General features: G+C 67.9%; 62 protein-coding genes, 1 tRNA gene and 1 pseudogene (2 of these 64 cut by a window edge). 31 read left to right on the top strand and 33 right to left on the bottom strand.

What is annotated here, in order from left to right; genetic code table 11:
* The 3 genes from T333_RS16350 to T333_RS16340 form a co-directional block, all read left to right on the top strand.
* Positions 1–200 carry the final stretch of a hypothetical protein gene (locus tag T333_RS16350; RefSeq protein WP_496424978.1) on the top strand. 1,726 nt of this gene lie to the left of the window's left edge, so the window shows 200 of its 1,926 coding nt (coding positions 1,727–1,926); its start codon lies beyond the left edge, outside the window; its stop codon occupies positions 198–200.
* Between the two features lie 72 nt (positions 201–272).
* On the top strand, positions 273–1,820 hold the full coding sequence (locus T333_RS16345; protein ID WP_496424977.1) for an ABC transporter substrate-binding protein: 1,548 nt from the start codon (positions 273–275) through the stop codon (positions 1,818–1,820).
* A 326-nt stretch (positions 1,821–2,146) separates the two neighbouring features.
* Positions 2,147–2,812, top strand: coding sequence for a trypsin-like serine protease (locus T333_RS16340; RefSeq protein ID WP_355000684.1), 666 nt, complete (start codon positions 2,147–2,149; stop codon positions 2,810–2,812).
* A gap of 52 nt (positions 2,813–2,864) precedes the next feature.
* Here T333_RS16340 and T333_RS16335 read toward each other — a convergent pair whose 3' ends face one another.
* A complete protein-coding gene (locus T333_RS16335; protein WP_355000683.1) occupies positions 2,865–3,062 on the bottom strand; it encodes a con-10 family general stress protein in 198 nt (65 codons plus the stop codon).
* Positions 3,063–3,366: 304 nt separating this feature from the next.
* Between T333_RS16335 and T333_RS16330 the strand changes: the two genes are divergently transcribed.
* The gene (locus tag T333_RS16330; protein WP_355000682.1) at positions 3,367–3,834 is read left to right on the top strand and encodes an SRPBCC family protein; all 468 of its coding nucleotides are present in this window, start codon (positions 3,367–3,369) and stop codon (positions 3,832–3,834) included.
* Positions 3,835–4,038: 204 nt separating this feature from the next.
* On the opposite strand, the gene T333_RS16325 is transcribed toward T333_RS16330, so the two are convergent.
* Complete coding sequence (locus T333_RS16325; RefSeq protein WP_357252073.1) at positions 4,039–5,337, bottom strand: MFS transporter; 1,299 nt, start codon at positions 5,335–5,337, stop codon at positions 4,039–4,041.
* A gap of 57 nt (positions 5,338–5,394) precedes the next feature.
* Between T333_RS16325 and T333_RS16320 the strand changes: the two genes are divergently transcribed.
* Positions 5,395–6,054 (top strand): TetR/AcrR family transcriptional regulator, encoded by a 660-nt coding sequence (locus T333_RS16320; RefSeq protein ID WP_496424976.1) that lies wholly within the window; start codon positions 5,395–5,397, stop codon positions 6,052–6,054.
* Between the two features lie 166 nt (positions 6,055–6,220).
* On the top strand, positions 6,221–7,480 hold the full coding sequence (locus tag T333_RS16315) for a vWA domain-containing protein (RefSeq protein ID WP_355000679.1): 1,260 nt from the start codon (positions 6,221–6,223) through the stop codon (positions 7,478–7,480).
* Between the two features lie 27 nt (positions 7,481–7,507).
* Here the strand turns inward: T333_RS16315 and T333_RS16310 are convergent, their stop codons facing one another.
* From T333_RS16310 to T333_RS16290, 5 genes are all read right to left on the bottom strand, one after another.
* Positions 7,508–7,783, bottom strand: a complete 276-nt coding sequence (locus T333_RS16310; protein ID WP_067786073.1) for a hypothetical protein — start codon at positions 7,781–7,783, stop codon at positions 7,508–7,510.
* A 231-nt stretch (positions 7,784–8,014) separates the two neighbouring features.
* On the bottom strand, positions 8,015–8,221 hold the full coding sequence (locus T333_RS16305; RefSeq protein ID WP_496424975.1) for a hypothetical protein: 207 nt from the start codon (positions 8,219–8,221) through the stop codon (positions 8,015–8,017).
* Between the two features lie 60 nt (positions 8,222–8,281).
* Positions 8,282–8,686 (bottom strand): hypothetical protein, encoded by a 405-nt coding sequence (locus T333_RS16300; RefSeq protein WP_496424974.1) that lies wholly within the window; start codon positions 8,684–8,686, stop codon positions 8,282–8,284.
* Between the two features lie 221 nt (positions 8,687–8,907).
* Positions 8,908–8,985 carry a 50S ribosomal protein bL37 gene (locus T333_RS16295; RefSeq protein ID WP_496425310.1) on the bottom strand — a complete coding sequence of 26 codons (78 nt, stop codon included), beginning with the start codon at positions 8,983–8,985 and terminating at the stop codon, positions 8,908–8,910.
* A gap of 32 nt (positions 8,986–9,017) precedes the next feature.
* The gene (locus tag T333_RS16290; protein ID WP_496424973.1) at positions 9,018–9,839 is read right to left on the bottom strand and encodes an SDR family NAD(P)-dependent oxidoreductase; all 822 of its coding nucleotides are present in this window, start codon (positions 9,837–9,839) and stop codon (positions 9,018–9,020) included.
* A 538-nt stretch (positions 9,840–10,377) separates the two neighbouring features.
* Here T333_RS16290 and T333_RS16285 point away from each other — a divergent pair.
* Entirely contained in the window at positions 10,378–10,671 is a 294-nt protein-coding gene (locus T333_RS16285) for a hypothetical protein (RefSeq protein ID WP_355000675.1), read from the top strand.
* Between the two features lie 50 nt (positions 10,672–10,721).
* On the opposite strand, the gene T333_RS16280 is transcribed toward T333_RS16285, so the two are convergent.
* Positions 10,722–11,159, bottom strand: coding sequence for a globin domain-containing protein (locus T333_RS16280; RefSeq protein WP_355000674.1), 438 nt, complete (start codon positions 11,157–11,159; stop codon positions 10,722–10,724).
* Positions 11,160–11,335: 176 nt separating this feature from the next.
* Between T333_RS16280 and T333_RS16275 the strand changes: the two genes are divergently transcribed.
* Positions 11,336–11,815 carry an SgcJ/EcaC family oxidoreductase gene (locus T333_RS16275; RefSeq protein ID WP_496424972.1) on the top strand — a complete coding sequence of 160 codons (480 nt, stop codon included), beginning with the start codon at positions 11,336–11,338 and terminating at the stop codon, positions 11,813–11,815.
* Between the two features lie 18 nt (positions 11,816–11,833).
* On the opposite strand, the gene T333_RS16270 is transcribed toward T333_RS16275, so the two are convergent.
* Entirely contained in the window at positions 11,834–13,816 is a 1,983-nt protein-coding gene (locus tag T333_RS16270; protein WP_496424971.1) for a TerD family protein, read from the bottom strand.
* A gap of 134 nt (positions 13,817–13,950) precedes the next feature.
* On the opposite strand from T333_RS16270, the gene T333_RS16265 reads away from it, so the two are divergent.
* A complete protein-coding gene (locus T333_RS16265; protein WP_496424970.1) occupies positions 13,951–14,448 on the top strand; it encodes a hypothetical protein in 498 nt (165 codons plus the stop codon).
* Between the two features lies 1 nt (position 14,449).
* Here T333_RS16265 and pabB read toward each other — a convergent pair whose 3' ends face one another.
* On the bottom strand, positions 14,450–16,825 hold the full coding sequence (gene pabB, locus T333_RS16260; protein ID WP_496424969.1) for an aminodeoxychorismate synthase component I: 2,376 nt from the start codon (positions 16,823–16,825) through the stop codon (positions 14,450–14,452).
* An 88-nt stretch (positions 16,826–16,913) separates the two neighbouring features.
* On the opposite strand from pabB, the gene T333_RS16255 reads away from it, so the two are divergent.
* From T333_RS16255 to T333_RS16245, 3 genes are all read left to right on the top strand, one after another.
* Positions 16,914–17,969, top strand: a complete 1,056-nt coding sequence (locus tag T333_RS16255; protein ID WP_496424968.1) for a phosphotransferase family protein — start codon at positions 16,914–16,916, stop codon at positions 17,967–17,969.
* A 72-nt stretch (positions 17,970–18,041) separates the two neighbouring features.
* Positions 18,042–18,626, top strand: a complete 585-nt coding sequence (locus T333_RS16250) for a DinB family protein (protein ID WP_496424967.1) — start codon at positions 18,042–18,044, stop codon at positions 18,624–18,626.
* 146 nt (positions 18,627–18,772) lie between these two features.
* Positions 18,773–19,903, top strand: coding sequence for an NDMA-dependent alcohol dehydrogenase (locus T333_RS16245; protein ID WP_355000667.1), 1,131 nt, complete (start codon positions 18,773–18,775; stop codon positions 19,901–19,903).
* A gap of 81 nt (positions 19,904–19,984) precedes the next feature.
* Here T333_RS16245 and T333_RS16240 read toward each other — a convergent pair whose 3' ends face one another.
* On the bottom strand, positions 19,985–21,175 hold the full coding sequence (locus tag T333_RS16240) for a serine hydrolase domain-containing protein (protein WP_496424966.1): 1,191 nt from the start codon (positions 21,173–21,175) through the stop codon (positions 19,985–19,987).
* Positions 21,176–21,362: 187 nt separating this feature from the next.
* On the opposite strand from T333_RS16240, the gene T333_RS16235 reads away from it, so the two are divergent.
* A complete protein-coding gene (locus T333_RS16235) occupies positions 21,363–22,193 on the top strand; it encodes a serine hydrolase domain-containing protein (RefSeq protein ID WP_496424965.1) in 831 nt (276 codons plus the stop codon).
* A 95-nt stretch (positions 22,194–22,288) separates the two neighbouring features.
* Positions 22,289–22,825 (top strand): DUF3145 domain-containing protein, encoded by a 537-nt coding sequence (locus T333_RS16230; protein WP_355000664.1) that lies wholly within the window; start codon positions 22,289–22,291, stop codon positions 22,823–22,825.
* A gap of 144 nt (positions 22,826–22,969) precedes the next feature.
* Here the strand turns inward: T333_RS16230 and T333_RS16225 are convergent, their stop codons facing one another.
* From T333_RS16225 to T333_RS16205, 5 genes are all read right to left on the bottom strand, one after another.
* Positions 22,970–23,719, bottom strand: a complete 750-nt coding sequence (locus T333_RS16225) for a YwaF family protein (protein WP_357252108.1) — start codon at positions 23,717–23,719, stop codon at positions 22,970–22,972.
* A 135-nt stretch (positions 23,720–23,854) separates the two neighbouring features.
* Positions 23,855–24,724 carry a metal ABC transporter permease gene (locus T333_RS16220; protein ID WP_355000662.1) on the bottom strand — a complete coding sequence of 290 codons (870 nt, stop codon included), beginning with the start codon at positions 24,722–24,724 and terminating at the stop codon, positions 23,855–23,857.
* Position 24,725: 1 nt separating this feature from the next.
* Positions 24,726–25,475, bottom strand: coding sequence for a metal ABC transporter ATP-binding protein (locus tag T333_RS16215; RefSeq protein ID WP_355000661.1), 750 nt, complete (start codon positions 25,473–25,475; stop codon positions 24,726–24,728).
* The gene (locus T333_RS16210) at positions 25,472–26,341 is read right to left on the bottom strand and encodes a metal ABC transporter substrate-binding protein (protein ID WP_357252149.1); all 870 of its coding nucleotides are present in this window, start codon (positions 26,339–26,341) and stop codon (positions 25,472–25,474) included. Before T333_RS16210 ends, T333_RS16215 begins: the two co-directional genes overlap by 4 nt.
* Positions 26,342–26,753: 412 nt before the next feature.
* Entirely contained in the window at positions 26,754–28,232 is a 1,479-nt protein-coding gene (locus T333_RS16205) for a glyceraldehyde-3-phosphate dehydrogenase (RefSeq protein WP_496424964.1), read from the bottom strand.
* A gap of 813 nt (positions 28,233–29,045) precedes the next feature.
* On the opposite strand from T333_RS16205, the gene T333_RS16200 reads away from it, so the two are divergent.
* Both T333_RS16200 and T333_RS16195 read left to right on the top strand, forming a co-directional pair.
* Complete coding sequence (locus T333_RS16200; RefSeq protein WP_496424963.1) at positions 29,046–29,249, top strand: hypothetical protein; 204 nt, start codon at positions 29,046–29,048, stop codon at positions 29,247–29,249.
* Entirely contained in the window at positions 29,237–29,599 is a 363-nt protein-coding gene (locus T333_RS16195; protein WP_496424962.1) for a hypothetical protein, read from the top strand. The genes T333_RS16200 and T333_RS16195 overlap by 13 nt, the downstream gene beginning before the upstream one ends.
* Before the next feature lie 6 nt (positions 29,600–29,605).
* Here T333_RS16195 and T333_RS16190 read toward each other — a convergent pair whose 3' ends face one another.
* The 8 genes from T333_RS16190 to T333_RS16155 all read right to left on the bottom strand — a co-directional run bounded on the left by T333_RS16190 (position 29,606) and on the right by T333_RS16155 (position 34,336).
* Positions 29,606–30,445 (bottom strand): helix-turn-helix domain-containing protein, encoded by an 840-nt coding sequence (locus T333_RS16190; RefSeq protein ID WP_496424961.1) that lies wholly within the window; start codon positions 30,443–30,445, stop codon positions 29,606–29,608.
* A complete protein-coding gene (locus T333_RS16185; protein WP_496424960.1) occupies positions 30,442–30,993 on the bottom strand; it encodes a DUF6879 family protein in 552 nt (183 codons plus the stop codon). The genes T333_RS16190 and T333_RS16185 overlap by 4 nt, the downstream gene beginning before the upstream one ends.
* Complete coding sequence (locus tag T333_RS16180) at positions 30,993–31,289, bottom strand: hypothetical protein (RefSeq protein ID WP_496424959.1); 297 nt, start codon at positions 31,287–31,289, stop codon at positions 30,993–30,995. The genes T333_RS16185 and T333_RS16180 overlap by 1 nt, the downstream gene beginning before the upstream one ends.
* 620 nt (positions 31,290–31,909) lie before the next feature.
* Positions 31,910–32,731: a hypothetical protein gene (locus T333_RS16175; protein WP_496424958.1), complete on the bottom strand. Its 822-nt coding sequence runs from the start codon at positions 32,729–32,731 to the stop codon at positions 31,910–31,912.
* 41 nt (positions 32,732–32,772) lie between these two features.
* Entirely contained in the window at positions 32,773–33,300 is a 528-nt protein-coding gene (locus T333_RS16170; RefSeq protein ID WP_496424957.1) for a hypothetical protein, read from the bottom strand.
* Positions 33,301–33,413: 113 nt separating this feature from the next.
* Positions 33,414–33,578, bottom strand: coding sequence for a hypothetical protein (locus tag T333_RS16165; RefSeq protein ID WP_496424956.1), 165 nt, complete (start codon positions 33,576–33,578; stop codon positions 33,414–33,416).
* A 3-nt stretch (positions 33,579–33,581) separates the two neighbouring features.
* On the bottom strand, positions 33,582–34,106 hold the full coding sequence (locus T333_RS16160; protein ID WP_496424955.1) for a hypothetical protein: 525 nt from the start codon (positions 34,104–34,106) through the stop codon (positions 33,582–33,584).
* Positions 34,103–34,336, bottom strand: a complete 234-nt coding sequence (locus tag T333_RS16155) for a hypothetical protein (RefSeq protein ID WP_496424954.1) — start codon at positions 34,334–34,336, stop codon at positions 34,103–34,105. Before T333_RS16155 ends, T333_RS16160 begins: the two co-directional genes overlap by 4 nt.
* Positions 34,337–34,462: 126 nt before the next feature.
* On the opposite strand from T333_RS16155, the gene T333_RS16150 reads away from it, so the two are divergent.
* Entirely contained in the window at positions 34,463–34,657 is a 195-nt protein-coding gene (locus tag T333_RS16150; protein ID WP_496424953.1) for a hypothetical protein, read from the top strand.
* A gap of 40 nt (positions 34,658–34,697) precedes the next feature.
* Positions 34,698–35,231: a hypothetical protein gene (locus T333_RS16145; protein ID WP_496424952.1), complete on the top strand. Its 534-nt coding sequence runs from the start codon at positions 34,698–34,700 to the stop codon at positions 35,229–35,231.
* Between the two features lie 391 nt (positions 35,232–35,622).
* Here T333_RS16145 and T333_RS16140 read toward each other — a convergent pair whose 3' ends face one another.
* The 3 genes from T333_RS16140 to T333_RS16130 form a co-directional block, all read right to left on the bottom strand.
* A complete protein-coding gene (locus T333_RS16140) occupies positions 35,623–36,021 on the bottom strand; it encodes a hypothetical protein (protein WP_496424951.1) in 399 nt (132 codons plus the stop codon).
* A 71-nt stretch (positions 36,022–36,092) separates the two neighbouring features.
* A complete protein-coding gene (locus tag T333_RS16135; protein WP_496424950.1) occupies positions 36,093–37,880 on the bottom strand; it encodes an AAA family ATPase in 1,788 nt (595 codons plus the stop codon).
* Positions 37,881–37,907: 27 nt separating this feature from the next.
* Complete coding sequence (locus T333_RS16130) at positions 37,908–38,168, bottom strand: helix-turn-helix domain-containing protein (RefSeq protein WP_496424949.1); 261 nt, start codon at positions 38,166–38,168, stop codon at positions 37,908–37,910.
* A gap of 224 nt (positions 38,169–38,392) precedes the next feature.
* Between T333_RS16130 and T333_RS16125 the strand changes: the two genes are divergently transcribed.
* Entirely contained in the window at positions 38,393–38,605 is a 213-nt protein-coding gene (locus T333_RS16125; RefSeq protein WP_496424948.1) for a hypothetical protein, read from the top strand.
* Positions 38,602–39,975, top strand: coding sequence for a tyrosine-type recombinase/integrase (locus T333_RS16120; RefSeq protein ID WP_496424947.1), 1,374 nt, complete (start codon positions 38,602–38,604; stop codon positions 39,973–39,975). The genes T333_RS16125 and T333_RS16120 overlap by 4 nt, the downstream gene beginning before the upstream one ends.
* A 104-nt stretch (positions 39,976–40,079) precedes the next feature.
* Here the strand turns inward: T333_RS16120 and T333_RS16115 are convergent.
* The 4 genes from T333_RS16115 to T333_RS16100 form a co-directional block, all read right to left on the bottom strand.
* Positions 40,080–40,154 (bottom strand) — tRNA-Val (locus T333_RS16115).
* 32 nt (positions 40,155–40,186) lie between these two features.
* The gene (locus tag T333_RS16110; RefSeq protein ID WP_355000659.1) at positions 40,187–40,651 is read right to left on the bottom strand and encodes a peroxiredoxin; all 465 of its coding nucleotides are present in this window, start codon (positions 40,649–40,651) and stop codon (positions 40,187–40,189) included.
* A gap of 73 nt (positions 40,652–40,724) precedes the next feature.
* The gene (locus T333_RS16105; protein WP_067786218.1) at positions 40,725–41,147 is read right to left on the bottom strand and encodes a DUF3052 domain-containing protein; all 423 of its coding nucleotides are present in this window, start codon (positions 41,145–41,147) and stop codon (positions 40,725–40,727) included.
* A 117-nt stretch (positions 41,148–41,264) separates the two neighbouring features.
* The gene (locus T333_RS16100) at positions 41,265–41,822 is read right to left on the bottom strand and encodes an Rv2240c family protein (protein ID WP_496424946.1); all 558 of its coding nucleotides are present in this window, start codon (positions 41,820–41,822) and stop codon (positions 41,265–41,267) included.
* A gap of 254 nt (positions 41,823–42,076) precedes the next feature.
* Between T333_RS16100 and aceE the strand changes: the two genes are divergently transcribed.
* From aceE to T333_RS16060, 8 genes are all read left to right on the top strand, one after another.
* On the top strand, positions 42,077–45,025 hold the full coding sequence (gene aceE / locus T333_RS16095) for a pyruvate dehydrogenase (acetyl-transferring), homodimeric type (protein WP_496424945.1): 2,949 nt from the start codon (positions 42,077–42,079) through the stop codon (positions 45,023–45,025).
* An 11-nt stretch (positions 45,026–45,036) separates the two neighbouring features.
* Complete coding sequence (locus T333_RS16090) at positions 45,037–46,371, top strand: PucR family transcriptional regulator (protein ID WP_357254580.1); 1,335 nt, start codon at positions 45,037–45,039, stop codon at positions 46,369–46,371.
* A gap of 128 nt (positions 46,372–46,499) precedes the next feature.
* Positions 46,500–47,414, top strand: coding sequence for an ACP S-malonyltransferase (locus T333_RS16085; protein ID WP_355000656.1), 915 nt, complete (start codon positions 46,500–46,502; stop codon positions 47,412–47,414).
* 124 nt (positions 47,415–47,538) lie between these two features.
* On the top strand, positions 47,539–47,838 hold the full coding sequence (gene acpM / locus T333_RS16080; protein ID WP_014982996.1) for a meromycolate extension acyl carrier protein AcpM: 300 nt from the start codon (positions 47,539–47,541) through the stop codon (positions 47,836–47,838).
* 9 nt (positions 47,839–47,847) lie between these two features.
* Positions 47,848–49,098 carry a KasA/KasB family beta-ketoacyl-ACP synthase gene (locus T333_RS16075; RefSeq protein ID WP_355000655.1) on the top strand — a complete coding sequence of 417 codons (1,251 nt, stop codon included), beginning with the start codon at positions 47,848–47,850 and terminating at the stop codon, positions 49,096–49,098.
* Between the two features lie 123 nt (positions 49,099–49,221).
* The gene (locus tag T333_RS16070; RefSeq protein ID WP_357254583.1) at positions 49,222–50,655 is read left to right on the top strand and encodes an acyl-CoA carboxylase subunit beta; all 1,434 of its coding nucleotides are present in this window, start codon (positions 49,222–49,224) and stop codon (positions 50,653–50,655) included.
* A 70-nt stretch (positions 50,656–50,725) separates the two neighbouring features.
* Entirely contained in the window at positions 50,726–50,956 is a 231-nt protein-coding gene (locus T333_RS16065; protein WP_357254585.1) for a hypothetical protein, read from the top strand.
* 153 nt (positions 50,957–51,109) lie between these two features.
* Positions 51,110–51,574, top strand: coding sequence for a winged helix-turn-helix transcriptional regulator (locus T333_RS16060; RefSeq protein ID WP_355000652.1), 465 nt, complete (start codon positions 51,110–51,112; stop codon positions 51,572–51,574).
* A 28-nt stretch (positions 51,575–51,602) separates the two neighbouring features.
* Here T333_RS16060 and T333_RS16055 read toward each other — a convergent pair whose 3' ends face one another.
* Positions 51,603–52,298: a nitroreductase gene (locus T333_RS16055; protein ID WP_496424944.1), complete on the bottom strand. Its 696-nt coding sequence runs from the start codon at positions 52,296–52,298 to the stop codon at positions 51,603–51,605.
* Positions 52,299–52,387: 89 nt separating this feature from the next.
* Here T333_RS16055 and T333_RS16050 point away from each other — a divergent pair, with 89 nt between their 5' ends.
* Both T333_RS16050 and T333_RS16045 read left to right on the top strand, forming a co-directional pair.
* Positions 52,388–52,519, top strand: a complete 132-nt coding sequence (locus tag T333_RS16050) for a hypothetical protein (RefSeq protein ID WP_496424943.1) — start codon at positions 52,388–52,390, stop codon at positions 52,517–52,519.
* A gap of 222 nt (positions 52,520–52,741) precedes the next feature.
* A pseudogene (locus tag T333_RS16045) lies at positions 52,742–53,359 on the top strand (Eco57I restriction-modification methylase domain-containing protein); the annotation flags it as partial.
* 1,158 nt (positions 53,360–54,517) lie between these two features.
* Here the strand turns inward: T333_RS16045 and T333_RS16040 are convergent.
* Positions 54,518–55,135, bottom strand: coding sequence for a TetR/AcrR family transcriptional regulator (locus tag T333_RS16040; RefSeq protein ID WP_355000649.1), 618 nt, complete (start codon positions 55,133–55,135; stop codon positions 54,518–54,520).
* A 439-nt stretch (positions 55,136–55,574) separates the two neighbouring features.
* Here T333_RS16040 and T333_RS16035 point away from each other — a divergent pair, with 439 nt between their 5' ends.
* A protein-coding gene (locus tag T333_RS16035; RefSeq protein ID WP_355000648.1) for an SDR family NAD(P)-dependent oxidoreductase crosses the window boundary here: on the top strand, positions 55,575–55,675 show its beginning. Its footprint extends 709 nt past the window's final position; only the first 101 of its 810 coding nucleotides appear in the window; the start codon lies at positions 55,575–55,577; its stop codon lies off the right edge, out of view.

Raw genomic sequence — 55,675 nt, 5'->3', positions numbered from 1 at the left:
GCGTCGAGCACATAGCGGTGCTGCTCGCGGTCGTGCCCGCAGTGGAATCGGACCTGCGGATCACCGTCGCGGAGCGCAGGGAGATCCTCTGCGCACGGGCGGCGCACAGCTTCGAACGCCTCGCCGACCACGCTACGGACCGAAGCCCGTTCCTGTTGCGCGCCAACGACTACCACCATTGTGTGCGCCGAACCCGTTGACCCGACCTCGATGAGGAGCCCGCTGTGGAGTCGCGTTACTGGGCAGGCATAGTCCCGAAGCGGCGAAGGCCCATGCCGCGACCCTGGACCGACTGGGTGCGGCTGGGTGTAGTCGTGATCTTGGTGGTCGGCGCGGTGAGCGGGTTCGCGGCCCGTGAGCCGTTGCGGCGGTTGGCCACCTGCAACGACGGTTTGCCGAGCACGGCGGCGTGGGCGGCGGGCGGCCGGTGCGTCGGATTGTCGGAGGGCCCTTATGCTTTCGAACTGCCCGCGTTCGAGCACGTCATGCGGGTCATCGATGAGCAGAACCGCACCGCCGCCGACGGATGTCCCGGCACACCGGTGACCGTCGGTGTGCTGCTGACCATGACCGACCAGCTGGCGGGCAGTCGCGCCGTGCACGAGCTGGAAGGTATGGCCGTCGGCCAGCGCCGGGCGAACGCCACCGGATGCGTGCATCCGATGCGTCTCGTCGTCGGCAATCTCGGTGACTACGGACCCGAGGGCGACGCCGTGGCGGTGGCGCGGAAAATGGCGCAGCGCGGCGACGTGGTCGCCGTCGCGGGCATCGGTCTCAGCGACCAAACCACGGCCGAGGTCGCGGATCTGCTTGCCGCCGAGAAGATTCCGATGGTGTCGGACGTGGTCACCGCCGAGGGCTTCGACCAAGCCGGTTCCGCCGGCGACGATCCCGACTTCACCCGGTGCGACGAGAACATCACCTATCCGCGGGGAGTCGGGAAGGACTACTACTATCGGGTCGCCTTCCGTGTCGCGGTGCAGGTCCGCGCGTTGGGTGCGGTCGCGCCGACCAGGCCCGATTTCGTCATGGTTCCCACCGGTGGGTCGGACCCGTATACCTGCACGACGTTGCCCTTCCTGCACCGCCAGTACGGCGGCGAGTTGCTCGAGGTGAAGTTCGACGCCGAAGAGCCGACCACCGTTTCGCAGACGGCGCGACGGGTGTGCGCGACGGCCAAGGACGTGACGATCGCGTATCTGGCACGCGGTCGCGACCTCGGTCGCCTGCTCTACGACCTGGACGTTTCGTACACCAACGGGCAGTGCGCGGCCACCTCGATCACGGTGCTCAGCACCTCCGACGGAAATCGGCTGCGCACCGCGGAATCCGATGCCGCGCTGGAGGATTTGCGTGGCAAGGCGCTGAGTTCGCCGAGCTTCGTCGGCGGACGCGTCCGGGTGCTGTTCACCCTCGTCGCGGGGGCCGACGGACCCGAGCAGGACAATCCGCAGTGGGCCCTGTTCGAAGAGGCCTACACCGCAGCGGGATTCGATCTCGCGCACGTCGGCGACGGCTGGGCGGTGAACGCCTACGACGCGCTGAGCACTGTCGTCGCCGCCGTGCGCGCGCTTCCTGCCGCGTCGACGGTTCAGCGCAGCCAGGTCAACATCACCCTCGGTGGTTTCACCTCGCCCGAGCTCGCGGTGGCGGGTGCGGGCGGCCCGATCGTTTTCGACAACAGCGGCAACCGGGCCGGACCGGATCCCGCGGTGGTGCGGCTGTGCCCGGCGGGTGAGGTCGGCGGCAGGCCGTATGTGCCGACCGTCGAGGCGAAGCCGGGCGAACCGATCCCCGAGTGCGTCCGACCCGCTGCGTGACGGGTCCGGCGTGCATGCCATCCGCCGCCGCTCTGCGCACGCGGGTATGGCCTGATTCATCAAGGGGCGCTGGGCATTCGGCGGTGTCGCGTTGGTGTCGGCGGTGCGTGATACGGTACGGCGCGAACGGCGACAGGTCGTTCGTCAGGGGTGAGGGGGAGTGGGCGAGTCCGCCACGTGATCCGGGTTTCGGGTAGCCGATCGTCTCGCGTGTCGGGGCGCGTGTAGGTCGGCTGTCCGTGGATTCGTGGCGAGCCTTCCGCCGATCGGGCGCATCGAGTTACACCGGCCGACCGCGCCTCGGCCACGCATGAGGAAGCGTGAACATGAACTACCGCAACAAGCTGACGCAGCTCCTGCTGACGGCGGCGTTGGCGACGGGCCTCGGCGCGGCGTTTCCGGCCACCGCGCAGGCGCAGGGGATCGCCTATCCCGGCATGACCATCACGACGGGCGAGAGCATCTGCTCGGTCGGCGCGACCGGACACATGGGGGATCAGCAGTACGCAGTCACCGCCGCGCACTGTTTTCAAGAAGGCCGAACCGTCTACGACGAGAACGGGAGGGTGATCGGCCGATACGAGCAGAGCCACGGCGACGACGCCACGATCGGCGGGCTGGGCTTCGCGCTCATCCGGCTGGCCGCCGGGGTGGGTGTCTCGGCTTCGCTCGGCAACTTCGGCATCGAGTCGACCTACACCGATGCCCAAGTGGGACAGGAGGTCTGCCACGTCGGCTGGGCGACCAACTGGACCTGCGGCCGGGTCACCGAGGTGGGCGCGACCTTCTTCGTCGCGGATTTCGTGGCCGACCGGGGTGATTCGGGCGGCATCGTCTACTTCCCGACACCGGAGGGCCGCGCGGCCTTCCTCGGCATCGTGATCGGCAGTCTGGAATCGGGTGGCGTGCTGGTCGAGTCGGCCAACTATCTGCGCGACACCATCGACGCCCACGCTCAGGGCCCCGATCACTTCCGGTGGTACGTCGAGTGAATCGAGGGCGGGAAGAGCGGTGCCGAATGTCCCGCTCTTCCCGCGCGATTCGCTAGCGGCCCTGGTGGCTGTGCTGGCCGCCGAGTCGCTTGGCCTCGGTCGGCTGGGCCGCGGCGCCCTTCTTACCCGCTTCGCTCGCCCTTCTCGGGTCGTTGTCGAAGCTGCCGCTGCTCGCCTTGCCGCCCAGGCTGGCGATCTTGCGCTGCTGCTCGGAATCCATTGCCGCGAAACCTCGTTGGTTGTTTGCCATCGTCATCCTCCCTCGGAAGGTCGGCGGTTGCGTGACGCGGTCTCGCGCCACCACTCCTGGCGCTACCCGGGGGCGGCGGAGGCAAACACGCGCCCGGCTATCGATGGGCGCTCGCATGTTGGGGGACCGTTGCGGCAGCCTTGTCGTTCTGCGCACGACGATCGCGCGTTCCAGCGACCGCGAAATCCCTCGCGTCGTGAGGTGAATCACGCTCTGCTGGAGCGCTTTCCACTCGAGCGGCGGCATTCGCGGGTACCGCCTACCCTCGACACCAGCGGGGCGGCCCGGCGGAAGGGGAGCAGTCATGGGACATGTCGAGCACAAGGCGACCGGTGCGGCGCCGGTGGATTTCGTATTCGAGTACATCGCCGACTATCGGAATGTGCCGAAGTGGATGTTCGGAGTTCGTCATTACACGCCGGTCGGCGAGCAGACCACCGGCGTCGGCGCGGTGTTCGACACGGCGCTGCATCTCGGCCCGACCACGTTGCACATGCGCGCGGAGGTCACCGAATGGGTAGACGGCGCGAAGGTCTCGCTGCACGCGATCAAGGGCATCGAGGGCACGGTCCACTGGAGTTTCCAGGCCATCGATCCGACTACCACCGAGATCGGCGTGGTGGTCGACTACCGGGTACCCGGGGGATTCGCGGGCCGCGCGCTGGACAAGATCATCCAGGCCTTCGTCGGCCCGGCCATCCGGCACACCGAGAAGAGTCTGCGCGAGCAGGTGCTGGCGGGTTATCGGGAATCGCTCGGCGAGAACGCCTGACAGGACGGGCCGGGAACGCCCGGGTCTCCGAATTCCCCGGGCGCCGAGAACCCCGGGCCGTGGGTATGCGGACGCTGGTGATCTCCACGGGACGCGTCAGGCGCGCCGTACAGCGGAACGGCGCGCCTGTCGTGGTCGGGGTTCATCGATCGCCGGGCAGAGCCACGGACCATCGACCTCCGTGACGGGTCGACCCAGCTCGGTTCACGCCCGCACGGACTCCGACTCCGGTTCCGAATTCGGTTCCGCGACCGGGGTCTTCCGCGCCCGCAGCAGCAGCATGCCGAGCACGGCGGCGGCGATGCTGAAGCCCGCGCTGATCCAGGCGCCGCTCGACATGGCTTCGGTGAACGCCGTCTTGGCCGGTTCCTCGAAGCCGAGTTGGAATGCGGCGCCGATGGATTCGCGCGCGGCCTCGGGCGCGTCGGCGGGCATGTTCGAGGTGAACACACCGGCCAGCACGCTGCCGAGCACCGCGATGCTGATCGCCATGCCGACCTGTTGGAGCGTGTCGTTCATGGCCGAGCCGACGCCCGCGTGCTCCAGCGGAATGGCGCTCATGATGGCGGCGTAGGCGGCCGGTCCCGCCAAGCCGCCGCCGACGCCCATCACGAGCATGCTGACCAGGACCCACGTGTACCCGCTGCCGAGAGCGAGGATCGCGAAGGCCAGCCCCATGACCAGCAGACCCGACACGATCAGCGTCTTGTTGCTCAGCTTCTTGCCGAGAGTCGCGCCGAGCCCGTTGCACACGGCCGCGGCCACGGCGTACGGCAGCAGCGCCAAACCCGCCTTCATCGGGCCGTACCCGAGCACGAACTGCAGGTACTGGGTGAGCATCAGCATGATCGCTCCCATGCCGAAGACCATGAGCAGCAACGTCAGACAGGTGCCGGTGAAGTCTCGGTTGCGGAACACCGCGAGCGGCAGCATCGGATGCGCCGAGCGGCTCTCCCACGTGACGAATCCGAGCGCCGAGACCGCCGCCAGCGCGATCACCGGGATGTTCCATTCGCGTTCGATGATGACGTAGACGGTCGAGACGAGCGCGACGATCGACAGCAGCACGCCGACCAGGTCCACCGGCCGCTGCTCGCCGGTGGTCTCGGGCATCAGCACGAGCGCGGCGACGATGGCGAGAATCGCGACCGGAATATTGAGCAGGAACACCGAGCCCCACCAGTAGTGCTCCAACAGGAAGCCGCCCAGCGTGGGGCCCGCGACGATGCCGACCATCGAGACGGTGCTCCAAGCCGCCATCGCGGTGCGCCGTTCGTCCTCGGCGAAGGTGGTCATCAGGATGGACAGCGTCGATGGCATGAGCAGCGAGCCGCCGACACCCATCGCGGCTCTGGCGGCGATCACCTGCCAGGGTTCGCTGGCGACTACCGCGGCGAGCGAGGCCACGCCGAAGACGGCCAAGCCCGTGACGAGCATCCGCCGCCTGCCGAACCGGTCCGAGAGGCTGCCCGCCGTGAGCAGCAGTCCGGCGAAGACAAGCACGCCAAGCAGTTCACTTCGATATGGACCCGCGAACCCCGGCAGCCGAGGGGGTCGGGGTTGGATCGCGCGCAGATCGTCGCGGCGGCGCTCGAGATCCTCGATTCCGAGGGACTGGACGCGTTGAGCATGCGCAAGATCGGCGCGAAGCTGAACGCGGGTGCGACCAGCCTGTACTGGTACGTCGCCAACAAGGACGAACTGCTCGAACTCGTCCTCGACGAGTTCTGGGGGATGCTGCACGCCCCGGAATCGGAACAGGCGTCCTGGCGCGAGGTGCTCACCACCTTCGCCTACAGCCTGCGCGGCAGCATGCGTGCTCACCCGTGGGTTGCCGGGCTCGTCGGTCACATCCCGAGCATCGGGCCGAACGCGATGCGCGTCAGCGATCGGTTGCGGCGGGCGTTCACGGAGGCGGGCTTCCAGGGTGTCGACATCTACCGTGCCAGCGGCACGGTGATGTCTTTCGTTCTCGGCCAGGTGCTTCCGGAGATCGCGTATGCCAAGACCTACGGCGAGGACTACGACGCCGAGAGCGTTTCGCAGGTGATGAGCAAAGTCGCCGGAGACTATCCCGAGATGTTCGCCGACTACCGCGATGTCGCGCAGACCGACCCGGAAGTCGCTCGCGCGCTCGGCTTCGATTTCGGGCTGCTGTGCGTGCTCGACGGGCTGGAGTTGCGCCTGCGCGACGGTGACCGGTCGCGTCTGCGGAAGTGACGGCGGCGCACGGGATCTCGTAGCCGGACGGGCGCGGCTGGAGCAACGAACGCCTCGCGTGCCCGGAAGGCGTTGCGGTCGATCCGATACCGCCGGTTGTGGAACCGCGGTCGGTCGACTGCGGTTCTGCCGTACGCTGAGCCGGTCGCGGCGACAGGAGTTTTCGGTGGGCACAGTCTTGGTCAAGGGGCAGAACGGGCCGGTGGCCGCGGGGCGAGTCGTGGTGTCCGTGCGCACCGAGGCGGTGGTCGACGTGTCGGCGCTGCTGGTCACCGAAGCCGGGACGGTGCGTTCCGACGCGGACTTCGTGTTCTTCAACCAGCCCGTCGCACCCGGCGTCGAGCTGACGTCGGGTTCGCCTGCCGCACTGGCGATATCGCCCGCCGACCTACCCGACGAGATCGCGCAGGTGCGCGCGGTGCTCACGCTGGACGACGCCACCTTCGGACGATTCGCGCCTCCCGTCGCGACCGTCGCGGACGAGCTGGGAAATGTGCTGTACGAGTACGAGATCGAGGGACTCGACAGCGAATCGGTGGTGATCGCGCTCGAGCTCTACCGGCGCGGTCCGCAGTGGAAGGTGCGCGCGGTCGGGCAGGGATACGCGGGCGGGTTCGCCGCGCTGGTCACCGATCACGGCGTCGTCGTGGACGACGAGCCGTCGCCGAGCGCCGCCACCGCGCCGCCGACAGTGCCCGAGGTCCGCACTGTGCCGGGCGAGTCGAAACTCTCGTTCGAGAAGCGCGCCGTGCTCGACCTGCGCAAACGCGAGGTTGCCAAGATCCTGATCGACCAGAACGCCATGGGCATCCGCGCCCGGGTGGTGCTCGTCATCGACAAGACCGGCAGCATGCAGAAGCAGTACCGGAACAAAGTCGTGCACCGCGTGGTGGAGCGGATGATCCCGATCGCCACCCAACTGGACGACGACGGGACGCTCGAGGCCTACCTGTACGCGCTGTCGTACACGAAGCTGCCGGATATCGAAGTGGCCGAGGGCGATCGCTGGTCGGAGACCCACCTGCATCTCAGCGGCACGCACGCGGGTATCGACTACGGCGCCCTCGGCGGGCGCAACGACGAGTTGCCGATCATGCGCGCCGTCATCGATACGCTGCGCCCCGGCGATCGGCCGACGCTGGTGCTGTTCTTCACCGACGGCGGTTTCGCCAAGAAGCCGGAGATCACCGCCCTGATGCGGGAAGCCGCACGGCTGCCCGCGTTCTGGCAGTTCGTCGGGCTCGGCAAGGCCAACTACGGGCTGCTGCGCAGCATCGACGAGATGGACGGCAGGCTCGTCGACAACGCCGGGTTCTTCGCGCTCGACGACATCGACAGTGTGGACGACGCACAGCTCTACGCCAGGTTGCTCGGTGAATTCCCGCAGTGGCTGCGCGCCGCGCGTGCCGCGGGCGTGACGAGTTGAGTCGCGGCGTTCAGTCGTCGGCGACGATCAGCCGATCACCGCGTTCATGATGGTGCCCGCGCTGGTGGCGACCACGCCGCCGATCATCGCGCCTGCCACCATCTTCGGCGACTCGAGCCCGCCTCCGGTCCATTTCTCCCAGGCGAACCGGCCGCCCGCGTAGATGATGCCGCAGACACCCGACAGCAGAACGAACCAGGTCAGGTAGCGGACGAGCTGCAAGATCTTATCGGACACCGGCGGCGCCTCGGGCGTCGGATTGCCGATCTGCGCCAGGGTGTCGTATGCGACGGCCAGGATCATCGTTGTGCTGCTCATTCCGGGTTCGGGACAAGGAGAATCGCTGAATGGATGGTATCCGGTTCTCCGGCGTGCCGCAGATACCTCACACCCGTGGCGCGGTATCTTCACCACCCCGACGCGGCTCCTGGCGGTCGGACTCTCGCCTCAGTGCGGCACGTGGCACGGACACGGTCGTCACCGTGGCGCGGTATCAGCTCGGCGCTGCCTCCGTTGTCTCCGGCGCGGTCGTCGTCAAGCTGCCGGGCGATCGGCCGATCGGTGGCCGCGGCAATGATCTTCGACCATGTCGAGCAGGCCGTCGATCGCTGCCAGTGAAGACCATGGGTTGTGGCAGACCAGGTCCGGATACTCATCCGACAATGCGACGAAGGCGGAGTCCGCCGCCGACCAGTGCACGTGGATGGACGATAGGCAGATCTCTCGAGCGACGGAAGTCATGACGGTCCTATGCCCCCTGAACGAATTGCGGCCCAGTGGTGCAATTCAACGCGGTAACTGTCATGACGGCGTTGCTATTAGCGATTTCTCGACGGCTGGGTAGGGGTATTTCCGCTTTCGTGGCGGGTCGCTGCGGTCGGGTGATCCGTCGTCGAACGCATCCTCGTACAGCGCGTCCCACGTGTCCTGGCGCGACAACATCGTGGCGGTGCGCAGTCCGAGTCCGGTAAGCGCGAAGGTCTCGGTCGCTGGGTACCGCTGGTCCAGGCTTCCCGCACCGTCGCCGAAGACCAGACCGTGCGCCGCCAGCCTCCGTAATCCGCGCACCACCGACCTGTACCCGCCGCCGATGTCATCGAGCTCGGCCACGGTTCGAGGCCGACGCGAGAGAGCATCGAGCAACTCCACCAGATACGGGTGGCTGAGCGTCTTACGCAACTTGTCCAACTCGGCAACACTGATCATCGGCACGACTACCTCGGGGGTGCATACGTTTCGGTTTCGTGAGGGTATGAAGAGCCGCGACCGGCGAGGCGGTTCCTTGACGGAAACTTGCGGAGCGTCGGCTCACTCTTGACGAATTCCCTACGAGGCTCGGCAGACATGCGCGAAGCCCCGTGGCGCGTAGTGGGCGCGCCACGGGCTTCGGGTTTTCCAGCCTCGGTTTCAGTCCGGGATGGGCGATTTCAGCGCTGGTTCGGTTTGTGGCCGTGGTTGGCCTTCTTCTTCCGGCTGGCCCGTTTCTTGCTGGAGCGTTTCGACATGGGATTCGGCTACCTCTCGGTTTCTCTTGCGGTCAAGCGGTGGTGTATTGCTGGTTGGTCCATGCGGCCAGCCGGGCTCGGGCACGTGAATTGCGCACCAGCGCAGCCGGGCGCGCCGGTCGGGTGCCTTCGTAATAGCTGCCGTTGACGACGGGGGCGCCGGAGGCGCTGTACATCGCAAGCAGATCGGCGGCGTCGTCCATCGGCGCGTCCACGTGACTGCGAAGCTGGGGCATGTCGATTTCGAAGTCGGCCGGGTGCACGCTCACCGCCGTCAGGCCCTCGGGACCGGTCTCGGCGAGCGTCCGCGTGAACATGGTCAGCGCCAGTTTGGATTGCGCGTAGACAGCCAGTGGCGTGTAGATGCCGCGATTGCGGTCCAGATCGGAGTAGTCGATGTTGCCGCTCAGATGCAGCGGAGACGACACGGTCACCACCCGGCCCCGCGCCGCCGCGACGGCGGGCGACAGCGCCGCGATCAAACGCTGCGGTGCGAGGTAGTTGATTTGCAGGGTCGTCTCGTAGCCGTCCGCGGTTCGTGAGCGGCGTTCGCCGCCCGCAACCGAGGCGGCATTGATCAGCGCGTGCAGGCACGGCACCGTCGCGGCCAACGTGGCGGCGAGTTCGTCCACCTCGGTGAGGTTCGAGAAGTCGGCGTGCACGATGTGCAGCCTGGCGACCGGAATGCCGGTCTGCACCAACGCTTCCAACGCCTCCTCGGCGTGTTCTTTGTCGCGTGCGTGCAGGATGACGGCGGCGCCATCGGTGGCGAGCCGTCGCGCGGCCGCGAAACCGAGACGGGTGTCGACGCCGGTCACCATGGTGATCCGAGCCGCGGACAGAGATTCGAACATAGCTCTCCTATCGAGTGAGCGTGCGACCGCCGTCGATCGACGGCAGACGAATCCGCGACGAGTGATCACCGATCAACGCGCGGAGACTTGGAATGTCTACGGCAGCTGCCGTAGGCATAGAGGCGCCCCGTGGCAGTAGAGGACCGGGGCGAAAAGGGGAGGTGTCAAGCCGGACTCGGCGGCTCGTCCTCACTTCCGAAACCGAAAAGTTCCAGCGACGACGGCAACTCGTGCGCGACGCGGACCGAGACAGCACCGGACGACGTGCGCAGAGCACGCAGAACGTCCGGAGTGGGGGTCATAGTCCGATATAAAGGCCTCGCGGTAGCCCGGGCAAGGTTCTTCGCTCCGGATTGACGAATCCTTTGCGCTGGAAAATGCCACCGCGCCCGGCTCGCCGTAGCCATGCTGTCGCTGTGGCGTAGGCATCGTTGTGGCACAGCGCCTTGCGAGCGACCGGGTCCGTCCGGATCATGGGTGGGACGTGGTGGTCGATGCCCGGCCGCCGTGAAACCGGTGAATCCCGAGGTAACCAACAGTGAGCATGATCTTGATGTCGGTCGGGGACACGTATTCCACCCTGGCGCAAATCGGTAACCCGACACCCGAGGCGCCGCCGTTGTCGGACAAACTCATGCAGTTCGTCCGGTACGCGACCTGGTTCGCGCTGCTGTCCGGCATCATCAGCATCATCTACGCGGGCGGCCGCTTCGCCTGGGAGAAATGGTCCGGCGGGGCGCTGCAGTCGCCGAAGATGGTGGCGGGCGCGATGATCGGCGGTGTCGTCGCGACCAGCGCGGGCACCATCATGAACGCCGTCGTCGGAAGCTGACCAGAGACCGACCGGTACGAACTTTTTTCGAGCCGTGGTCCGGCGGGCGCTCAGCCCTCCCAAGTCCAGCGCGGCACCGCGCGGATCGGATGCAACTCCTCGTCGGTGCTCGCGTGCGAGTTCTGCTGCGCCACTTCCGCGCCGAACTCCACGTGCGAGCGCACCGCGTCGCGGAACGCCGCCGACTCCAGCAGGCCCGCCTCCTCGAACGCCTCCATATACAGTTCGGCGAATCGCTCGCGCTGCTCGTCGGTGATCTTCAGGTGCCGGTGCACCGCGATGAGGTAGTCGAACCCCAGTTCGCGGCTGAAGCGATCCGGGCCGCCGAACGATTCGGCGGTGAACCAGGTGAGGTGATCGACGTGGTGCGGGCGACGCTCGGGGAACAGCGACTTCAGCACGGGGTCGGCCAGCACCTTGTCGTAGAAGGCGGTCTCCACCCGGCGCAGCGCCTCCTCGCCTCCGACGTGTTCGTACATGCTCGTCATGGGTGACCTCCCGACTGGCTGCGACTGCTACCCATTAGAGGCCCATGCGTCGCGGAATGCGCCCGGTTTCGCCGAGAGCGGGTCCGAAATCCGTGGTTTCTCAGGGTGTTTCCCGATTCTCTCGTCCGCGTTCCTGCCACACGATCGATACGACCGGATCGAGACGAGGAGCTGAGATGACAGATCGAGCCAAGGACGAGGCGCTGGTCCGCGAGGTGGTGGCGCGCGCCGCGCGGGCATGGGACGCCAACGACGCGACGGCCTACGCGGCCGAATTCACCGAGGACAGCGACTACGTCGCGTTCGACGGGACGCTGCTGCGCGGACGGGAGGCGAACCGCGCCCTGCACGCCGGGCTGTTCGACGGTGTGCTGTACGGCACCAGGATGGAGGGCACGATCGAGTCGATCCGCTTCCTCACCGGCGACGTCGCCGTCGTGCACCTCACCGGATCCGTGGTGTTCGCCTGGCAGCGCGAGGTGCCCAAGGGCCGTCGCTCCCGCAATACCTGGGTGCTGGTGCGCACCGCGGACGGCTGGCGCGTCGCCGCGTTCCACAACACCCGGGTGCGGCCGATGGCGGGGGAAGGGCCGGTGGTGCGGTTGTTCGGCAACTACGTGCGCTGGCGGACCGCACGGGCACGAGCGCACGGGTAGCGGAACAACGTCGGGGCTTCAGATCCGCGCGCCCTTGGCGCGATTGCAGGCACGACAGAGGATCTGCAAGTTGCTCGCGCTGGTGGCACCGCCGCGACTGAGCGGGATGACGTGGTCGAACTCGAGGTAGTGCGCGCTGGCGCATTCGACGCACTTGCCGCCGTCGCGCTGCCACACTTCGGCTTTCACTTCCTGCGGGATGCTGCGCGTGTCGCGCTGGCCAGGCGTGAGCACCAGCCGTTTCGCGACCCGCAGCGCGCCTTCCAGCGCGGCGGCGACGTAATCGGGGTCGGCCACCTCGAAGGTCGCGCCGCCGCGGGCCGAGGTCGCCGCGAGCACCACGACGCCCGCCTCGACGTGTACCGAGACGACCCTCGACCACGGCATCTCCACGCCGGCGCCGGTGCCGACGAAACGCAGTTTCTTGTTGCTGGCGATCAGCCTGCCCTCGGTGACCTTCGGCCCGCGGGCCAGCTGTCGCACATGGGTGGCGACCAGGTCGAGGTGCACCTTCTCCTCCGGGTCCAGGTGCAAGCCGGGCGTGCGGACCACCGGCAGATCGCCCTCGCGCAACCGGCACAGCGTGCGACCGCGGTGCATCCGCCTGCGTAGGTCCTCGATGAGCGGTCCGTTCAGCGCCAGCTCGGCGACGGCGCGTTCGAAGAGGTCGTACTCCGACTGCTGGATCGCCCCGTCCGCGAACGCGAAAGTGACCAGCCGCTCGACGTAACTGAGCCCGACCTCGCGCAACGCCGTGCGGCCGATGTTCTCGTCGATGCGCTGGTAGCGCAGCGACGCCCACAGCGCCTCCCACGGCTCGCCCTGCGGCCCCGAGCCGATCAGCACCCGCCAGGCCCTGGTGTGCCAGTGGGTGAGGAATTCCTCGATCTCGGCCTCGCAGTACTGGCACGGTGCGGACCCGCCGAACAGCTTGCGCCGCAGAGGGTTTCCGCAGCGTGGGCAGGCGCGCGGGCCCGGTGGCGCGGTGCGGTAGGTTGCCGAGGTCCATTCCGAGCCGTCCCACCAGCGCATGCGGGACGGGTCCTCGGGGTCCGAATGCCAGTCGGCGCGTTCGGGATTCGGTGGCGGCGGTGGTGGCATCGGTTGCCGCGATCGCCGCGTCAGGTCGACGTGCTGGTCGGCGCGCGGCGGTCGGTCCGCAGGGTATGGCTCCGACATCGCGGATACGCCCGGGCTCGCCGGTTCTCTGGCTCCGGTGGATTCCTGACTGGTCCGTCTGGATGGCGCCGGTGGGTCGACGGGATGGCGTGGCGCGACACTCCCTTGACGGGCGGGGGTTTCCGCGGCGCCGACGTGTTCGGCGCGGTGCGGCACGTCCTCCGGTAGCTGCCGCGCGGGGTAGGGAGCACCCGAAGGCAGGTGCCGGTCGGGTGCGGAGTCGGCGGTCCGCGTGCCGCGTGCGACGGCATCGTGCGCGCCGGACCGCGTGGTGCCACCCGGCTCGTGCACGGCGGGCCGCCGCGCCGGGCGTCGGGGCGACTCGTCGACCGCGACGCCGAACTCGGTGACCAACCCCGCCAGCCCACTGCTCCAGCCCTGACCGATCGCGCGGAACCGCCAGCGGCCCTCGCGCCGGTAGAACTCGCCGAACATCATGGCGGCCACCGCGTCGGCGTCCTCGATGTCGAAGCGGGCGACCGGGCCGTCGGCGGCGAAGACCGTCACCGTCAAACCCGCTATGTCGCCGAATGTTCCGTGCTCGAGGGAGCCGCTGACCACGATCCGGTCCACCTCGCTCTCGGTGCGCGGCAGCGAGACGCTCAGCCGCGCGGTCCCCGGCGCGGGCTCCTGATCCAGCGTCACCGCCTGTGACACGTGCCGAGGCGCGTTGTAGAACACCAGATCTCGGTCCGTGCGCACCGCGCCCGACCCGTCCAGCAACAGTGCGTGCGCGTCGACGACATGCTCCGACCGCCATGAAACGACTACGGCTAGAAGGGATGTCGGTACCGGCGCGTGCGCGCCCTTGCTCAGTTTCATCGTGCTCGAATATTGCCACGACCCTCCGACACGCCGAATTCGCGAGGTCCGCGCACGGGCGCGCCGAGGGCGACACAGACCGAGCGGTCCGGGATTTACCGGGGTTCCGGCGTTCGGTCGGGCACAGTATTTCTATGACTACCCCGAAGGGGTCGGGCCGCAAGAAGCAGACCCCGAAGACGACGGGACCGCGCGTCCCCGGCGCCGCGGAGATCCTGGCCGCCGCGCAGACGGCGGTCGAGGCGGCCCAATCGGCCGCTGGTCAGGCGCTGGAGTCGGCGCAGCTCACCGCCGGACACGCCTTCGACGCAGCCATCCGGCTACCACCGGCCTCGGCCCAGCTGGCCGCGCAGCTGCCCGATCTGATCGAGAACCTGACGATGGCCATCGACCGGCTCAACGCGACCATCGACCGGTTGGACCGGACCCTCGCGCTGGCCGACCCGGCCTTCGCCGCCTACGACCGGCTGCTGCCGCGACTGGAGGCGATGATCGCCCTCGGTGAGGACGTGCTCGGCAAGCTCGCCAGGTTGCCGGGCATCGCCATGCTCGGCAAGGTGACCGGATTCAGCGGCAGGCGGCCCGGCGAGGAGGAGCCGCCGCCGCCCGAGCGACCGAAGCGGCGTCGCTGACTCAGCGGACGGCGGCGCGATAGGTGGCCGCCGCCTTGAGCAGCACCTCCCGGAACTCCTCTTCCGGGTCGGAGTCCAGCACGATCGCCCCGCCCGCGCCGATACGCCACTCGCCGCCGTGTCGCACGGCGGTGCGGATGACGATGTTCAGATCCGCGGTGCCGCCGAGCCCGAGGAAGCCGATGGTGCCGGAATAGACGCCGCGCGCCTCGGTCTCCAGTTCATCGATGATCTCCATGGTGCGCAGTTTCGGCGCGCCGGTCATGGAGCCGCCGGGGAAACAGGCGCGCAGACAGTCGATCACGTCGACATCCGGACGCAGCGTGCCGCGCACCGTCGAAACCAGTTGATGCAGCGTCGTATACGTCTCGGTGGCCATCAGCTTCGGCACGTGCACGCTGCCGATCTGGCAGACGCGGCCGAGATCGTTGCGCAACAGGTCGACGATCATCAGGTTCTCGGCCCTGGTCTTCGGGCTGTCGGCGAGTTCGCGGCGCAAGCGCTCGTCCTCGGCGGGGTTCGCGCCGCGCGGTGCGGTGCCCTTGATCGGCTTGCTCTCCACGGTGCGCGCCCGGTCGATCTTGAGGAAGCGTTCCGGTGAGGAACAGGCGATCTCGAGGTCGTCGAAGCGCAGGAACGCCGCGTACGGTGCGGGGTTGCAGCGGCGCAGCGTGCGGTAGAAGTCGAGGCCCTCGGTGTTGGCGGCGACGGTGAGGCTGTCGGTCAGGCAGATCTCGTAGGACTCGCCCGCGTGCAGCCGGTCCAGGCAGACGCCGATGTCGGCGAGATAGCGCCCGCGACCGCGGGTGAGCAGCCCCTCGACCGCCGCGATATCCGAATCCACTTCCAGCGTGGGCGGATTCGACCAGGTGGGCAGGGCGGCGAGCGCCTCCGCGGTGTCGCGCAGCCAGTCCGCGGCCGCGCGCGCGGTGTCGGAGCCGGGATCGGTGAGGGCGAGCAGATGGGTGCGCCCGGCGACGTGGTCGACCACCACGAGCCGATCGGCGAAGATCCACTGCGCGTCGGGTGTCGGTGCGCGGTGCGCCGCGTTCGCGCCGCAATCGGCCTTCACCTCGTAACCGAGATAGCCGACGTATCCGCACGCGAAGTCGAACGGCAGGTCCGGGATTTCGGCGGTGCGCCAGCGCAATTCGGCGGCCAGGTAGTCGAGCACGTCACCCGCGACGGTGCGTCGGCCGCCGTCGGCGGTCTCCACGACCACCGCGCCGTCGCCGACCCGGTACCGGACCACCTCGGCCAGCGGCCCGCTCGCGTCGCCGAGGAAGGAGAACCGGTCGAGCCCGGGTTCGACGTGCTCGCTGTCCAGCCAGAACGCGGTCGGGGAATCCCGGTAGAGGCGAAGGAACGCGGCCTCGGTGTCGATGGCCCGGTCGAGGATCTCGTGGCGCAACTGCCAAGGTCGCTCGGGTTCGCCTGGGCGATAGGGGCTTTCGGTGGACGGGTCGGGCTCCGGCGGTATCCGCCCCGTCTTGATCGAACCGGGGCCGAGGTCGATCGCCGTTCTCTCGGTGGTGAAACCGGACGTGCGTGTCGAATCCTGCGCCGTGCTCGGATCGCCCGGTCTGGTTCTCGCGGCGGCGTCGACCACGGCCCCGCCGCGGGGCGGTCTGGAGCGCGCGAGCGGCATCGCGTTGCGGATCTGTGGCGCGTCGGCGATCGCGGGCGGGCGATGACGAGCCGCGCGGGGTTCGGCACGCTCGACGGTCGCCGTCGCGCCGCGCGTGGTTTGCGCGCCTCCGACCCGTTGTCCCCTGGCGTGTTCGGTCCGTTCGTGGTGCGCCGCCGTGAGTTCGGCGAAATTGCGCAGCAGCGCCGCGCCGTACTCGCTGGCAATGGACTCGGGATGGAACTGCACGCCCCACTGCGGTCTGGCGCGGTGCCGCACGCCCATGACGACGCCGTCGGGGGTGCTCGCGGTGATCTCCAGCTCGGCGGGCAGCGGCCGGATGGCGCTCAGGGAGTGGTAGCGGACGGCGGTGAAGCCCTGCGGAAGACCGGCGAACAGCTCGCGGTTGTCGTGGCCGACCTCGTCCAGATAGCCGTGCCGCGCGATGGGTGCGGGCGCGACGAGACCGCCCGCCGCCACGACGATGCCCTGGTGGCCCAGGCACACGCCGAGCAGCGGGAGTTCGACGGTGGCGATGACGGCAGCGGAAATGCCCACGTCACGGGCCACATCAGGGCGACCGGGTCCGGGGGAGACGACGATGTTGTCGAAACGGTGCAGGCCGAGCCGGGCCGGGTCGTCCACCTCGTCGTTGCGCACGACCGTCGGCTCGACGCCGTTCACCTCGCTGATCAGCTGATACAGGTTGTAGGTGAACGAGTCGTAGTTGTCGATCAACAGCGTGTGCATGGTGTGCCAAACCCTACGCCTGGCAGGTCGACACGAACTGTTGTCACGTGCCTTCAGTTGGCGTGGGCGGGTGGTGCAGAATGTGGGCATGTCTGTTGCGCAACCGGTCGAAGTGGATCGCGACGTCGTCGATTTCGCGATCGTCGGGAAATGGATGGAAGAACAGGGCCTGCCCGGCGGCGCGTTCGAGGAGGTGACTTCGCTCGGCGGCGGCACGCAGAACATCATGCTGCGGTTCCGTCGCGGCGGCCGGGACTACGTGCTGCGGCGCGGACCGAAGCATCTGCGCGCCAAGAGCAACGACGTCATCCGCCGGGAGGCGCGGCTGCTCGGCGCGCTCAGCGGCGCGGGCGTGCGCGCGCCCGAGGTCATCGCCGCGTGCGCCGACGAGTCGGTCATCGGGGCGGTCTTCTATCTGATGGAGCCGATCGTCGGTTTCAACCCGCAGAACGAACTGCCCGAGTTGCACGCGAAGGACCCCGAGATCCGGCGGCAGATGGGACTGTCCGCGGTCGAGGCCATCGCCCGGCTCGGCGCCCTCGACTACCAAGCGCTCGGCCTGACGGACTACGGCAAGCCCGAGGGATTCCTGGAGCGCCAGGTGCCGCGCTGGCTCGGCGAGCTCGAATCCTATTCGGCCAACGAGGGTTACCCCGGACCGCAGATTCCCGGCGTCCAGCAGGTCGGGGAGTGGCTGTATCGCCACCGGCCCGCCGACTGGACGCCGGGCATCCTGCACGGCGACTGTCATCTGGCCAACATGATGTTCTCCTACGAGGGCCCCGAGGTGGCCGCGATGGTGGACTGGGAGATGTCCACCATCGGCGATCCGCTGCTCGACCTGGGCTGGCAGATCGCGACCCGGCCGGAGCCCGGCACCACCGGCGCGGCGCTGGTCGGCAAGCTCGGCGCCGTCGGCGGTCTGCCGACCCCGGAGGAGATGGTCGAGCACTACGGCCGGTTCTCCGATCGCGACCTGAGCCACGTCACCTGGTACACCGTGCTGGCCTGTTTCAAGCTGGGCATCGTGCTGGAGGGCACGCACGCGCGCGCGTTCGCGGGCAAGGCGCCCAAGCAGGTCGGCGACTTCCTGCACGCCATCACCCTGGAGTTGTTCGAGCGGGCGCACCGCCTGATGGAGTGACGGACCGGATCTCGACGAAGCCTGGCCGTATATGGGTGGAAATCCATATGCGGCCAGCTCTAGTTTCGACGCATGCCGATCGTTCCCGACGTGAAGAACTGGACCTGGGTGTTGGAGCGCGCCTGTCCCGAGTGCGGTTTCGACGCCGCGGCCATCGATTACGAGCAGGTGCCGTCGCTCGCGCGCGACAGCGCCGACCGGTTGCGCGCGGTGCTGGACCGCCCCGACGCCCGGCAGCGTCCGGACGAATCGACGTGGTCGCCGCTGGAGTACGCGGCCCACGTGCGCGACGTGTGCCGGATCTTCGCCTACCGTGCCGCGATCACCGCGCGCACCGCCGCCGTCGATCCGCGGGTGCCCGCCTTCGACGCGCGCGGACTCACCCCGGAGGAGACACCGGACGGTTTGCCGGTCTTCTCGAATTGGGATCAGGACGAGACTGCGATCGCCGACCGCTACGACTCGCAGGAGCCCGCCGCGGTCTCGGGTGAACTGGCGCTGGCGGCCGAGGCGGCGGCACGCGCGTTCGAAGTGGTGCCGGCGGCGGATCGCGGTTTGCGGGTGCGTCGCAGCGACGGGTCGATCTTCACCGTCGACTCGCTGGCGAAGTACTTCGTACACGACCTCGTCCATCACGTACACGACGTGCGCGGCTGAGAACGAGTGCCAATTCTAGAACGTGTTCGGGCATCGCGCCGTGCCGCACCGATGAATTTCCCGATCGGTACTAGAACGCGTTCCATTTTTCTCGTACTGTGGGTGCAGTCACATTGAAGCACTGTGCACGCGAGAGGTCGACAGGAATGAAGACGAAGGGCGCGATCCTGTGGGGGATCGACGAGCCGTGGTCGGTGGAAGAGATCGAGATCGGTGACCCGGTCGCCGGCGAGGTGCAGATCCGGATGGAAACCGCCGGTATGTGCCATTCGGATCACCACATCGTCACCGGTGCGACACCGATGCCCGCCTTCCCCGTGATGGGCGGCCACGAAGGCGCGGGCGTGATCACCAAGCTCGGTCCGAACGTGCCGGGCGATCTTCAGGTCGGCGATCACGTCATCCTGTCCTTCATCCCGGCCTGCGGCCGCTGTCCGGCTTGTGTCTCGGGCAATATGGCCCTCTGCGATCTCGGCGCGGGTCTGCTGCTCGGGCAGGCGATCAGCGACGGCACCTACCGCATCCAGGCGCGCGGCCAGAACGTGATCCCGATGTGCCTGCTCGGCACCTTCGCGCCGTACATGACCGTGCACCACACCTCGGTGGTGAAGATCGACCCGACCATCCCGTTCGAGGTGGCCTGCCTGGTCGGCTGCGGCGTGCCGACCGGATTCGGCTCCTCGACCCACGTGGCCAACGTGATGCCCGGTGAGACCGTGGTGATCGCGGGCATCGGCGGCGTCGGCATGAGCGCGTTGCAGGGCGCGGTGCTCTCCGGTGCCTCGAAGGTCGTCGCCATCGACCCCAACCCGTGGAAGCGGGAACAGGCGCAGAAGTTCGGCGCCACCCACACCTACGCCAGCATGGCCGAGGCGATCATGCCGCTGATGGACGCCACCGAGGGGCGGATGGCCGAGAAGGTCATCCTCACCATGGGCGAGATGCACGGCGACTACATCGAAGAGGGCCTGATCCTCACCGCGAAGGCGGGAACCCTGGTGGTCACCTCCATGGGCCGCATGGACGCCGGTGACGTGAAGATGAACAGCTTCCTGCTGTCCATGCTGCAGAAGACGGTGAAGGGCTGCATCTTCGGCGGCGGCAACGCCCGCCAGGACGCGCCGCGCCTGCTCGCGCTGTACAAGTCCGGCCAGCTCAACCTGGACGACATGGTGACCCGCAGCTACAAGCTGGAGGAGATCAACCAGGGCTACCAGGACATGTTGGACGGCAAGAACATTCGCGGCATCATCCGCTACACCGAAAACGACTGGTAGGTCGTCGGACGACCCGCTCGGCGAGCCGGACCGCGGCCTGGGTGACCAGAGCGTGCGGGATCAGTTCGCCGAGCGGGGATTTCAGATCTTGCAGCGCAGCAGAGCCTCGCGGAGGTTGCGGCTGCGCACGTCGTCGAGGACGGCCATGCCGAGGCGGTTCATGGTGTAGCCGAAGCCGAGACCGGTGCTCGGGTCCGCGAATCCGAAGGAGCCGCCGAGGCCCGTCGTGCCGTAGGCGCGTTTGTCGGAGCCGAATCGGAACGAACCGCGGGACTTGCGGAAGCCGAGATGGTAGCGACTCTTGGTGTGCAGCACCAGGTCTTCGGCTGGCACGTCGTCGGCGGTGTCGGCTGCGGCGAGCAGGTCGAGGAGGTCGTCGGCGATGGGCAGCGCGCCGGTGCGCGCCGCGGCCGCGCCGTAGATCTTGGCCAGCGATCGGGCATTGCCGACGCCGCCGTGGCCGGGCGACTCGACCCCGAGGAATTCGCGGCGGGTCGCTCGCGCGGGCGCGCCGCAGCGCGGATTGGTCAGCGCCGCATGCGAGTGTCCGCGTTCCAGGAAGACCTCGGCGCCGATGCGCAGCGGCAGATCGCGCTCGTAGCGCAGGATGTCCAGGCCCTTGGTGGCCGAGAGCACCGCGACGCGCTCGATCGGTTCGGCGGCGGGCAGGCCGATGAAGAAGTCCAGGCCGAGCGGCTCGGCGATGTCCTCGGCGAACACACGGCCGAGGGTGCGGCCCAGCGGATCGACGCGGCGCACCAGCTCGCCCTGGTAGAGGCCGAGGGTGATCGCGTGATAGCCGTGCCGGGTGCCGGGCTGCCACGCGGGCTTCTGTGCCGCGAGAATTTTCGCGAGCCCGTCCATATCGGCGAGCTGGGACAGTTTCACCACGGTGTCGAGTCCGGAAAGACCCGCCTGGTGATCGATGAGCTGGCGCACCGTGATCGCGCCCTTGCACTGCGCGGCGAACTCCGGCCAGTAGTCGGCGACCGGCTTCTCGTAGTCCAGGACGCCCTTGGAGACCGCCGTCGCGACCACGAACGCCGCCATGCCCTTGGTCGAGGAGAAGACCGGCACGATGGTGTCTGGCTCCCACGGCTCGACGCGGCGCCGGTCTCGGTACCCGGCCCACAGATCGACGACGGGGCGATCGCCCGCGAAAACGGCGACGGCCGCGCCGATTTCGCCGTGCCGGGAGAAATTGCGGCGGAACGCGTCGGCGACCGGACCGAAGCCGGGGGCCACCTCGCCGTGGATCGTGGGTTCACTCATGCCTGCGCCTCGCTGGCGCTCGGCTCCGGCATGCGCGATGCACGCTGGCACATGATTCGCTCACTGCGTTCGCTCATAGTGAGTCGATGGTACCGGCGGTACCGAGATCTCTCGGAGGCTCCCATTCATCGGATCGATTTCCGGTGGCGGTACTACCGCGCCGCCGCGGTCTCGTAGGCTCGTTTTCGTGCGTTCACTCGAACAGATCCAGGACTGGCCGGTTCGACACGCGGCGGCCGGTGTGGTCACCGGCGCCGGCGCGGTTTCGCAGGGCGATGCCGAGCGCGTCTTCCCGCTCGCCTCGGTGACCAAGCCGCTGGTCGCCTACGCGATACTAGTCGCGGTGGAGGAGGGCGCGATCGAGCTCGACCAGCCCGCGGGCCCCCCCGGAGCAACCGTCCGGCATCTGCTCGCGCACACCTCCGGTCTCGCCTTCGACACCACCGACGTGCTCGCCGAGCCGGGCGCGCGCCGAATCTATTCGAGTTCGGGATTCGAGGTGCTCGCCGAATTCGTCGCGGACCAGACCGGAATCGCGTTCGACGAATATTTGCGGGACGCGGTGTTCGAACCGCTCGGCATGAAATCCTCGGTGCTCACCGGGCCCGCCGGACACGCGTGCAAGTCCTCGGTGGCGGACCTGCTGTTGTTCGCCGCCGAACTGTTGAACCCGCGGCTGATCTCGGCTCGGACCCACGCCGAAGCCATCACCGTGCAGTTCCCCGGCGTGAACGGCATCCTGCCCGGATACGGCTCGAAGCGGCCCAACGACTGGGGCCTCGGATTCGAAATCCGCGACGCGAAATCCCCGCATTGGACCGGCGGAGCGAACTCCCCGCGTACCTATGGGCATTTCGGCCAGTCCGGCACCTTCTTATGGGTCGATCCGGAAATCGGGGTGGCGTGTGTCGCGTTGGCGGACGAGAATTTCGGCGACTGGGCACGGGAGGTGTGGCCGGTACTGAGTGACGCGGTGATCGCCGAAGCGAGACTCGCAAGCAACACACTCGCGAAGTAACATACGTAACTTCGGGCACTCCAGTACACTCAGGCAACGCCAGCTGGACGAGTCGTTGGGGAAGACGTCCCTCGTCGAAGCTGGAGGTATCGGTGGTGCGCGCATCGAGTCAGTTCGCGGACGCGACGGCGGGTGTGGTGTGGATCCACTCGTCGCCCGCCGCGCTGTGCCCACACGTCGAGTGGGCGCTCACCTCGGCCCTCGGTTCCCCCGCCAAACTGCGCTGGACCAACCAACCGGCCGACGGTCAACTGCGCGCGACCAGCGACTGGATCGGGCCCGTCGGCACCGCCGCCCGAATTGCCCAGTCGTTGCGGTCTTGGCCGGTGCTCCGGTTCGAGGTCACCGAGGATCCGAGTGACGGGGTCGACGGCGAGCGGTACAGCTTCGTGCCCGGTTTGGGGTTGTGGCACGGATCCACCAGTGCGAATGGGGATGTGACGCTGGGGGAGATGCGGTTGCGGGCGATGCTGCAGGCGGCGCGGGAGCTCGGGAAGTACTCGGCTTACGACCTGGCGTCCGAGATCGATCGTGCGCTGGGGACGGCGTGGGATGAGGATCTGGAGGTCTTTCGGTCCGGGGATGGTGGGGTTGGTGCCGAGGTCACTTGGTTGCGTCGGGACGTGGGGTAGGTCTTCGGCTCGCGAATCGGTTTCCGCTGCTTGGGTTTCGGTGGTGTGGTCGTTGAGATCGGTGGTTCCGGGGGCCTTCTGTCGACGCTCGGCTTGCCAAAGTGACGTGGGGGTGTGGGTGTCGTCCGGGAAAGTGCTCGAGAATCAGCTGTCTTCGGTCTGTTGCGAACTCACTTGCTGGGTCGGAGCAGGGGATTTCGACCTCGGCGCGGATCGCACCCAGGGCCATGTCATCAAGGCCCATACGACGAGCAGGATGACGGCGACGGTCCCCCAATACCACGGCCACGGGCCCAGCACGTCGAGCAGCGACGGCGTCGAAGGCTTTCGGTTGACGAACCCGTAGTTGGTGTCGGCGAGGGAGTTGAAGACGAAGGTGACCGCGACCCACACCACGGTGACCGCCACGGCGAACCAGTAGCTGCGCCAGGTCGGGTGCATGCCGATGCCCCAGGTCAGGTAGATCGCGGCCCAGACCACGGCCAGGTGGATCGCCCAGAAGGCGAGGAACTCGTAGTGCGGGAATTCGGGGCTTTCCAGGGCAGGTGAGATGAGCGCTTGGGTGCTCAGGGTGAGGCACCAGTAGTAGGTCAGTGCGTAGGCCCAGCGCTGGTGCGTCACCAGCGCGTACCCGGCGACCATCGTCGCGAGATCGGTCAGGCGTAGCGGAACCGAGCGGCCGATGGTGGGCGGGAACAGCGTGGAGAGGTAGATCGCCAGATACAGCCCCAACGTCACCGCGCCGAACGCGCGGCTGAAACGGCGTGCGGCGGAAGGGTTCTGCTTTCGCCCGATGACGACCACCAGCACCGCGCCCACCGCGAACACGGCAAGCACGATCCAATGCGACAGCCCGTAAGCGGAGAACTCCCGCTGCGCCGTGGGTGCGTCCACCCGCTCAGTTTAGTGGGGGAGCGGCGGAGACCTGGTCGACGCGCGACGAAGGCGTTCGTCGGCGCGGTGCGGGCCGAGGGCGCGACCGCTGGAGCGTCATTTCAGCTTGCTGAACCCCGTCCGCGTGGTGTTGGTTCAGGCCGCGACCGCGGAGCGTCGGCGGGCCGCGGCGATCCGGCGGCCGATGATCCCCTGCCGCGGTGCGAACAGGTACGCCAGGGTGAACGCGACGCCCTGCACCACGACCACCATGCCGCCGGGCGCGGTGTCGAGGTGGTAGCTGACGTACAGCCCGATCACCGAGCAGAGCGCCGACACGGCAGGGGCGATCAGCAGCATGCGACCGAAGCGGTCGGTGAGCAGGTACGCCGTGGCTCCGGGAATGATCAGCATCGCCACCACCAGGATGACTCCGACCGCCTGGAGCGCGAGGACCGCGGTCAGCGCGAGCAGGGCCAGGAGCGCGGTGCCGAGCAGGCGCGGGCGCAGGCCGATGGCGTGGGCGTGGGTGGTGTCGAAGGCGTAGAGGGTGAAGTCGCGTCGCTTCAGGATGAGGGCGGCGAGCACGATGACGCCGAGAATGGCGATCTGGACGAGCTCGTCGCGGCTGACGCCGAGCAGGTTGCCGAAGATGATGTGGTTCAGGTCGGTTTGGCTCGGCGTTATCGAGACCAGGACCAGCCCGAAGGCGAACAGGGTGGTGAAGACGATGCCGATCGCCGCGTCTTCCTTCACCCGGCTGGTGTTGCGTACCACGCCGATGAGCGCGACGGCGAGGAAGCCGAACACGACCGCGCCCACCGCGAACGGTGCGCCGACGATGTAGGCCAGGACGACACCGGGCAGCACGGCGTGCGACACCGCGTCACCCATCAGGGACCACCCGATCAGCACCAGCCAGCACGACAGGGTCGCGCACACGACGGCGGTGACCAGGGTGGTGGCCAGCGCTCGCACCATGAACTCGTAGCGCAGCGGATCGACGAAGAACTCCACGAGCGACATCTCAGCCCGCCTTCGGTAGTGAATCGCGTTCCAGCACATCGAGTCCGAAGGCCAGCGCCAGTTTCTCGGGGCGCAACACTTCGTGAGTATCGCCGTGTGCGAGCACTTTTCGCATCAGCAGGACAGATTCGTCGGCGAGGTCGGGCAGCGCGTGCAGGTCGTGGGTGGAGATCAGGATCGTGGCGCCGTCGGCGGCGAGTTCGCGAAGCAGCGTGGTGATGGTGGCCTCGGAACGCTTGTCCACTCCAGCGAACGGTTCGTCGAGCAGCAGAATCGTTGCGCCCTGGGCGATTCCACGCGCCACGAATGCGCGCTTGCGCTGTCCGCCGGACAGTTGCCCGATCTGGCGGTCGGCGAGGTCGGTCAGTTCCACTCGTTCCAGAGCGTGCGCCACGGCTTCCCGATCCGCGCGCCGGGGGCGGCGGGTGAAACCCATGTGGCCGTAGCGTCCGGTCATCACGACGTCGCGGACCGACAGTGGGAAACTCCAGTCGACCGCCTCGCTCTGCGGCACGTAACCGAGCGCTCCGGCGCGACGCGCGCCCGCGGGGTCGGTCCCATCGATGCGGACCGTGCCGCGATCGGGTCGCACCAGACCCATGATCGTCTTGAACAGCGTCGACTTGCCGGAGCCGTTCATGCCGATGAGTCCGCACACGCGCCCGGAACGCAAGCTCAGATCGACGCCGTCGAGCGCGAGCACCTCGCCGTAATGCACTGTGACGTCACGGATTTCGATGCTGGGTGTCATGGCCGTGCTCCCGTCAGCGCCGCGGTGATGGTCTTGGCGTCGTGCCGGATCAGATCCAGGTACGTGGGCACCGGGCCGTCGGCTTCGGAGAGCGAGTCGACGTAGAGCACGCCGCCGAACCGCGCGCCGCTCGCCTCGACCACACGCTGCATCGGGGCATCGGACACGGTCGACTCGCAGAACACGGCGGGCACCCGGTTCGCGCGGACGAAATCGATCGCCGAGGTGATCTGCTGCGGTGTCGCCTGCTGTTCGGCGTTGACCGCCCAAATGTACTTCTCCGTGAGTCCGGCGTCGCGAGCCAGGTAGGAGAACGCGCCCTCGCAGGTGACCAGTGCGCGCTCGTTGGGCGGCAGCGTGGCGAGGGTGCTCACCAATTCGTCGTGGATCTTCTGCAGTTCGGCCTGGTAGGCGGCGCCTGCGGCGCGGAAGTCGGCGGCATGTTCCGGAGCGAGTTCGCCGAAGGCGCGAATCATGTTGTCCACGTAGATCTTCACGTTCAGCGGAGACATCCACGCGTGCGGGTTCGGCTTGCCCTGATACGCGTCCTCGGTGATCGACATCGGCGTCACGCCGTCGCTGACGACCACGTGCTTCACGTCCACGTCCTCGACGAACTGCGTGAACCACGCCTCGAGGTTCATGCCGTTGTCGAGGATGAGATCGGCCGTCGAGGCCCGGCGAACATCACCCGGGGTCGGCTCGTAGCCGTGAATCTCCGCGCCCGCCTTGGTAATCGATTCGACGGTGAGATGCTCACCCGCGACCTGGCGCGCGATATCGGCGAGCACGGTGAATGTGGTGAGCACCACCGGTTTCTCGTTCCGGTTCGCGGACTCGCCACAGGCGGCGAGCGTCGCGGTCATCGCGAGCGCGCCGAGCAGAGCGGCGAACGCGCGAGCAGTCGTGCGGAACGAGGGGTGGAGCGAGACCTTCACAAGCCGAATGATAAGTTTCGGGTTACCTAAATTTCAAGTTCGAGATCGCCGAACGCTGCGGAGGCCACATCGCGCCCTACGCATATCCGCAGCCCAGAAGGGGTGCTTCTCGTTGATGCCCCCATTGGGCTAGCGGAGGCTGCGCCCGGGGGCTTCGGTCGAGGACGACGTCGACCCGCCCGCACCCCTGCCGACCCTCCTAGTCGGAGGTGACGCCGTACTTCGTGCAGCCACTCCCGTCGCAGATCGAGCGCCGCCACGGCAATGGGTCGCGAAAGCACGGAGACCGTGCCAGATCCACTGGCACGGTCTCCGTTCTCGAATCAGGTTGTCGACGCGACTACGCCTCGGCCAGCGCGGGCACCTCGTCGGCGCCGTCCTGCGCACCCAGCCGCGGGTACGTCGGATATTCGATGCCCGAGATGTACTGCACCGTCCGCACGACCTGGCACGAATAGCCGAATTCGTTGTCGTACCAGAGGTACAGGATCACGGTGTCGCCATCGACGATGGTGGCATTGGCGTCGACGATCGACGCCGCGCGAGAGCCGATGAAATCGCTCGAGACCACGTCGGTGGCCGCGGTGTAATCGAGGTTGCGGCTCAACGGGCCGGACAGCGAGACCTGGCGCAGGTACTCGAGCACTTCGCTGGTCGTGGTCTCCCGCTCGAGCTGCAGGTTCAGAATCGCGACCGAGACGTCCGGCGTGGGGACGCGGATCGAGTTGCCGGTGATCTTGGCCTTGAAGTCCGGCATCGCCTTGGCGACCGCGGACGCGGCGCCGGTCTCGGTGAGCACGAGGTTGAACGGCGCGGAGCGACCACGGCGGTCGGCCTTGTGGAAGTTGTCCAGCAGGTTCTGGTCGTTGGTGAACGAGTGCACCGTCTCCACGTGGCCGCGGACGATGCCGTACTCGTCGTCCATCGCCTTGAGCGGCGGAACGATCGCGTTGGTCGTGCACGAAGCGCACGAGACGATCTGCTCCGAGAGGCCCAGCCCGCGGTGGTTGACACCGTGCACGATGTTCGGGACATCGCCCTTGCCCGGCGCGGTCAGGACGACCTTCGCGATGCCCGGACGCAGGTGCTGCGACAGGCCCTGACGGTCACGCCATTTGCCGGTGTTGTCGATCAGGATCGCTTCATCGATTCCGTAATCGGTGTAGTCGATCGTGGTCGGGTCATCGCTGTAGATGAACTTGATGACGTTGCCGTTCGCGATGATCGTGTCGTTGTCGGCGTCGACCTTGATCGTTCCGTTGAAACTGCCGTGCACCGAATCGCGGCGCAGCAGGGAAGCGCGCTTGGCCAGATCACCCTCGCCGCCCTTGCGCACCACGACGGCCCGCAGGTTCAGCCCGTTACCGGACCCGGTCTTCTCGATCAGCAGACGAGCGACCAGGCGACCGATCCGGCCGAAGCCGTACAGGACCACGTCCCGCGGACCCTGCGGTTCGGCCTTGTTGCCGTCGGTGACGTCGGCCAGCACCGCGGCCGTGAACTCGGGGATCGACAGTCCGCGTTCGTCGGTGCGATAGGCCATGACCAGTCGGCCGAGATCGATCTTGCACGGCCCCAGATCCAGCTGACTAAGCGCTTCGAGGAACGGCAGGGTCTCGTCGATCGACAGCTCCTCGCCCTCGATCTGCCGCGCGAAGCGGTGCGTGCGCAGGATGCTGATCACCGATTTGTTCACCAGCGACCGGCTGTGCAGGAGGATGGTCACCCCCTTCTCGCGATACAACCGCCCAATGATCGGAATCATCGCCTCCGCCGAAGCCTCGTGAGCGTTCCAGCGGTCAAGATGGTCGTTAATCAACACACGTCCTCGGGGTTCCCTCGATCTGTACAACGACCGATGCTATCCAGGGCCGCGCTATCACAAAGCCCCGCTACCCCCCTGTGAGGCGGAGACCACGATGCGTCGGCATCGGCCGACCGGGTGCTGGCTCCGAAACAAGGCCCTCTCAGGTAGGCGGGCTGCGCGTTCTGGGTACGGAACGACACCCGAGGCAGGCGAACTCGGGGCGAGGACGGAGCGCCGCCCGGCGGCATGTCGGCGAACTCGAGGCAGGGGTCCGGGGGCGAAGCCCGCCGGGCGGGGCGTGGGGGCTGCGCCCCACAAAACACGACGGAACGAGAATCGGCCCACGCCCTCCGTGGGCATGGGCCGGGCATCGAGTGAGGTGGGCGCAGAGGGGATCGAACCCCCGACCGCTGGTGTGTAAAAGCGCGCCGAACCGTCCGGCGGGTAATGCCCCGTCCGATAATGCCGAGGTCAGAGGTCTTTTCGTGTCCGACTGGTGTTGTCCCGTCCGGCTTGTATCTGCCCGTTTAGGGACACTGTAGGGACGCTGGCGGGACTCTGCGATTGGTCCTCTGACCTGCGAGCGGGGCGACCTCCGCTACTTCGACACCTGGTTCATCAAGAGCGAGTGGATGCAACTGAGGGTTCGGTGGTCTCGATACACAGCCCCTATCGTCGGGCTCGGGCGAGACCGGACCGAGGGTTCGTGTCGGTGGGTAGTGCTTCACTTGAGCCATGCAGCCTCAGTATGGCCAGAAGCGCGTCTCGGCGAGTTCGATCGTGCCTGGTGATGTGGTCTTCAGACCTTCGCCACACGGTGACCTGATGATGGACGTCAAGGAGGTTCGACGCGAACCCGAGGGCGACAATCCGTTGTACGCCTACATCGGGCCGGTATATGCACTGAATTCGAGCAACATCGGCGACCAGATCACCGGTGACTCGCTCACCGATGACATCTGGAAAATCCCAGCGAGCGGGCAGGTGGACAAGAAGGTGCCGCTCGATGAAGCCGAATGGCGACCATAGCGGGCATCTGGCACAACTTGCTCATTCCCGAAGAGCTTCACCCAACCAGTCAGGAGAGTTACGTGGACCCTTGGACCGTGACGAGTCCGTCCGAAGGCGTGTACCGCTTCACTAACGCCACTGCGAACAAGGCAGTCATGATCACGCTACAGCCGGTTGGCAACGTCAATCTGGCTGCGGTCGGTGACGGTGAATTCGATGACGAAGCGGTGGCCAGTCCTAAAGATCCGGGCATGTCGTTCGACCGAGTCATCAAACGGGCATACGCCGTTGGGACGGCCGGAGTTCGGATCAACTGGACAGTGCCCGGAGTCGGGCACAACAGTTGGGTGTTCAACCTGCCGGGCTAGAAATACTCACGCAGCCCCCGTACGCCGCTCCAGCGCTCGCACGATGAGCGCTCGGGCGGCGTCGTTGTAGGCGGCCTGTTCAGCGAGCAGAGCAAAGGTTTTGTCATGCAGGGCGATCTCCGACGGCCGGGTGATAGTCAGCTCGGCGCTGACGGTCTCGGTGATCACCTGGGCGCGGTCGTACATGACGAAGTTCGTCGCCGGGGCGCGGTACTCGGCGTCCAGCGGAATGACGCCGAGCCGGAGGTTGGGCCGCTCTAGCTCGCCGAGGAGGTGTTCGAGCTGCGCCGCCATCACCGCGCAGTCGCCGACGGTCCGGCGTAGCCCGGCCTCGGCGATGAGGATGTGGAAGCGGTGCCCGCCGCGCTGGAGGACGCGCTGTCGGACCATCCGCATGGCTACGGCCTCGTCCAGATCGTCACGGCCTCCGGTGATGGCGATGCACGCGTGCAGGATCGCCCGCGCGTAGTCCTCGGTCTGCAACAGACCGGGCAAGGTGTCGGGGGCGAACCAGCGGATGAGCCGGGTCTGGCCTTCGAGCTTGATGGACTGGCGCTGCCGGTGCGCGTGGCCCGCCGCTACGGTGCGCTGCCACTCCAGGTACATCGCGCGCAGGTTGCGCAGGCTCGCAACCAGATCATCAAGGACGTTGAGAGCGCCGCACGCCTCGCACCAGACGGCGAGGTCGGCTTCGGACGGCGCTTGCTTCCCGCGCTCGATGCGGCTGATCTTGCTGGAATGCCAGCCACACCGAGCGGCGAGATCGACGCCGGACAGGTGGGCGGCCCGGCGCAGCTCCCGAAGGCGTGCGCCGAGCGCGGCCCGTGCGTCATCGACAGCTCTCACGGCGCGTTTGCGTGCTCGCTGTCGGCGTACCGGGTGTGGTCAACGCCTTTCGGCCACAACGTCGCCCGTGCCTGCACGCAGCGGGCGACGATCCCCGGATCGGTGGTGATGGACAGCCCCATGAACTCGCCGCTCTCGGCGAAGGTCGTAAAGGCCACTGTGTCGTCATCGAACAGCCAGTAGTCATCGCCCGGCACGGCGGCCGGGTCGGTGAGGTGGCGCGGCAGCCACCGCACCGCCTCCCCGACCTCTAGGCGAATCTCCGTCCGGCTGAGCAGCCACCGGGTGTAGTCCGAGTGCGGGACGGTGACCACGCGCAGCCGTTCGAGCGCAACGCCGCGCCCGGCCGTCTCGGTCATCAGGTCATCCCACGCCTTCCACGACGCGGGCTGTTCCTCCGGTTCGTAGCTCTCCCCGGCCTCCCAGCGCCGCAGCGCTTCGACTTCATCGGCCACACCGTAGGTGTCCTGCACCTCCAAGTGGAAGGCGCGACGGCGGGCCGCGCGGAACAGCGGCTCGAATATCCCGTCACCGGTTACATGGAGCATCAGCGCACCACCACGGCCGTCTCATGGTTGGCGAGACGGAGCTGTGCGAGGACTTCCGGCGCGGTGACCTGCTCGCCGCTGACCAGGAACGCGCCGGGGGCGTCGGTGGCTTCTACGGGCAGCGTCATGCCCGGCTCCAGCCAGTCGAGCAAGACGTGGGGCACGAGCACGGTCCCGGTCCTGTTGGTGATGTCGCCCTGTACGACCAGCTCGCCGGTCTCGGCGGCGTACACCGCCGGGCAGGTGCCGTGATCCGAGCCGGAGCCGAGCAGTCGCAGTGTGAGGTGAGAGTGCATTGTGAGGCCGTCCTTTGCAATTGAGGCGAACGTACCCCGCAATGGTTCCCGCGCAAGCCTGTGGGTCACAAGGTTGCGCGCAAAAACGCACAAAGTCGTATCGGGTTCAGACAGCACCCGCCGAGGATTCGTTTATGCCCGGCCGTCGGGTGTTGTTCCCCGGCGGCCGGTGCAAGCCACCAGCGAGACGACAGGGGACGACATGGACGGCGCGCGGTACCTCCAGCACAGCGATGGAAGCTGGGAGGTGGTCGGCGAGGACGGCTGGCCGGTCCCGATGGCCGAGTTCGTGGAACTCCACTCCGACGTGATGGCCGCTCTCGCAGCCGTGGATCAGACGCCGGTGGACGAGCGCCTGTTGCTCAGGGTCCGTCGCGGCCTGCTATGCCTCCGGGGACCGCGCCGGGCTGCTCGATGATCGCGGTCCTGTGGGTGATCGCGGTCGGTCTCCCGCTGGCGGTGTGGCTCTGGGCGATGCTATGGCCGGAGCGGTAGTTTTTATGCTTGGACACCACGCTGCACGGGTATTGTAGGTGGCGTTTGCGCTGATCACAGCGCTAGCTGTGATCAGCTGAGGGCAGACGAACTTCGAGATTTCGGTGCGTAAAGCCTCAAGGGCGTCAGGCCGGGGTGGCCCGTTGCACATAGAGCCGAAAGGCGTTGGTGGTCATCAACCAGGCACCAGCAATCCCCTCGGCGATGGCTTGCTCATCTCCGACAACGTGTCGGTACTGAATTCCGTCGCTGGTCATTACGATCGTCGGTTTGTTGAGCAGTTCTGGCCACCCGAGACCATGCGCATGCCCCGAGTTGACGCGCCAATAGTGCTGAAGTGCTGCAGCGACGCCGCTTTCCTCGGGGTCGATATATGCGCTTGCCGCCTCAACGATCTGCGTGTCCTGGACTTTCTCTCCGCTGTTTCCGCCAAGTTTGAGGCCCAGCTTCTCCAGTGCGATACTTTTCGCTTCATCAACCAAAGCTTGTGATTGTGCGAGCATCTGGGGTTTATCCGCGTCGGATATCTTCTTACCCAGGCTGCTTTCCAAAAGTTCCTTCTGATCAAACAGTAGGTACCGGACATTATCGTGCGCGACCAGCATTGCGTGCTTTTGTCGGTCCTCACGCTTCGCTGGAGCCAGCACCCAGACAGTACGCGCCGCCGAGAATAGAGCGGCCCGCGCTAGCGTAAATAGGGCGACTGGTCGCGTTCCGGCTGCCCTCAGACTGCTTAACAGATCGAGATGATCAGTGGCAGAGATCAAGCCTTGCAACGCCACCGTGCTCACCGACCACTTCGGCCAGAGCTTGTCGTCACCGGCCAATGGGCTTCCGGCAGGAACAGGTCGTGGCTGCGCAAGCCACTCACGCCACCCTGGCAAGTCTCTATCCACATGATCCATTCGGCCATGCCATTCGGGGTCGAGTTCACTCGAGTTCTCCACATCTGGAACCTATCGCGACCAGGCAGAGCATGAAGCTGAACCTACGGACGCAACTCACGGGCTGTAGTGCCCTCCCGATCGACCGGGGCGCTCCACGCCTTCGCCTTGACCAGGCTGCGGATCATCGGCATGTCGTTCTCGGATGCCGCTCCCAGCGCAGCGAGCACCGCGTCATGCCCCGCCCGGCCGTCGCGGAACAGGGCCGCTGCCAGGGAGCGGACAGCAGGCCACACGACTTCGAGGGTGGGCTCGACCTCACGGGCCAGCCCGCCGCCAAGTATGGCCAGCTCCTCGCCGTCACAGGTGCCCGACAGCGCCGCGCGAATCTCAGCGAGCGCCGGGCGCGGCCCGTGGAGGTAGCGCGCCTCGGCCCACGGTCCGGCGTAGGTGGTGGCCCGCCGGTCGTCGGGGCCATGCGCGAAGGTGACGCGGCCGTGGTCATCGCCGCGCGGGGCGGCGTAGACCTCGACCGAATCGACGCGCGCGCCGTGCAGGACGGCGGCGATGGCGTGGGCGGCCTCGTGGTGGGCGGTCGCTGCCCGCTCGCGCTCGGCCTCGGTGAGCTTCATGGGTTCAGTGCCTCTCGTGGGTGGGAGTTAGGGAACGCCGGGGCGGTGCGGCCCAAAGCCAGACCACCGCCCCCGGCGTCCTCGGTTGCGGCGGGACGAGTCGCCGACTGGGGTCAGGTCTGTGGGGTTGCGCTGCCGCGCTCGGCATCTGGCGCGTCCAGGGTGGCCGGTTCGCCCGCGCGGATGGCCTTCACGCACGGCCAGCAGACCCAGCCGTAGCCGGGCTTCTCGCGGGAGGTGATGCCGCCGCAGCGGGTGCAGCTCGGGTAGTAGCTCATGGCTCAGCGCCTCTCGCACTTGTACCGAAGCAAGGTCACGCCGCGTTCGGCGAGACGGTCACGGGCGGCGGCGCGCTCGGCGACGCCGTCAAGGCGACGGCGTGCCGACCGGATCGCGGTCCGGCACTCCCCGATCCGACGCCCTGCGTTGAACCGCCGGTCTTCGACCTCGAACGTCTGCATCCGCGCCGAGGGCCGGGCGAGCGCCGTGCTCGCGGCCGAGACGGCGGCGGCCAGGGGCTCGGCCCAGGTGCGCGCTGCAACGTCGGAGGCGACAAACACGGCGGGCCGAGGGCGCGCGGCCCCGGCCATGTCGGCGAGAGCGCGCAGGGAGTCCAGCAGTTCGGCGGCCAGGTCCGCAGCGACGGCCGCCGCAGCGCCCGGCACCGGAGAAGCTGCCGCCCGGTCAGCGAAGGCGGCCAGTTCGGCGAGCAGTTCGGCGGCCCCGGTCAGTGGCTTCGGCTCGGCGACGGGTGGGCTTTGCCGGCCGGTTGGGGCCGGGCGGCGTGGCCGGAGGTACGCCTTCACGATGCGCCCCGGATCATGTCGAGCATCCGCTCGGCGGTCTCGATGGTCAGCGTGCCCCGGTCGATCTCACGGCCGAACAGCTCGTGAGCGTTCCACCAGGCCAACGCCCGGCGGCACTCAGCGACGCGCGGGCCGTCGGTTTCTCCCCGGCTGGCGAGCGCGGCCAGCCTGCCCCGCCAGCTCTCCGGCGGGCGGCTTCGCGGGTCGGTCTCGGCGTATGTCGTGCTCATGACAGAAGTTCTACGCCCCAGGGGTGCAGCGGACCCCGAACGCAGCTACCGGGGTCCGCTGCACCGCTCCTGCGTAGCTTGACGATTGGCGGCCTCACCGACCAACCCGAACCGGAGCGAGACCCCATGAACATCGACACCCTGACCGACTGGCCGACCGTGTGCGCCAAGTGCGTCTACCCCGGCGTCCACCGCCCGCGCCATCTCGACATCGGCCCGACCTATGCGTGCATCTCGTGCGGTGCCCGCTGGAGCATCGACCTCGTGCCCGACCCGGTCGCTCCCGGCGTCCTGCGCGGCGTCGCTGTCCCGGCTGCCTGAGCTGTCCGGCCTACCAATTCCGAATCGGAGGAAAACGACCATGACCACCCCGAACACGACAGCCACCGCCGATGAGCGCGACAGGGCGCAGAAGGCGCTTGAGCTGCGCCTCGCTGGCGGAACCTGGGCGCGCATCGCCGCCCAGCTCGGCTACGCCGACGAATCCGGCGCGCGCAAGGCCGCGAGCGCCCTGCTCGACCGGGTAGACCACAAGCTCGCCGACGAGTTCCGAGACCTGGAAGGCGCACGCCTCGAACGCCTTCTGCTGGCGGTGTGGAAGCCTGCGCTGTCCGGCGACCTCAAGGCCGCTGATACCGCGCTCCGGCTCATCATGGCCCGCGTGAAGCTCTACGGCCTGGCGCTGCCCGAGAAGGTCGAACTGTCCACCCCGGTGTCTCACGAGGAGTGGGCCGCGCAGGCGGCGGCGCTCATGTCCGAGATCGGCGGGATGGAGCCGACCCCGGCCATCAGGGCGGTTGCCGAACCGTCCGACGCCGACGACTGGGCCGATGCTCTCGTAGACCGCGCAATCGCCGAGGTCGCCAGGGGCGACGCGGAACCGTCCGGCGACTGAAATCCCGTTGCGGCCCTGAGCGGACACGGCTCCACGCCGGGGCCGCCCAGGGCCGCCGACAGTGCGCGGGTGAGCGGAAACGGTCTCCGACACCGGCGGCCGGGGCTTGGTCGGCGTCCACCGCAGTTTCGATAACTGCAAGGTAGGCAGCTATTTCTGATCCGCGGGCGGGTTGTCCCGACAGCGGCCCGATTCGGGCCAGCGTCCCTACAGCGTCCCTACGGGCGGTCGAAGCGGCCCTCCTCGGGGCCGGTCGGAGGCTGCAATCGCTGCACGTGGTCGAATCAGCGCGGCGTCGAACGGGACCGCCGCGCTCCTGCGGGAGCGGCGCTCGGCGATGACGGCGGCCACAGCCTCGGCCGCGAGCTTGACGCGGGTCTGGGTCACGGCGTCAGCCCTCCGTCTCGTCAGGGTGACGGACGTGGAAGCGCAATCCCGAGCGTCCGCCCGACGGTTCGGCCCAGCTCTCATCGCACCGGGTGTAGGCCCGCATCTCGCCGTCGCCGCTCACTCCCCAGGCGACAACCGGCGCGGTGTAGCCGTCGCCGTGGTCGGCGATCCAGCCGCCGCCGGGGATCAGCGCGACCGGGGTCTTGCTGTCGGTCTCGACACCTTCGAGCCCGTTGAAGCCGGGCTGGTTCCGCGCGACGACCAGGCGGCCAGAGTCGGCGTCGGGCACCAGGGCGTTGCCGTCGTCGTCCCACGCGACAACCCGTAGATATTCGTGCAGGCGGTGCCCTTCCTTGAGGGTGGTGAAGCAGGCCGTGATGTGGCCGGACTCGGGGATCATGCGGTGTACCTCTCGGGTTCGGTGAAAGTGGTTGCAGTACAGAGGAGTTGGCCCGACTGTCACGCGGTCAGCTAGTCGGCGGCTCCCGCCTCGGCCGGTCCCGCTCCTCCCGAAGGCGTCACGAAGGCGTCGGATTCCTTACACATGACGCCTTCGACGCCTTCGACGCCTTCGGGGGACGACTCCGGCCTGAGTGCCAACGGATCGCCCTCGGCCGCCCACATCCAGGCACCGCCCGGCTGGGCAGGCTGCCCCATCCGGCGAGTGGTGATCTTCGGGTCACGGCAGCGGCGGCGCGCGTTGTCGATCTCGTTCTTGGTGAACCCCGCCGCGATGCCCTTCTCGATCACCTCGGCGGCGGGGACTTCGCCGTTCTCGTCGCGGTTCTCGAAGATGTACTTGAGGACGAAGCGCTGTGCCGGAGGCTTGTCCGTGCCGGGGTCACGATCCGGTGCCGCTGCTTCCCGCAGCATGTCCCGGACCGATACAGCGGACTCGCCGAGCCACACGAGTTTTCCGGTGGTGGCGTCGCCCTTCTTCGTGGGCACCACCGCTTCCTCGATCCGGTACGACAGCGACGGCAGGTCATCCCGGCCCAGCGAGTTCTTCACCTGAGACATCACCCGTTCGTCCGCGTCGCGGGCGAAGCCGAACACCGCGCGGGGTACGTCCTTGAACGCGCCGCTACCGGTGATCAAGGAGGACGCATCGGTGCCGGTGCTCTTGTTGAAGTGGGCGATGCCCAACACCACGGCCCCGGTCCGGTCGGCGATACCGGCGAGCGGGTCGAGAGCGGTGCGAACCTCCCTGGAGTGGTTGGCGTTGATCTTCTCGCCCATCACCGACATCAGGGGGTCGATAACGATCAGGGCCACGTCGTGGTCTGCGGTCTCCTCCTCCAGCATCTCGTTGTCGCTGGGCAGCGAGAGCGTCATGGTGGTGTCGTTGTTCGAGACAACCTCGAACCGGCCGACCATCGAAAGGTCAGCCCCCGCCGCCATCAGGCGGGGGACAAGGGTGTGCTTCCACGAGTCCTCCAGCGCGACATAGAACACCCGGCGCGGCGTGCCGTAGAACGAACCGGGCAGCGTCCCCCTGGTGATGTTCGCGGCCATCCAGATGCCGAACGACGACTTGCCGGTGCCCTCACGCCCGGCGGCGATGGACAGCGACCCGGCGGCGATGCGTCCCGTGTTCCGTCCCGAAGGCGTCGAAGGCGTCGAAGGCGTCATGTGTAAGGAATCCGACGCCTTCGTGACGCCTTCGGGCTCAGCGTCGGGGTTGCCCTCCCACGCCCACACCACCGGCTCGGGCTCGATTTCGACAGCCCAGGTCACCCGAGCGCGCCGCGTGGCACGCGACGGGCTGGGCGCTGCGCCCCGATTCCGCGCGGCCCGTGCGGCTTCCACCACCGCGTGCGGGTCAGTCGCGCCGAACCGCTTGGCGAACGCGGCGGCCTGGTCCACGGTCGGCGCGAAGTCCGCCGCGACACCAGCCAGCGCGGCGACGGGCACCGCCTCGGCTTCGGCGAACACCTCGGGCAGCGGCAGGCCTGCCGACTCGTACGTCGTGACCAGCTCCAGGTACCCGTCCGGGTCCAGGGCCGCGTCCAGCCGGGTCTCCGGGCTCATGACCGAGCCCTGCGCCTTTCCGACGGCGTAGGCCGCGTGCTGGCCGTGGACGAACTCGGCGGGCCGTTCACGCCGGGCCACATCACCGGACGCGAAGGGGTTCTCCTCCACACCGCCGCCGGTAGACTGGGAGCTGTTCGTCGGCCCGCCAAATCCCTCGAACGGTTCGGTTGGATCAGCGCCCCCGGTCACGTCACGGTCGCCGGGGGTGTTCCACGTCTTGGGCATGTCCGCCCTCCTCAAAGTTGTTCGGGATTAGGCGGACTGAGACGCGAGCGCGGCCGGTTCGGCGACAGCGGCCACGTCATCGAGGCGAAGCTGTGCTCGGACCCAGACTGCCGGTACACGGACCCGGCGGCCGATGCGGAACGACGGAATCTCCCCTGACCTGACAGCGGCGTACGCGGATGAGCGGCCGATGCCCAGCACGCGCCCGGCGTCATCGACCGAGACGGTCGGCGCGGACAGCGTTTCGAGGTCGCGCTCACTGAGAAAAGAGGACAGCGAAGTTGCCATGACACACGCTCCACGGTGTGTGAGGTGATCAGCTTCGCGGCTTCGATTCCGTCTGCTGACCGTGGAGCGGGTTGCTGCCGCTGTGAGGGTTGCGCCGCCAACGATACCGGCCCGGTCACTACGCACCAACACGCAACAGAACGTGTCGCTATTGGATGTCCTTGTGGGGCACGGTGACCCACTCTCGGCGTGACAACAGCATCACTCTGAGTATCGTTTCAGGCATGGATCAGAGCATCAAAGTCAGGGAGAACCGGCTCCGCCGGGCCGCCGACCGGCAGGGGCTGCGGCTGGAGAAGTGCGCGCGGCGCGACCCCCGCGCACTCGGCTACGGCACGTACCGGCTGACCGGCGCCGACGGCCATATCACCGCCAACGCCGGGCCGTCCGGCTATGGCCTGACCCTCGACCAGATCGAAGTGGAGTTGACCCGATGAGCACGAACACCGACAAGCAGGAGAACTCGCGCCGCTCCGAGCCCATCAACAAGCGGGTGTCCAAGAACGGCACGGTGACCTACGAGTTCCGCGCGGAGGTCGGGCTCAAGTCGGACGGCACCCGCGACCGTCGCCGCTTCACCTACGACACCAAGACCGAGGCGCGACGCGAGTACCGCCGTATCACCACCGAGGTCGCCGAAGGCCGCTACGTCGCGCCGACCAAGACCACTGTGGGCGCGCACATCACGGCGTGGCTGGATGGTCGGCGCGATGTCCGCCGGGTGACCGTGGACGGCTACCGGCACGCCCTCAAGCCCGTGGTGGACAGGCTCGGCAACATGCCGCTCCAGCAGCTCACCAAGAAGCACGTGGACGACCTCGTGACCTGGCGGCTCACCGAGGGACGCGGCGGCAAGGCTCCGGCCAACGACGCCGTGACGGCGGTGCTGGCGTTCGTCGCCGAGCACCCCGAGGGCGTGCGCTACGCCCAGGTGACTGAGAAGTTCGGCGAGAAGGCTGGGCGGTACCTGGACCGGCTGCGCCTGTCCGGCAAGGTGGTTCGTCCGAAGCGGGGCACCTACGTTCTCGCCCCCGACACCGCAGCACCGCCCGAGCCACAGGGAGTGAAGGAGCGCACCGTCACCACGATGCTGATCCAGCTCTCGGCCGCACTCGATGACGCGATGAAACAGGGCCTGGTCACGCGCAACGTCGCCCGGCTGGTGAAGCGGCCCGACATCGCCGACACCGAGATGCAGGTGTGGACGCGGGAGCAGAGCCGCGCGTTCCGGGAACACGTCCGCGAGCACCGCCTGTACGCGCTGTTTCTGCTGTCGCTGTGCGGGCTGCGGCGCTCGGAAATCATGGGGCTGAGGTGGTCTCGCATCGAGGGCGGCACCCTGCATGTCCGCCGGGGCCGGGTGGCCGTCGGCAAGGACGTAGAAGAGGACGACCCGAAGTCGCGTCGGTCCCGCCGCAGCCTGCCGCTCCCGGCCGATGTCGTGAAGGCCCTCGGCCGGTTGAAGGTCGCCCAGAAGGCCGAGGCGCTGGCGCTCGGGGCGTCGTGGTCGGATGAGCGTCTGGTCGCCGTCCACGAAGACGGTTCACCGATCCGGCCGGAGTGGTACACCGACGAGTTCCAGCGCCAGGCCAAGGCGGCGGGCCTGCCGGTGATCCGCCTGCACGATGCCCGGCACACCGCCGCGACCATCCTGCTGGACTCCGGGGCGGCCGTGTCGGCGGTGGCGAAGTGGCTCGGCCATGATCCGGCGGTGCTGTTGCGGGTCTACGGCCACGTCTACCCGGAAGCGCTGGAGGCGGCGGGCGCGGCCCTGTTCGGTGAGGACGCCGGGGCCACCGGCACGTAGTCCCGACCACCAGTAGGGACGCTGTAGGGACACTGGCCCGTTTCGGGCCGCTGGCGGGAACACCGCCGGTTGATCAGAAATAGCCTCTGACCTGGGCTTGAACATGGTGGGCGCAGAGGGGATCGAACCCCCGACCGCTGGTGTGTAAAACCAGTGCTCTACCGCTGAGCTATACGCCCGTCTCCGTCGGCGGGGGCCGACGGGCAACGGTCTATGAATCTAGCGCGGCGAGCGCTTTCTCCCAAGCCGCCTGGTCACGGGGCTCTCCGGGGCCGTTCATCTCGGAGAAGCGGATGTAGCCCTCGCGGTCGACGACGAAGGTGCCGCGGTTGGGGTAGCCGGACTTCTCGTTGAAGACGCCGTAGGCCTGGGCGATGGCGCCGTGCGGCCAGAAGTCGGAGAGCAGGGGGAAGGTGTAGCCCTGTTCGGCGGCCCAGATCTTGTGGGTGGGCGGCGGGCCGACGGAGATGGCGAGGATCTCCGCGTTGTCGTTCTGGAACTTGGGCAGCTCGTCGCGCACCTTGCACAGCTCGCCCTGGCAGATGCCGGTGAACGCCAGTGGGTAGAAAACGATCAGCACATTCTTCTTGCCGCGGTAGTCCGACAGCGTGACGTGCTGGTTGTTCTGGTCCCGCAGCGTGAAATCCGGCGCGAGGGTGCCCTCCTCGAGCGGCATACGCGAATCCTCCATCGGTTCGGGTTCCCACCGGGCGGCGATAACACCGCCCGGCGAAACCATAGCGAAAGGCTCAGCGCTGCTTCGACGGAGCCTTCGGCTGCACCAAGCGACTGCCGGTCCAACCGCCGAGGCTGATCGCCGAGGTCTGCGTGAGTCCCGCGGTCGGTGCGGCTTCGGCGATCTCGCTCGGGTCGACGTGCCCAGGTTGACCGGTCTTGGGGGTGAGGACCCAGATGAAACCGTCGTCGGCGAGCGGGCTGATGACCTCCATCAGCTCGTCGGCGAGATCGCCGTCGCCCTCGCGCCACCACAGCAGCACGGCGTCGACCACCTCGTCGGAGTCCTCGTCGACCATCTCCCCACCGCTGGCGTCCTCGACATCGGCCCTCAGGTCGTCGTCGGTGTCCTCGTCCCAGCCCAGTTCCTGGACAACCATGCCGTGTGTAATGCCAAGCTTCTGAGCGTAGTTCTGCGCGTCCGCCGCGGCGACCACGGTGGTGTCCTCCTCAACTCCCGACAGTAGATAGTTGCAAGCGAACATGGTTATCGGCTCGAGCGCAAGCCGATCGGCCGAAAATGATCACCGAATGTCGCGTCGGCCGCCGTGTCGTCAGCGTTTCGGGCAGGCGTCGCGGACCACGTTGCGCGCGTCGTTCACCCGTTTGCTCGCCTCGTTGAGCGGGCCGACCGGCGCGGTGTAGGTCATCGTGCGGGTCTCCGCGGCCAACGCGCGTGCGGCGGCGACGTATTCGTTCAATTTCACGACGAGGTCGTCGGGCAGCGCGCCCGCGGCGGTGTTCACGCCGGTCTCGACCTTCGTCGCGGCGTCCTCGAGGGTTTGCGCGGCCAGATCGCGCTTCGCCGCGTAGTCGGGAGCGTTGGAATCGTGCGCGTCGACGAAGTCGTTGTAGGTCGTCACCCCGACGCCGGTGGTGGTGGGGAACTGCGCGCAGTTGTCGGTGATCGCCTGCGCTTGCGCCGCGGCCCGCCGCGAGGAGGTGGCCGCGGCCGACGAAGCCGCCGCCTCGGTCTTGTACGCGGCTAGGTCCGAAGTGTTCGGATGGGCGGTGCCCGCCACCCGTTCGGCGCAGCCCGCGACCGTCAATCCGGCCGCGACCACGACGGTCGCGCACACCAGTCCGAACCCGCGTGGGTTCAGCAGCTTCATCGTCCTCCCCGCTCTTGTTTCGTCCATCGGCGGTAATCGAAAAACAGGTGGTCAGGCCAGCTGGGCGACGCCAGGTTCCCGGCGCGTACCGGGGCAACTCGGGAGTAACCCATTTCCTGCAAACGGTACTGGATTTCCTGCTGACATGATGACCTGGGACGCATCCTCGGCAAGGATGGAGGGTGCGCCCGAACCTTACGTAACGGGTGGTCCGCACACCAGCGTGCCCGCTCGGGGAAACAGACGCCATCAGCATGTCCACCCCTGTACGAGGAGCAGATTTGACCGACCTGATCGACTCTTCCGTTCCAGCGAAATCCGCTGGAGGAACCAATGCCGCCCCCGCCCCCGCCGCGGGCCGCGAATCGAACGGTTCGCAGCCGCAGTCGGGTGGGCGTGTGCGGGTGATCCGCGAAGGGGTGGCGTCCTACCTGCCGGACATCGACCCGGAGGAGACGAGCGAATGGCTCGAATCCTTCGACGAAATGCTCGACCGCGAGGGCCCCGGCCGGGCCCGCTACCTCATGCTGCGCCTGCTGGAGCGGGCCGGTGAGCGCCGGGTCGCGATCCCCTCGCTGACTTCGACCGACTACGTCAACACCATTCCCACCGAGAACGAGCCGTGGTTCCCCGGCGACGAGGAGGTGGAACGGCGCTACCGGGCCTGGATCCGCTGGAACGCGGCGATCATGGTGCACCGCGCGCAGCGGCCCGGCATCGGCGTCGGCGGTCACATCTCGACCTACGCGTCCTCCGCGGCGCTGTACGAGGTCGGCTTCAACCACTTCTTCCGCGGCAAGAACCACTCGGGCGGCGGCGACCAGATCTTCATCCAGGGTCACGCCTCGCCCGGTATCTACGCGCGCGCCTTCCTCGAGGGCAGGCTCAGCACCGACAAGCTCGACGGTTTCCGGCAGGAGTACAGCCACGGCGGCCTCGGCCACGGGCTGCCCTCCTACCCGCACCCCCGGCTGCTGAACAACTTCTGGGAGTTCCCGACGGTGTCCATGGGTCTCGGCCCGATGAACGCCATCTACCAGGCGCGGTTCAACCACTACCTGCACGATCGCGGTATCAAGGACACCTCCGACCAGCACGTCTGGGCGTTCCTCGGCGACGGCGAGATGGACGAGCCGGAGTCGCGCGGCCTCGCGCACGTGGCGGCCATGGAGGGCCTGGACAACCTGACCTTCGTGGTGAACTGCAACCTGCAGCGTTTGGACGGCCCGGTGCGCGGCAACGGCAAGATCATCCAGGAGCTGGAGTCGTTCTTCCGCGGCGCGGGCTGGAACGTCATCAAGGTGATCTGGGGCCGCGAGTGGGACGCGCTGCTCGGCGCCGACCGCGACGGCGCGCTGGTGAACCTGATGAACACCACGCCCGACGGTGATTTCCAGACCTACAAGGCCAACGACGGCGCCTACGTCCGCGACCACTTCTTCGGCCGCGATCCGCGCACCAAGGCGCTCGTGCAGAACATGTCCGACCAGGACATCTGGAACCTCAAGCGCGGCGGCCACGACTACCGCAAGGTGTACGCGGCCTACGCCGCCGCGATGGCGCACAAGGGTCAGCCGACGGTCATCCTGGCCAAGACCATCAAGGGCTACACCCTCGGCAAGCACTTCGAGGGCCGCAACGCCACGCACCAGATGAAGAAGCTGACGTTGCAGGACCTCAAGGACTTCCGCGACCTGCAGCGGATCCCGATCACCGACGCCGAGTTGGAGAAGGATCCGTACCTGCCGCCGTACTACCACCCGGGTATGGAGGCCCGCGAGATCCAGTACATGCTGGATCGGCGCCAAGCGCTCGGCGGGTTCCTGCCCGAGCGGCGCAGTCTGGCAAAGCCGCTGCAACTGCCGGGCGACGAGGCGTACCGTTCGGTGCGCAAGGGCTCCGGCAAGCAGAACGTGGCCACCACGATGGCGCTGGTGCGCCTGATGAAGGAGTTGTTGCGCGACAAGGAGATCGGCAAGCGGATCGTGCCGATCATCCCCGACGAGGCCCGCACCTTCGGTATGGACTCGTGGTTCCCTTCGTTGAAGATCTACAACCGCAACGGCCAGTTGTACACATCGGTCGACGCCGAGTTGATGCTTGCCTACAAAGAGAGCGCGGTCGGGCAGATCCTGCACGAGGGCATCAACGAGGCCGGTTCGACGGCGTCGTTCACCGCGGCGGGCACCTCCTACGCGACCCACGGCGAGCCGATGATCCCGCTGTACATCTTCTACTCGATGTTCGGCTTCCAGCGCACCGGCGACGGATTGTGGGCCGCCGCGGACCAGTTGGCGCGCGGTTTCGTCCTCGGAGCTACCGCCGGGCGTACCACGCTGACCGGTGAGGGCCTGCAGCACAACGACGGCCATTCGCTGCTGCTCGCCTCCACCAATCCCGCTGTGGTGACCTACGATCCGGCCTTCGCCTTCGAGATCGCCCACATCGTGCGCGACGGTCTGCGCCGGATGTACGGCGGTGGCGTCACGCCGCCGCATCAGGCAGCGCTGCCGGGCACCGAGCCCATGGAGCGGCCGGACACCGACACCTTCGGCGGCGAGGACATCTTCTACTACATCACCCTCTACAACGAGCCGTACCAGCAGCCCGCCGAGCCGGACGACCTGGACGTCGCCGGTCTGCTGAAGGGCATCTACCTGTACCGGCGCGGGGGCGAGGGCGACGTGCGCGCCCAGATCCTCGTCTCCGGCGTCACGGTGCCCGACGGCCTCCGGGCACAGGCGCTGCTCGCCGACGAGTGGGGTGTGCAGGCCGATGTCTGGTCGGTGACGTCCTGGGGCGAGTTGCGCAAGGAGGCGCTGGCCAAGGAGATCGCGGCGCTGCGCAAGCCGGGCGAGGATCCCGGCGTCCCGTACGTCACCGAGGCGTTGTCGCGGGTCGAGGGCCCGTACGTCGCGGCGACCGACTGGATGCGCGCCGTGCCCGATCAGGTCCGCAAGTGGGTGCCCGGCGACTTCACCACGCTCGGCACGGACGGTTTCGGCTTCTCCGACACCCGGCCCGCGGCGCGGCGCGTCTTCAACGTGGACGCGCAGTCGATCGCGGTCGCGGCACTGGAAGGGCTGGCGCGGACGGGCAAGATCGACGCGTCGAAGGCGGTGGAAGCGGCCGCGAAGTACCGCATCGACGACGTGGACGCCGCGCCGAAGGCGGCGGTGAGTTCGGACGAAGATCTCGCATAGCGGAATATTGGATGGTGGAACGTAAACCGCCGCGGCCCCGTCGGATCACCGAAGGCTCCTCCGAGCACGAGGTGTATCTGCCGACCGGCGCGCTCTCCCCGAACCGGCAAAACCGCGATCCGCTCCCGGACACGCTGCTCAAACGGGTGAAGCAGTTCTCGGGACGGCTCTCCACCGAGGCGGTGGGGTCGATGCAGGATCGTTTGCCGTTCTTCGCCGATCTGGACGCGGCGCAGCGCGCGGGCGTGCAGATGCTGGTGCAGACCGCGGTGGTGAACTTCCTGGAGTGGCTGCAGGATCCCGACAGCGACATCCGGTTCAGCCTGGACGCCTTCCAAGTCATTCCGCAGGATCTGGCGCGGCGGCTGACGCTGCGCCAGACCGTCGACATGGTCCGCGTGGCCATGGAGTTCTTCGAACAGTGGCTGCCCGCGCTCGCGCGCAACGACCGGCAGCTGGTGGCGCTCACCGAGGCGGTGCTGCGATACGGGCGCGAGCTCGGTTTCGCGGCCGCCTCGGTGTACGCCAGCGCCGCGGAATCGCGCGGCGCGTGGGACACCCGCCTCGAGGCGCTCGTGGTGGACGCGGTGGTGCGCGGCGACACCGGCCCCGACATGCTCTCCAGGGCGGCCACGCTGAACTGGGACGCCACCGCGCCCGCCACCGTCCTCGTCGGCACGCCGCCGGGGGAGCAGGGCGTCTCCTCCGTCGGCTCGGTGCACGCCATCGCGGCCAGGCACGGGCGCGCGGCGCTCGCGGTCGTGCAGGGCACCCGCTTGGTCATGGTGGTGAGCGGACATCTCGGCGACGCGGGGTACGTCTCACCGTTCCTCGCCGACCTGCTCGCCGAGGTGTTCTCCGACGGTCCGGTGGTCATCGGGCCGACCACCCGAACTCTCGGGGCGGCGCACGCGAGCGCCGTGGAGGCGTTGGCGGGTATGGAGGCAGTGGTGGGCTGGCGCGGGGCGCCGCGGCCGGTGCACGCGGCCGAGTTGCTACCCGAACGCGCTTTGTTGGGTGATCGAGGTGCGGTCGACGCGCTGAACGAGTATCTTGTCCTCCCGTTGGCCGCCGCTGGATCGGCGCTTGCGGATACCCTCGATGCCTATCTGGATTGCGGGGGAGCCGTAGAGACGTGCGCCCGTCAGCTGTACGTCCATCCAAATACCGTTCGCTACCGACTCAAACGGATCGCCGAGATAACGGGCCGGGATCCGATGAATCCGCGGGACGCCTACGTACTCCGGATCGCGGCAACGGTGGGTCGTTTGACACGAACGCGTAACGAATCGTCGACTCCAGGCACAGAGGTAACTCCGATCTCGATCGGTCACGACGGCCTGTAACGCCGAAGGGGAGTCTGTCGATCGGGCCGACCCACGTGGGATTTTGTGGGACCCCCACAAAACCCATCGGAAAGCTTCATTCGCGCCGACATCTCGTGCGGCGGGGCTCACAGTGTTTTCTTAGAGGCGTGATCGCGTTGTTCGCCCCTGGACAGGGGTCCCAGACACCCGGCATGCTCGCGCCTTGGCTCGACCTTCCCGGCGCGAATGATCGCCTCGCCTTGTGGTCCAAGGCCGCCGGCCTCGACTTGGTTCGTCTCGGCACCACCGCGACGGCCGAGGAGATCGTCGACACCGCCGTGACCCAGCCGCTGGTCGTCGCGGCCGCGCTGCTGGCGTACGCCGAGATCGATCAGGATTCGCTTCCGGCCGCTACGATCGTCGCGGGACATTCGGTCGGCGAGTTCGCCGCCGCCGCCGTCGCCGGAGTGATCAGCTCCGACGAGGCGGTCACCCTGGCCGCCATCCGCGGTGCGGAGATGGCCAAGGCGTGCGCGCTGGAACCGACCGGGATGTCCGCGGTGCTGGGCGGCGACGAAGCCGCTGTCCTCGCGCGGCTCGCGGAACTGGACCTCGTTCCGGCCAACCGCAACGCGGTGGGCCAGATCGTGGCCGCGGGCAAGTTGGACGCCCTCGCGGAACTCGCCGCGAATCCGCCGGAAAAGGCGCGGATTCGGGCGCTGCCCGTGGCGGGCGCCTTCCACACCGCGTTCATGGCCCCGGCCCAGGACGCGGTGGCGGAGGCCATCGCCAAGATCACGCCCAAGGACCCGACCCGGGTGCTGCTGTCGAACTTCGACGGGCAACCGGTGGCCTCGGGCAAGGACGCGATCGAAAAGCTCGCCGCACAGGTCACCCGACCCGTGCGCTGGGATCTGTGCACCGAGACCGTCCGACAGGCCGGTGTCTCGGCGGTGGCGGAGCTGCCACCGGCCGGAACGCTGGTCGGCATCGCGAAACGAGAGCTGAAGGGCACGCCGAACCTGGCGCTGAAAACCCCCGAGGACCTCCCCGCGTTGGCCGAACTGTCGACCTCCGGCTAGCTTTCCTCCGCGACCGCGCATCGAAAAAATGCGAGGTCGTGACCGAACCGACGGTAACCCCCGGCGGCCTCGGCCCGAAAAACACAGAAGAAGCCCTACAAAGTAACAAGAAGGGAGCCACCAAGTGGCCGCTCTGACCCAGGAACAAATCGTCGAGGAACTCGGCAAGATCATCGAAGAGGTCACGGGCATCGAGCCCTCCGAGGTGACGATCGAGAAGTCCTTCGTCGATGACCTGGACATCGACTCGCTGTCCATGGTCGAAATCGCTGTGCAGACCGAGGACAAGTACGGTGTGAAGATCCCGGACGAGGATCTGGCCAGCTTGAAGACGGTCGGCGACGCTGTCGCCTACATCCAGAAGCTCGAGGCCGAGAACGCTGACGCGGCCGCGGAGCTCAAGGCCAAGTTCGACGCCGAGTAGGGCCGAAAAGTGACCACTCCTTCCACCTTGAACGGGAATTTCCCCAACGTCGTCGTAACGAGCCTGGCGGCGACCACGTCGATCGCGGGCGACGTCGATGCGACGTGGAAGGGACTCCTCAACGGCGAGAGCGGCATCGACGTTCTCGAGGATTCCTTCGTCGAGGAATACGACCTGCCGGTCCGCATCGGCGGCCACCTGAAGGTCAACCCCGACACCCTGCTGAGCAGGGTCGAGATCCGTCGCATGGCCTATGTCGAGCGACTCGCGACCGTCCTCGGCCGCGAGGTGTGGAAGAACGCCGGCAGCCCGGAGGTCGACCCCGACCGTCTGGGCGTGGCGATCGGCACCGGTCTCGGCGGCGGCGACGCGCTGATCGACTCGGTCGACAAGCTGAAGAACGGCGGCTACCGCAAGATCTCGCCGCTCGCTGTTCAGATGGTCATGCCGAACGGCCCGTCGGCCTGCGTCGGACTCGAGCTGAAGGCCCGGGCAGGAGTGGTCACTCCGGTCTCGGCGTGCTCGTCCGGATCGGAAGCCATCGCCAACGCGTGGCGGATGATCGTGATGGGTGACGCCGACATGGTCGTCACCGGCGGCGTCGAGGGCTTCATCGACTCGGTGCCGATCGCGGCGTTCTCCATGATGCGCGCGATGAGCACGCGCAACGACGACCCCAAGGGTGCGTCGCGTCCGTTCGACAAGGACCGCGACGGCTTCGTCTTCGGCGAGGCCGGTGCGCTGATGACCCTCGAGACCGAGGAGCACGCCAAGGCGCGCGGTGCCACCATCCACGCCCGTCTGCTCGGCGCAGGCATCACTTCGGACGGCTTCCACCTGGTCGCCCCGGATCCCGAAGGCACCGGCGCCGCTCGCGCGATGACCCGCGCGATGCAGACCGCGGGCCTGTCCAAGCAGGACATCACTCACATCAACGCGCACGCCACCGCGACGCCGATCGGCGACACCGCGGAGTCGAACGCGATCAACAAGGCCGTCGGCAACCACCCCTCGGTGTACGCGCCCAAGTCGGCGCTGGGCCACTCGATCGGCGCCGTCGGCGCGCTCGAGTCCGTGCTCACCGTGCTCAGCATCCGGGACGGCATCGTCCCGCCGACGCTGAATCTGGAGAACCAGGACCCGGAGATCGACCTCGACGTGGTGAAGGGCGAAGCCCGCCGCCAGGAGATCGAGTACGCGATCAACAACTCCTTCGGTTTCGGTGGGCACAATGTCGCGCTCGCCTTCGGTCGCGCATAGCCGCACGACTGACTGCAACAACGATCCCCGGTGGGGTCGGCCAACAGAACTGGCCCGACCCCACCGGTGGTTCGACATACGCAGCCGCAGTAGCGGCACTCTCGTGACAGAGGAGAAAACGCGATGACAATTGTGGCTCCCGCGTTTCAACCAGAAACCGCGACCGATCCGCGTGACCCGCTGGGCCGGCTCCAGCGTTTCTTCGATCCCGGCACCGTTCTTCCGCTGCACCCGCGCGACAAGTCCGGCGTCCTCGCCGCGATCGGCGAGGTGGACGGCGTCCGCACCGTGGCCTACTGCTCCGACGCGACCGTCATGGGCGGCGCGATGGGCGTCGAGGGCTGCAAGCACATCGTCGACGCGATCGACACCGCCATCGATTCCGGCGTTCCCGTCGTAGGCCTCTGGCACTCCGGTGGCGCCCGCCTCGCCGAGGGCGTCGAGGCCCTGCACGCGGTCGGCCTGGTCTTCGAGGCCATGGTTCGCGCGTCCGGTCTCGTCCCGCAGATTTCCGTGGTGCTCGGCTTCGCCGCCGGTGGCGCCGCCTACGGTCCCGCCCTCACCGACATCGTGATCATGGCCCCCGAGGGCCGGGTCTTCGTCACCGGCCCCGACGTGGTGCGCAGTGTGACCGGCGAGCAGGTCGACATGGCGACCCTCGGCGGTCCCGAGACGCACGGCAAGAAGTCCGGCGTGTGCCACATCGTCGCCGACGACGAGGCCGACGCTATGCACCGCGCCCGCCGCCTGGTGTCGATGTTCGCCGAGCAGGGCGAATTCGACCTGAACGCCGCCGCGCACGGCGACGTCGACCTGAAGGCGATGCTGCCGGAATCGGCCAAGCGCGCCTACGACGTCAAGCCGCTCGTGCACGAGCTGCTCGACAACGTCGACGGCGAGTCCACGTTCGAGGAACTGCAGGCCGGATACGCCCGCAGCATGGTGGTCGGCCTGGGCCGTCTCGGCGGACGCACCGTCGGCGTGCTCGCCAACAACCCGCTGCGCCTCGGCGGCTGCCTGAACTCCGAGAGCGCCGAGAAGGCGGCTCGGTTCGTGCGGCTGTGCGACGCGTTCGGCATCCCGCTGATCGTGGTCACCGACGTGCCCGGCTACCTGCCCGGTGTCGGCCAGGAGTGGGAGGGCGTGGTGCGCCGCGGCGCGAAGCTGCTGCACGCCTTCGCCGAGGCCCGTGTCCCGCGCGTCACCCTGGTGACCCGCAAGATCTACGGCGGCGCCTACATCGCCATGAACGCCCGCTCGCTGGGCGCGACCGCGGTGTACGCCTGGCCGGGATCCGAGGTGGCCGTGATGGGCGCCAAGGCCGCCGTCGGCATCCTGCACAAGAAGGCACTGGCCGCCGCTCCCGAGGAGGAGCGCGAGGCGCTGCACGACCGGCTCACCGCCGAGCACGAGAAGATCGCGGGCGGCGTCGAGCGCGCCATCGCGATCGGCGTGGTGGACGAGGTCATCGACCCGGCCAAGACCCGCAGTGTCATCGCCGCCGCGCTGGCCGCCGCGCCCGCGCGCAAGAGTCACCACAAGAACATCCCGCTGTGATGTGAGGACTCCGCTCGGGCCCCGGGAAATATCCCGGGGCCCGAGCTTTTTCGCCCGAAGGAGAAGCGTCGTGCCGGAACGCTACGAGGTCGGCAAGGTGCACAGCTGCGAATTCTGCGGCACCGAGGAGCAGACGATCGGTTCTCGCGCCGCCCTTGCGGACGCGCAGTCGCTCGCCGAACAGGACGCGCATCGGCCGCTGGAATGGCAGCGCGTGCTGGCAGCGGAGCCGTGGCCGTTGCGTGCCGATCCGGAGGACGGGCACTTCGAGTACGTCATCCACCGGCGCGCGGACGCCTGACTCGAGGGCGTACCTTCGTATTCGCTGCGGCTATGAGCGGTTCGATGACGGACCGCGTCCGACGGCGCCTACCGGGCGTGCCCCGCATTCGCTGCGGCCATGCGCGGTCTGCGTCCGACCGCGCCCCCTGGCGGGGCTGGGTAGCATCGAGGGATGCGTTACGAGGATCTTGCCGACGAGCCGTGTTCGATAACGCGGCCGCTGGTGGTTCTCGGTGATCGGTGGACGCTGGTCATCCTCAAGTACGCGTTCTCCGGGATTCGCCGGTTCAACGCCTTTCAGAGCGCGCTCGGCATTTCCCGCAGCAGGTTGCAGGATCGGCTGGACCGCTTGATCGAGCACGACATTCTGGTGAAGCGACCGGCCGCGGTCGGCGCCCACGAGGAGTATCGGCTCACCAAGAAGGGCCACGACATCTACCCGATCCTGATGGCGATCCGGGATTGGGGCGACGCCTACATGGCGCCGGACGGGCCGCCGGTGCACTACCGGCACCGCGACTGCACCGGCGAGGCGCACGCGCGGCTCGAATGCGACGCCTGCGGAAGCGAAATCACCGCCCGCGAAGTCAGCCCCGAGCCGGGGCCGGGGCTGACCGAGAATCGCCGGGTCGGCTGATCCGCTCTTGCTGGAAGCGGTGGTTCGCTCAGTCGGTGAACCAGGTCGCGACCTGATCGGTTTCTTCGCGGCGGGTGCGGAAACCGTTCACGGGATGGTCGCTGTCGGGATAGCCGAACGAGATGGCGGCGACGATTCTCCGGTTCTCGGAGAACTCGAAATACTCACGGAGAAAAGGGGAGTACGAGGCTAGGGCCGCCTGCGGTGCGGCGCCGAGACCGAGGCTCTGGGCCGCGAGTAGGAAAGTGCCGATGTAGAGGCCGCAGTCCACGGCGCCGTAGACGCCGAGATCGGCCTCGGTGCTGACGATCGCGACATGCGGGGCGTCGAACAGTTCGAAGTTCCGCATCGCCTGCCGCATGGTGCCCGCCTGATCGCCCTTGACGATTCCGACGCTCTCGTACAGTTGCAGGCCACATTCGCGCCTGCGGTCGCGGTAGACGCCGGTGTATCGCGCGGGAAACGCGAAATCCGGTGCGGGGGCGGAACTTTGGACGTGTTCCAGCAACTCCTTGCGGAATCGGTCGGTGGCGGCGCCTTCGGTGACCGCGACCTGCCACGGTTGGGTGTTGCACCAGGAGGGGGTGCGCTGGGCCACGCGCAGCAGGGACTCGATGGTTTCGCGCGGCACCTGGTCGGGCAGGAACTGTCGGCAGGTCCATCGGTCGTCGAGGATTTGGGCGAGGGACTCGAACGCGTCGGTGGGCGCAGTGGTCGGGCTCATGGACCCGCCTCCTTCGTTTGGTTCCATTTCGAGACTGAATGCTAGCGGGTGTGGTCTCGTTTTGGAACCAGAACGGGGGTGGGGTTCGTTTGCCCGAGTTCTTCCTCGGGGTGTTGGCTGCGCGGCTGGTGCTCGACGGCACGTGGCGCAACACGAGGCTGACTCCGCCGCTGCTCGCGCTAGCGGTGGCCTATGTGGCGACCTGGGGATGGTGCTGGTGACGAGGCTGCTCATCGGCGGACGCCAGTTCGGGCCGATCGGCTGGGTCGGGTTCGCCGCGCTGTGCCTGGTGCTCTCGACCGCGGCCGCGGCGGCGATCTACCACTGGGTGGACGCGCCGCTGATGCGCAGGTTCGCCGGACGACGCCCGGCCGCGGGCGACGCGCGCGCCGGTTCCCGGCATCAGCACTCCCGCGGCCCCCTGACGAGGCACAATCCCACCCATGGGTTCGCACACCCGCACGGCGCGGGAGCGCAAACGGCATGGGCGGCACTACACCCCGCCCACGCTGGCGCTTTTCCTGGCGCGGCGGTTGCTCGCACACGTGCCGCATCCCGGCACCGGTGGAGAGCTGCGCGTGCTGGACCCGGCATGCGGTGACGGGGAACTCCTGCTGGCCGTGCACCGGGAAGCCGCCGCCCGCCTGCCCGGCGTCCGGCTCCGGCTGACCGGGTACGACCTGGACGAATCCGGCCTCGCCGTCGCGCGGGCGCGGGCAACGGCGGAGGACGTCGAGGTCGACTGGCACGCGGGCGACTTCCTCGCCGACGCCGCACGCCTGGACGATGCCGCGTTCGACGCGATCATCACCAACCCGCCCTACGTGCGCACCCAGCAGCTCGGCGGCGCCACCGCTCAGTTGCTCAGCAGGCAGTACGGGCTGCGCGGCCGGATCGACCTCACCCATCCTTTCGTCGCCGTCGCGCCGCGCTTGCTCACACCGGGTGGCGTGCTGGCGCTGTTGTGCGCCAACCGTTTTCTCACGACCAAGGCGGGTGCGAACATTCGCGCCGTCCTGCTGGCCGAACTGACTCCGGTCGAGCTCTACGACCTCGGCGACACCAAGCTTTTCACGGCCGCGGTGCTGCCCGCCGTCACCATCGCCACTCGCGGCGGGAGCGGCGCGGTGTGTCGCCACGTCTCGGCGTATGAGGTGTCTTTCAGCGAAACACTCGGCTCGATGGAGCTTTTCGATGCGCTGACAGCGGAGTCCGGTTCCCTCGTCCGGCACAATGGGCGGACCTTCGCGGTGGAGGTCGGCACCCTGTCGACCGGCACGCCGACAGGACCCGCCGCACAAACCGCTGCCGACTCCGCGGCTCGCCCGAGTGGCGGGGGAGATACGCCTGATGTGTCCGTCGACAGCCCAGCGCATGGCCGAAGCGAGCGCGGAGGTTCGCACACCGCGTGGCGAATGTCGCGGCCGAGCGTGGACTCCTGGCTCGCCCGCGTCGGCGCGGGCACCTGGCGGAGCTTCGGTGAGGTGGCCCGTATTCGCGTCGGCATCAAGACGACCGCGGACCGGGTGTTCATCTCCGATCGCTGGGCCCAGGTGCGCCCGCGACCGGAGGCCGAGTTGCTGTTGGAGCTGATCACCCACCACGATCTGGCGCCGTGGCGGATCGAGCGGGCCGCCGACACCCGCGTGCTCTACCCCTACGACACCGCCGCCCCGCGTCGTGTCCCCGTGGACCTGCGCGAATTCCCAGGCGCGGCAGCGTATTTGCGGAGCCACGAGCCCACGCTGGCCGCGCGCAAATACCTCACCGACAGCGGCCGCGAGTGGTTCGAGATCTGGGTGCCGCAGCGGCCCAACCTGTGGCGGGTGCCGAAACTGGTGTTCCCCGATATCAGCGAACGGCCGCGTTTCGCGCTGGACCGGTCCGGTGCGGTGGTGAACGGGGACTGCTATTGGATCTCGCTCGAGGACCTCGGCGTCGCCGAGCGGGCCGAGCGGCTGGCGTATCTCCTGATGGGCGTGGCCAATTCGGCGCTCGGGTTGTGCTACTACGACGCCGTGTGCGGTAACCGCCTGTACTCGGGACGGCGACGGTGGATCACCCAGTACGTGTCCCGGCTGCCGCTGCCCGATCCGGATCTGGCGGCGTCCCGGGAGATCGCGACGCTGGTCGCCGAACTCGTGGACGGCGACCGCGCACCCGACGACGCCGCGCGGCACCGGCTCGACGAGCTGGTGAACGCGGCGTTCGGATTGAGCTCAGGCGGACGTGCGGACGCCGACCATGGGCAGCAGAGTGCGCCGGGCGAACGCGCGACCGGCCTCCGCGTCGCCGAGCGGGATGAGCCCGTCGGGGGTGAGCGCCAGCGAGAGCGCCAAGCGGGCCATGATCTCGGCGACCAGATCGGCGTCGAAGTCGGCGTCCCCAGCGCGTAACTCGCGCAGCTTCTCCGCCAAGTAGCCACGACCGACGGCCAGGATCGGACCGCCCTCGGTGGTCAGTCGCGGCAGGATGAGATCCGGCTCGGTGCGCAGCAGCCTGCGCAGCAGTTCGTTGCCCGCGATCGCCGTGATGAAGGCGACGAAGATCTCCACCAGCTGGTTCTCGGTGCCCTCGACGGTGCGTACCCGCTTGTCGATCTCGGCGACGAAACGCTGCGCCTCCCGCACGCTCACCGCCTCCACCAGGTCGTTCTTCGATTCGTACCGCCGGTAGAGGGTCGCGGGGCTGATACCCGCCCGGCGCGCGATCTCGCCCATGCTGGTGCGCTTGATCCCGAAGTCCAGGAACGCCGAGAGCGCGCTCTCCAGGAGTTTCTCGCCGTCGGTGACGGGCTTGTCGAGGATGCGCTGGAGCATGGACGGAACGGTGGGCATCGATTCTCCAGTCGTTCGCGCGGAAACCGGTGCGCTACGGCGCCGCGACGGTGCGGGTGATGGACGTTCATTATTTCACCAGCGCGCGGGGTCGGGGTCGGAGATGGTCTCGAAGGTATGGGACCGGGCGGTATGGAAGGTCCGCGGTAGGGGCCGTGGGACACGAGACCGGTGCGTAAGCGATCGGGGTAGAGCACCGGGCTGGCCGATGGGTAGGCAAGATGGGCGCGGTGCAGGGCTGGCGTCGTCCTCGCGGAGGCAGAGCGCGGTCGAGCGCCGGATGCGTTGGGATGAGAGGTGCGCGGTATGGGGGGCGGTGCGGCATGTGGGGGCGGGATTCGGCGGCGCGGATCCGGTAATCGATCTTTCCCGAGCCCCTTCCTTCTGGATAACCTGGTCGCGTGCCCGATTCGGGTATTGGGGTGAAAGGGGTTGCACCGTGGGGTATTTCGCCGACAAGGTGGTGGTCGTCACCGGCGCTGGTTCGGGGATCGGGCGGGAGTTGGCGCTCGGGCTGGCGCACCGGGGCGCGCGCCTCGC

Source organism: Nocardia sp. CNS-044 (genome assembly GCF_059570515.1).
The sequence above is the reverse complement of the archived record's forward strand: the minus strand, read 5'-3'. Positions and strand labels throughout refer to the sequence as shown.

Coding starts and splice junctions, on each gene's coding strand:
- T333_RS16345 (WP_496424977.1), top strand. CDS start 273: ATGCCGCGACCCTGGACCGACTGGGTGCGGCTGGGTGTAGTCGTGATC.
- T333_RS16340 (WP_355000684.1), top strand. CDS start 2,147: ATGAACTACCGCAACAAGCTGACGCAGCTCCTGCTGACGGCGGCGTTG.
- T333_RS16335 (WP_355000683.1), bottom strand. CDS start 3,062: ATGGCAAACAACCAACGAGGTTTCGCGGCAATGGATTCCGAGCAGCAG.
- T333_RS16330 (WP_355000682.1), top strand. CDS start 3,367: ATGGGACATGTCGAGCACAAGGCGACCGGTGCGGCGCCGGTGGATTTC.
- T333_RS16310 (WP_067786073.1), bottom strand. CDS start 7,783: ATGATCCTGGCCGTCGCATACGACACCCTGGCGCAGATCGGCAATCCG.
- T333_RS16305 (WP_496424975.1), bottom strand. CDS start 8,221: ATGACTTCCGTCGCTCGAGAGATCTGCCTATCGTCCATCCACGTGCAC.
- T333_RS16300 (WP_496424974.1), bottom strand. CDS start 8,686: ATGATCAGTGTTGCCGAGTTGGACAAGTTGCGTAAGACGCTCAGCCAC.
- T333_RS16295 (WP_496425310.1), bottom strand. CDS start 8,985: ATGTCGAAACGCTCCAGCAAGAAACGGGCCAGCCGGAAGAAGAAGGCC.
- T333_RS16290 (WP_496424973.1), bottom strand. CDS start 9,839: ATGTTCGAATCTCTGTCCGCGGCTCGGATCACCATGGTGACCGGCGTC.
- T333_RS16280 (WP_355000674.1), bottom strand. CDS start 11,159: ATGACGAGCATGTACGAACACGTCGGAGGCGAGGAGGCGCTGCGCCGG.
- T333_RS16275 (WP_496424972.1), top strand. CDS start 11,336: ATGACAGATCGAGCCAAGGACGAGGCGCTGGTCCGCGAGGTGGTGGCG.
- T333_RS16270 (WP_496424971.1), bottom strand. CDS start 13,816: ATGAAACTGAGCAAGGGCGCGCACGCGCCGGTACCGACATCCCTTCTA.
- T333_RS16265 (WP_496424970.1), top strand. CDS start 13,951: ATGACTACCCCGAAGGGGTCGGGCCGCAAGAAGCAGACCCCGAAGACG.
- pabB (WP_496424969.1), bottom strand. CDS start 16,825: ATGCACACGCTGTTGATCGACAACTACGACTCGTTCACCTACAACCTG.
- T333_RS16255 (WP_496424968.1), top strand. CDS start 16,914: ATGTCTGTTGCGCAACCGGTCGAAGTGGATCGCGACGTCGTCGATTTC.
- T333_RS16250 (WP_496424967.1), top strand. CDS start 18,042: ATGCCGATCGTTCCCGACGTGAAGAACTGGACCTGGGTGTTGGAGCGC.
- T333_RS16245 (WP_355000667.1), top strand. CDS start 18,773: ATGAAGACGAAGGGCGCGATCCTGTGGGGGATCGACGAGCCGTGGTCG.
- T333_RS16240 (WP_496424966.1), bottom strand. CDS start 21,175: ATGAGTGAACCCACGATCCACGGCGAGGTGGCCCCCGGCTTCGGTCCG.
- T333_RS16220 (WP_355000662.1), bottom strand. CDS start 24,724: ATGTCGCTCGTGGAGTTCTTCGTCGATCCGCTGCGCTACGAGTTCATG.
- T333_RS16215 (WP_355000661.1), bottom strand. CDS start 25,475: ATGACACCCAGCATCGAAATCCGTGACGTCACAGTGCATTACGGCGAG.
- T333_RS16210 (WP_357252149.1), bottom strand. CDS start 26,341: ATGACCGCGACGCTCGCCGCCTGTGGCGAGTCCGCGAACCGGAACGAG.
- T333_RS16200 (WP_496424963.1), top strand. CDS start 29,046: ATGATGGACGTCAAGGAGGTTCGACGCGAACCCGAGGGCGACAATCCG.
- T333_RS16195 (WP_496424962.1), top strand. CDS start 29,237: ATGGCGACCATAGCGGGCATCTGGCACAACTTGCTCATTCCCGAAGAG.
- T333_RS16185 (WP_496424960.1), bottom strand. CDS start 30,993: ATGCTCCATGTAACCGGTGACGGGATATTCGAGCCGCTGTTCCGCGCG.
- T333_RS16180 (WP_496424959.1), bottom strand. CDS start 31,289: ATGCACTCTCACCTCACACTGCGACTGCTCGGCTCCGGCTCGGATCAC.
- T333_RS16170 (WP_496424957.1), bottom strand. CDS start 33,300: ATGAAGCTCACCGAGGCCGAGCGCGAGCGGGCAGCGACCGCCCACCAC.
- T333_RS16165 (WP_496424956.1), bottom strand. CDS start 33,578: ATGAGCTACTACCCGAGCTGCACCCGCTGCGGCGGCATCACCTCCCGC.
- T333_RS16155 (WP_496424954.1), bottom strand. CDS start 34,336: ATGAGCACGACATACGCCGAGACCGACCCGCGAAGCCGCCCGCCGGAG.
- T333_RS16150 (WP_496424953.1), top strand. CDS start 34,463: ATGAACATCGACACCCTGACCGACTGGCCGACCGTGTGCGCCAAGTGC.
- T333_RS16145 (WP_496424952.1), top strand. CDS start 34,698: ATGACCACCCCGAACACGACAGCCACCGCCGATGAGCGCGACAGGGCG.
- T333_RS16140 (WP_496424951.1), bottom strand. CDS start 36,021: ATGATCCCCGAGTCCGGCCACATCACGGCCTGCTTCACCACCCTCAAG.
- T333_RS16135 (WP_496424950.1), bottom strand. CDS start 37,880: ATGCCCAAGACGTGGAACACCCCCGGCGACCGTGACGTGACCGGGGGC.
- T333_RS16130 (WP_496424949.1), bottom strand. CDS start 38,168: ATGGCAACTTCGCTGTCCTCTTTTCTCAGTGAGCGCGACCTCGAAACG.
- T333_RS16125 (WP_496424948.1), top strand. CDS start 38,393: ATGGATCAGAGCATCAAAGTCAGGGAGAACCGGCTCCGCCGGGCCGCC.
- T333_RS16120 (WP_496424947.1), top strand. CDS start 38,602: ATGAGCACGAACACCGACAAGCAGGAGAACTCGCGCCGCTCCGAGCCC.
- T333_RS16110 (WP_355000659.1), bottom strand. CDS start 40,651: ATGCCGCTCGAGGAGGGCACCCTCGCGCCGGATTTCACGCTGCGGGAC.
- T333_RS16100 (WP_496424946.1), bottom strand. CDS start 41,822: ATGAAGCTGCTGAACCCACGCGGGTTCGGACTGGTGTGCGCGACCGTC.
- aceE (WP_496424945.1), top strand. CDS start 42,077: ATGTCCACCCCTGTACGAGGAGCAGATTTGACCGACCTGATCGACTCT.
- T333_RS16090 (WP_357254580.1), top strand. CDS start 45,037: ATGGTGGAACGTAAACCGCCGCGGCCCCGTCGGATCACCGAAGGCTCC.
- T333_RS16070 (WP_357254583.1), top strand. CDS start 49,222: ATGACAATTGTGGCTCCCGCGTTTCAACCAGAAACCGCGACCGATCCG.
- T333_RS16060 (WP_355000652.1), top strand. CDS start 51,110: ATGCGTTACGAGGATCTTGCCGACGAGCCGTGTTCGATAACGCGGCCG.
- T333_RS16055 (WP_496424944.1), bottom strand. CDS start 52,298: ATGAGCCCGACCACTGCGCCCACCGACGCGTTCGAGTCCCTCGCCCAA.
- T333_RS16040 (WP_355000649.1), bottom strand. CDS start 55,135: ATGCCCACCGTTCCGTCCATGCTCCAGCGCATCCTCGACAAGCCCGTC.